Source organism: Elusimicrobiota bacterium (genome assembly GCA_016180815.1).
In the GTDB taxonomy this organism is placed as follows: Bacteria; Elusimicrobiota; Elusimicrobia; order JACQPE01; family JACQPE01; genus JACPAN01.
Genome location: JACPAN010000011.1, coordinates 57,672 through 114,475, shown reverse-complemented (window position 1 = coordinate 114,475; position 56,804 = coordinate 57,672). Strand labels below are relative to the sequence as shown.

General features: G+C 55.0%; 61 protein-coding genes (2 of these 61 cut by a window edge). 2 read left to right on the top strand and 59 right to left on the bottom strand.

All coding sequences use genetic code 11. The features are described from left to right. From hemW to HYT79_06240, 33 genes are all read right to left on the bottom strand, one after another. Window positions 1-1,010 carry the 5' portion of a radical SAM family heme chaperone HemW gene (gene hemW, locus HYT79_06400; protein MBI2070217.1) on the bottom strand. 175 nt of this gene lie to the left of the window's left edge, so 1,010 of the gene's 1,185 nt are visible here — the first part of the coding sequence; its start codon is at window positions 1,008-1,010; the stop codon falls past the left edge of the window. Beyond that, complete coding sequence (locus HYT79_06395; protein ID MBI2070216.1) at window positions 958-1,878, bottom strand: SPFH/Band 7/PHB domain protein; 921 nt, start codon at window positions 1,876-1,878, stop codon at window positions 958-960. Before HYT79_06395 ends, hemW begins: the two co-directional genes overlap by 53 nt. A 12-nt stretch (window positions 1,879-1,890) precedes the next feature. After that, complete coding sequence (locus tag HYT79_06390) at window positions 1,891-2,334, bottom strand: NfeD family protein (protein ID MBI2070215.1); 444 nt, start codon at window positions 2,332-2,334, stop codon at window positions 1,891-1,893. A gap of 12 nt (window positions 2,335-2,346) precedes the next feature. Next, window positions 2,347-3,021 (bottom strand): signal peptidase I, encoded by a 675-nt coding sequence (gene lepB / locus HYT79_06385; GenBank protein MBI2070214.1) that lies wholly within the window; start codon window positions 3,019-3,021, stop codon window positions 2,347-2,349. Window positions 3,022-3,327: 306 nt separating this feature from the next. Beyond that, a complete protein-coding gene (gene lepA, locus HYT79_06380) occupies window positions 3,328-5,130 on the bottom strand; it encodes an elongation factor 4 (protein MBI2070213.1) in 1,803 nt (600 codons plus the stop codon). A gap of 9 nt (window positions 5,131-5,139) precedes the next feature. Continuing rightward, a complete protein-coding gene (gene ptsP / locus HYT79_06375) occupies window positions 5,140-6,936 on the bottom strand; it encodes a phosphoenolpyruvate--protein phosphotransferase (protein ID MBI2070212.1) in 1,797 nt (598 codons plus the stop codon). Continuing rightward, a complete protein-coding gene (locus HYT79_06370; protein ID MBI2070211.1) occupies window positions 6,933-7,199 on the bottom strand; it encodes an HPr family phosphocarrier protein in 267 nt (88 codons plus the stop codon). The genes ptsP and HYT79_06370 overlap by 4 nt, the downstream gene beginning before the upstream one ends. Window positions 7,200-7,206: 7 nt before the next feature. Beyond that, window positions 7,207-7,692, bottom strand: a complete 486-nt coding sequence (locus HYT79_06365; protein ID MBI2070210.1) for a PTS sugar transporter subunit IIB — start codon at window positions 7,690-7,692, stop codon at window positions 7,207-7,209. A gap of 47 nt (window positions 7,693-7,739) precedes the next feature. Beyond that, complete coding sequence (locus tag HYT79_06360; GenBank protein MBI2070209.1) at window positions 7,740-8,177, bottom strand: hypothetical protein; 438 nt, start codon at window positions 8,175-8,177, stop codon at window positions 7,740-7,742. A 14-nt stretch (window positions 8,178-8,191) separates the two neighbouring features. After that, on the bottom strand, window positions 8,192-9,088 hold the full coding sequence (gene rapZ / locus HYT79_06355; GenBank protein ID MBI2070208.1) for an RNase adapter RapZ: 897 nt from the start codon (window positions 9,086-9,088) through the stop codon (window positions 8,192-8,194). A gap of 7 nt (window positions 9,089-9,095) precedes the next feature. Beyond that, window positions 9,096-10,040 (bottom strand): HPr(Ser) kinase/phosphatase, encoded by a 945-nt coding sequence (gene hprK / locus HYT79_06350; protein ID MBI2070207.1) that lies wholly within the window; start codon window positions 10,038-10,040, stop codon window positions 9,096-9,098. 5 nt (window positions 10,041-10,045) lie between these two features. After that, a complete protein-coding gene (locus tag HYT79_06345) occupies window positions 10,046-10,522 on the bottom strand; it encodes a PTS sugar transporter subunit IIA (GenBank protein ID MBI2070206.1) in 477 nt (158 codons plus the stop codon). A 15-nt stretch (window positions 10,523-10,537) separates the two neighbouring features. Further along, window positions 10,538-11,128: a ribosome-associated translation inhibitor RaiA gene (raiA, locus tag HYT79_06340; GenBank protein ID MBI2070205.1), complete on the bottom strand. Its 591-nt coding sequence runs from the start codon at window positions 11,126-11,128 to the stop codon at window positions 10,538-10,540. 67 nt (window positions 11,129-11,195) lie between these two features. Then, window positions 11,196-11,915, bottom strand: a complete 720-nt coding sequence (gene lptB, locus HYT79_06335; GenBank protein MBI2070204.1) for an LPS export ABC transporter ATP-binding protein — start codon at window positions 11,913-11,915, stop codon at window positions 11,196-11,198. Beyond that, window positions 11,912-12,496: a hypothetical protein gene (locus tag HYT79_06330; protein MBI2070203.1), complete on the bottom strand. Its 585-nt coding sequence runs from the start codon at window positions 12,494-12,496 to the stop codon at window positions 11,912-11,914. Before HYT79_06330 ends, lptB begins: the two co-directional genes overlap by 4 nt. Further along, window positions 12,493-12,882 (bottom strand): LPS export ABC transporter periplasmic protein LptC, encoded by a 390-nt coding sequence (gene lptC / locus HYT79_06325; GenBank protein MBI2070202.1) that lies wholly within the window; start codon window positions 12,880-12,882, stop codon window positions 12,493-12,495. Before lptC ends, HYT79_06330 begins: the two co-directional genes overlap by 4 nt. 100 nt (window positions 12,883-12,982) lie before the next feature. Next, a complete protein-coding gene (locus HYT79_06320; GenBank protein ID MBI2070201.1) occupies window positions 12,983-14,539 on the bottom strand; it encodes an acyl-CoA carboxylase subunit beta in 1,557 nt (518 codons plus the stop codon). Between the two features lie 20 nt (window positions 14,540-14,559). After that, on the bottom strand, window positions 14,560-15,705 hold the full coding sequence (locus HYT79_06315) for a peptidylprolyl isomerase (GenBank protein MBI2070200.1): 1,146 nt from the start codon (window positions 15,703-15,705) through the stop codon (window positions 14,560-14,562). Next, window positions 15,674-16,552 carry a peptidylprolyl isomerase gene (locus HYT79_06310; GenBank protein ID MBI2070199.1) on the bottom strand — a complete coding sequence of 293 codons (879 nt, stop codon included), beginning with the start codon at window positions 16,550-16,552 and terminating at the stop codon, window positions 15,674-15,676. The genes HYT79_06315 and HYT79_06310 overlap by 32 nt, the downstream gene beginning before the upstream one ends. A 108-nt stretch (window positions 16,553-16,660) precedes the next feature. After that, window positions 16,661-18,199 (bottom strand): tail fiber domain-containing protein, encoded by a 1,539-nt coding sequence (locus tag HYT79_06305; protein MBI2070198.1) that lies wholly within the window; start codon window positions 18,197-18,199, stop codon window positions 16,661-16,663. Between the two features lie 107 nt (window positions 18,200-18,306). Next, the gene (locus tag HYT79_06300; GenBank protein ID MBI2070197.1) at window positions 18,307-20,019 is read right to left on the bottom strand and encodes a hypothetical protein; all 1,713 of its coding nucleotides are present in this window, start codon (window positions 20,017-20,019) and stop codon (window positions 18,307-18,309) included. 36 nt (window positions 20,020-20,055) lie between these two features. Continuing rightward, entirely contained in the window at window positions 20,056-21,624 is a 1,569-nt protein-coding gene (locus tag HYT79_06295) for a tail fiber domain-containing protein (protein ID MBI2070196.1), read from the bottom strand. A 65-nt stretch (window positions 21,625-21,689) separates the two neighbouring features. Next, entirely contained in the window at window positions 21,690-23,345 is a 1,656-nt protein-coding gene (locus HYT79_06290; protein MBI2070195.1) for a hypothetical protein, read from the bottom strand. Between the two features lie 85 nt (window positions 23,346-23,430). Continuing rightward, on the bottom strand, window positions 23,431-26,571 hold the full coding sequence (locus tag HYT79_06285; GenBank protein ID MBI2070194.1) for a DEAD/DEAH box helicase: 3,141 nt from the start codon (window positions 26,569-26,571) through the stop codon (window positions 23,431-23,433). Further along, window positions 26,552-27,508: a KpsF/GutQ family sugar-phosphate isomerase gene (locus HYT79_06280; GenBank protein ID MBI2070193.1), complete on the bottom strand. Its 957-nt coding sequence runs from the start codon at window positions 27,506-27,508 to the stop codon at window positions 26,552-26,554. The genes HYT79_06285 and HYT79_06280 overlap by 20 nt, the downstream gene beginning before the upstream one ends. Beyond that, the gene (locus tag HYT79_06275) at window positions 27,505-27,807 is read right to left on the bottom strand and encodes a zinc ribbon domain-containing protein (GenBank protein MBI2070192.1); all 303 of its coding nucleotides are present in this window, start codon (window positions 27,805-27,807) and stop codon (window positions 27,505-27,507) included. The genes HYT79_06280 and HYT79_06275 overlap by 4 nt, the downstream gene beginning before the upstream one ends. Beyond that, the gene (kdsA, locus tag HYT79_06270) at window positions 27,800-28,633 is read right to left on the bottom strand and encodes a 3-deoxy-8-phosphooctulonate synthase (protein ID MBI2070191.1); all 834 of its coding nucleotides are present in this window, start codon (window positions 28,631-28,633) and stop codon (window positions 27,800-27,802) included. The genes HYT79_06275 and kdsA overlap by 8 nt, the downstream gene beginning before the upstream one ends. Beyond that, a complete protein-coding gene (locus HYT79_06265; GenBank protein ID MBI2070190.1) occupies window positions 28,633-30,219 on the bottom strand; it encodes a CTP synthase in 1,587 nt (528 codons plus the stop codon). Before HYT79_06265 ends, kdsA begins: the two co-directional genes overlap by 1 nt. Then, on the bottom strand, window positions 30,216-31,133 hold the full coding sequence (locus tag HYT79_06260) for a D-glycero-beta-D-manno-heptose-7-phosphate kinase (protein ID MBI2070189.1): 918 nt from the start codon (window positions 31,131-31,133) through the stop codon (window positions 30,216-30,218). The genes HYT79_06265 and HYT79_06260 overlap by 4 nt, the downstream gene beginning before the upstream one ends. Window positions 31,134-31,204: 71 nt before the next feature. Continuing rightward, on the bottom strand, window positions 31,205-32,155 hold the full coding sequence (locus HYT79_06255) for a deoxyhypusine synthase family protein (protein ID MBI2070188.1): 951 nt from the start codon (window positions 32,153-32,155) through the stop codon (window positions 31,205-31,207). Next, the gene (locus tag HYT79_06250; GenBank protein MBI2070187.1) at window positions 32,152-32,586 is read right to left on the bottom strand and encodes a MaoC family dehydratase N-terminal domain-containing protein; all 435 of its coding nucleotides are present in this window, start codon (window positions 32,584-32,586) and stop codon (window positions 32,152-32,154) included. Before HYT79_06250 ends, HYT79_06255 begins: the two co-directional genes overlap by 4 nt. Before the next feature lie 9 nt (window positions 32,587-32,595). Beyond that, a complete protein-coding gene (locus tag HYT79_06245) occupies window positions 32,596-33,237 on the bottom strand; it encodes a biotin--[acetyl-CoA-carboxylase] ligase (GenBank protein ID MBI2070186.1) in 642 nt (213 codons plus the stop codon). Then, window positions 33,234-33,881, bottom strand: coding sequence for a hypothetical protein (locus HYT79_06240; GenBank protein MBI2070185.1), 648 nt, complete (start codon window positions 33,879-33,881; stop codon window positions 33,234-33,236). The genes HYT79_06245 and HYT79_06240 overlap by 4 nt, the downstream gene beginning before the upstream one ends. A gap of 77 nt (window positions 33,882-33,958) precedes the next feature. Between HYT79_06240 and HYT79_06235 the strand changes: the two genes are divergently transcribed. Next, complete coding sequence (locus HYT79_06235; protein MBI2070184.1) at window positions 33,959-35,320, top strand: hypothetical protein; 1,362 nt, start codon at window positions 33,959-33,961, stop codon at window positions 35,318-35,320. Between the two features lie 15 nt (window positions 35,321-35,335). Here HYT79_06235 and HYT79_06230 read toward each other — a convergent pair whose 3' ends face one another. From HYT79_06230 to HYT79_06160, 15 genes are all read right to left on the bottom strand, one after another. Next, the gene (locus HYT79_06230) at window positions 35,336-36,133 is read right to left on the bottom strand and encodes a hypothetical protein (protein MBI2070183.1); all 798 of its coding nucleotides are present in this window, start codon (window positions 36,131-36,133) and stop codon (window positions 35,336-35,338) included. Window positions 36,134-36,144: 11 nt separating this feature from the next. Next, the gene (locus HYT79_06225) at window positions 36,145-36,753 is read right to left on the bottom strand and encodes a flavin reductase family protein (protein MBI2070182.1); all 609 of its coding nucleotides are present in this window, start codon (window positions 36,751-36,753) and stop codon (window positions 36,145-36,147) included. Further along, on the bottom strand, window positions 36,743-37,990 hold the full coding sequence (locus HYT79_06220; GenBank protein MBI2070181.1) for a homogentisate 1,2-dioxygenase: 1,248 nt from the start codon (window positions 37,988-37,990) through the stop codon (window positions 36,743-36,745). Before HYT79_06220 ends, HYT79_06225 begins: the two co-directional genes overlap by 11 nt. Continuing rightward, window positions 37,974-38,993, bottom strand: coding sequence for a fumarylacetoacetate hydrolase family protein (locus HYT79_06215; protein MBI2070180.1), 1,020 nt, complete (start codon window positions 38,991-38,993; stop codon window positions 37,974-37,976). The genes HYT79_06220 and HYT79_06215 overlap by 17 nt, the downstream gene beginning before the upstream one ends. 18 nt (window positions 38,994-39,011) lie before the next feature. Further along, a complete protein-coding gene (gene xth, locus HYT79_06210) occupies window positions 39,012-39,791 on the bottom strand; it encodes an exodeoxyribonuclease III (protein MBI2070179.1) in 780 nt (259 codons plus the stop codon). A gap of 791 nt (window positions 39,792-40,582) precedes the next feature. Next, on the bottom strand, window positions 40,583-41,707 hold the full coding sequence (gene thiO / locus HYT79_06205) for a glycine oxidase ThiO (GenBank protein ID MBI2070178.1): 1,125 nt from the start codon (window positions 41,705-41,707) through the stop codon (window positions 40,583-40,585). Further along, window positions 41,697-42,449 carry a hypothetical protein gene (locus tag HYT79_06200; protein MBI2070177.1) on the bottom strand — a complete coding sequence of 251 codons (753 nt, stop codon included), beginning with the start codon at window positions 42,447-42,449 and terminating at the stop codon, window positions 41,697-41,699. Before HYT79_06200 ends, thiO begins: the two co-directional genes overlap by 11 nt. 37 nt (window positions 42,450-42,486) lie before the next feature. Continuing rightward, window positions 42,487-43,941, bottom strand: a complete 1,455-nt coding sequence (locus tag HYT79_06195) for an FAD-binding oxidoreductase (protein ID MBI2070176.1) — start codon at window positions 43,939-43,941, stop codon at window positions 42,487-42,489. Continuing rightward, a complete protein-coding gene (locus HYT79_06190; GenBank protein MBI2070175.1) occupies window positions 43,931-45,268 on the bottom strand; it encodes an FAD-dependent oxidoreductase in 1,338 nt (445 codons plus the stop codon). The genes HYT79_06195 and HYT79_06190 overlap by 11 nt, the downstream gene beginning before the upstream one ends. After that, entirely contained in the window at window positions 45,261-45,773 is a 513-nt protein-coding gene (locus HYT79_06185) for a class IV adenylate cyclase (protein MBI2070174.1), read from the bottom strand. Before HYT79_06185 ends, HYT79_06190 begins: the two co-directional genes overlap by 8 nt. 3 nt (window positions 45,774-45,776) lie before the next feature. Then, a complete protein-coding gene (locus HYT79_06180) occupies window positions 45,777-46,679 on the bottom strand; it encodes a hypothetical protein (protein ID MBI2070173.1) in 903 nt (300 codons plus the stop codon). After that, window positions 46,672-47,067: a hypothetical protein gene (locus tag HYT79_06175; protein MBI2070172.1), complete on the bottom strand. Its 396-nt coding sequence runs from the start codon at window positions 47,065-47,067 to the stop codon at window positions 46,672-46,674. The genes HYT79_06180 and HYT79_06175 overlap by 8 nt, the downstream gene beginning before the upstream one ends. Then, entirely contained in the window at window positions 47,058-48,059 is a 1,002-nt protein-coding gene (locus tag HYT79_06170) for an NAD(P)-dependent oxidoreductase (protein ID MBI2070171.1), read from the bottom strand. The genes HYT79_06175 and HYT79_06170 overlap by 10 nt, the downstream gene beginning before the upstream one ends. Then, window positions 48,056-48,793, bottom strand: coding sequence for a twin-arginine translocase subunit TatC (gene tatC / locus HYT79_06165; GenBank protein ID MBI2070170.1), 738 nt, complete (start codon window positions 48,791-48,793; stop codon window positions 48,056-48,058). Before tatC ends, HYT79_06170 begins: the two co-directional genes overlap by 4 nt. Then, the gene (locus HYT79_06160) at window positions 48,790-49,146 is read right to left on the bottom strand and encodes a hypothetical protein (protein ID MBI2070169.1); all 357 of its coding nucleotides are present in this window, start codon (window positions 49,144-49,146) and stop codon (window positions 48,790-48,792) included. The genes tatC and HYT79_06160 overlap by 4 nt, the downstream gene beginning before the upstream one ends. 86 nt (window positions 49,147-49,232) lie before the next feature. Between HYT79_06160 and HYT79_06155 the strand changes: the two genes are divergently transcribed. Next, window positions 49,233-50,015, top strand: coding sequence for a hypothetical protein (locus HYT79_06155; GenBank protein ID MBI2070168.1), 783 nt, complete (start codon window positions 49,233-49,235; stop codon window positions 50,013-50,015). Here HYT79_06155 and HYT79_06150 read toward each other — a convergent pair. The 11 genes in view from HYT79_06150 to HYT79_06100 are tightly spaced (at most 31 nt apart) and all read right to left on the bottom strand, a layout consistent with a single transcriptional unit that may run on beyond the window. Beyond that, window positions 50,002-50,445, bottom strand: coding sequence for a DUF420 domain-containing protein (locus HYT79_06150; GenBank protein ID MBI2070167.1), 444 nt, complete (start codon window positions 50,443-50,445; stop codon window positions 50,002-50,004). The two genes, HYT79_06155 and HYT79_06150, sit on opposite strands and share 14 nt — an antisense overlap. Continuing rightward, the gene (locus HYT79_06145) at window positions 50,442-51,212 is read right to left on the bottom strand and encodes an ABC transporter permease (protein MBI2070166.1); all 771 of its coding nucleotides are present in this window, start codon (window positions 51,210-51,212) and stop codon (window positions 50,442-50,444) included. Before HYT79_06145 ends, HYT79_06150 begins: the two co-directional genes overlap by 4 nt. Further along, on the bottom strand, window positions 51,209-52,159 hold the full coding sequence (locus tag HYT79_06140) for an ABC transporter ATP-binding protein (GenBank protein MBI2070165.1): 951 nt from the start codon (window positions 52,157-52,159) through the stop codon (window positions 51,209-51,211). The genes HYT79_06145 and HYT79_06140 overlap by 4 nt, the downstream gene beginning before the upstream one ends. Window positions 52,160-52,190: 31 nt before the next feature. Then, window positions 52,191-53,120 (bottom strand): protoheme IX farnesyltransferase, encoded by a 930-nt coding sequence (gene cyoE / locus HYT79_06135; GenBank protein ID MBI2070164.1) that lies wholly within the window; start codon window positions 53,118-53,120, stop codon window positions 52,191-52,193. After that, window positions 53,120-54,061 (bottom strand): heme A synthase, encoded by a 942-nt coding sequence (locus HYT79_06130; GenBank protein MBI2070163.1) that lies wholly within the window; start codon window positions 54,059-54,061, stop codon window positions 53,120-53,122. The genes cyoE and HYT79_06130 overlap by 1 nt, the downstream gene beginning before the upstream one ends. Next, a complete protein-coding gene (locus tag HYT79_06125; protein MBI2070162.1) occupies window positions 54,055-54,741 on the bottom strand; it encodes a cytochrome c in 687 nt (228 codons plus the stop codon). Before HYT79_06125 ends, HYT79_06130 begins: the two co-directional genes overlap by 7 nt. Before the next feature lies 1 nt (window position 54,742). Continuing rightward, the gene (locus HYT79_06120) at window positions 54,743-54,967 is read right to left on the bottom strand and encodes a hypothetical protein (protein MBI2070161.1); all 225 of its coding nucleotides are present in this window, start codon (window positions 54,965-54,967) and stop codon (window positions 54,743-54,745) included. After that, on the bottom strand, window positions 54,964-55,161 hold the full coding sequence (locus HYT79_06115) for a hypothetical protein (GenBank protein ID MBI2070160.1): 198 nt from the start codon (window positions 55,159-55,161) through the stop codon (window positions 54,964-54,966). The genes HYT79_06120 and HYT79_06115 overlap by 4 nt, the downstream gene beginning before the upstream one ends. Further along, complete coding sequence (locus tag HYT79_06110) at window positions 55,151-55,495, bottom strand: cytochrome C oxidase subunit IV family protein (GenBank protein MBI2070159.1); 345 nt, start codon at window positions 55,493-55,495, stop codon at window positions 55,151-55,153. The genes HYT79_06115 and HYT79_06110 overlap by 11 nt, the downstream gene beginning before the upstream one ends. Further along, on the bottom strand, window positions 55,492-56,082 hold the full coding sequence (locus tag HYT79_06105; protein MBI2070158.1) for a heme-copper oxidase subunit III: 591 nt from the start codon (window positions 56,080-56,082) through the stop codon (window positions 55,492-55,494). Before HYT79_06105 ends, HYT79_06110 begins: the two co-directional genes overlap by 4 nt. Next, window positions 56,083-56,804 carry the 3' end of a cbb3-type cytochrome c oxidase subunit I gene (locus HYT79_06100; protein ID MBI2070157.1) on the bottom strand. Its footprint extends 1,006 nt past the window's final position, so only the last 722 of its 1,728 coding nucleotides appear in the window; the start codon falls outside the window, past its right edge; it ends in the stop codon at window positions 56,083-56,085. It lies immediately after the preceding gene.

Sequence of the window (56,804 nt, the reverse complement as noted above, 5' to 3'; positions counted from 1 at the left end):
CCTAAAATCGTCCGCCGCCGGTTGATCTCTTCGTCATCGAGCGATTCTTCATCGACAGCCGGCGAAAGCCCTTCTTGCATGCGCTCCAAATAAGCGTCAAGCCCGCGCGCATTCACGAAACTTTTTCCGTTGATTTTGCTTGAGGCCGCCGCGCCCAGGCCCAGATAATCCTGATAATGCCAATACTTCAAATTATGCCGGGCCTCAAAACCTAAACGGGCGAAATTCGCCACTTCGTAATGCCTGAATCCCGCGGCCGCGAGCGTCTCATGAGTCATCTGATAATAATCCGCTTGCAGGTCGCAATTGAGCGAAATTTTTTCCTTGGCGAAGGGCGTCCCCTCTTCGATTTTCAGGGAATAAACGCTCATATGTTGAGGTTGAAGCGAAAGCGCCTGATCCAGCGAACGGCGGTGCGCGGACATATCCTCCCAGGGCCAACCGGAAATCAGGTCAAGATTAATATTGACGAATCCGGCGGCGCGGGCCGCGCTGATAACTCGCGCAGCATCCTCCAGGCTGTACTCGCGGCCCAATCTAGACAACGTGCCAGCCTCGAAACTTTCAATGCCCAGGCTTAACCGGTTGAACCCGGATTCAACCAAACGGACTAATTTTCCCTCCCCCTCGCTCCCGATTAAAGTCGAAGGATGACCCTCGATCGTCCATTCAGCCTCTTTGTTGATGTCGAACGATTCCCCTAGGCATCCGGCCAAACGGACCAGCAAATCCGCAGGCCAAAGAGTAGGCGTCCCGCCGCCTAAAAATACCGTGTCCACGGCAACACCCGTCCAAGCTTTCATTTCAACGCGCAATGCGTTGAGATAGCGCTCCCATAACGCGCGATCCTCATTGGCAACAGTGGCAAAAGCGCAATAACCGCAACGGCGGCGGCAAAAAGGAATGTGAATATAAAGTCCGATGGCTGATTTCAAAACGTCGAAGGTCGCCGATTCGTTATTTCGCAGGCGATGCGGCTTTGCCGTCTTTCTTGAATAATTCCGAAACACCGGCCAAGGAACCCAAAAGCCCCGAGCTCTCCAGCGGCAAGAAAATTTTCGTGGCTTCGCCGTCCGCGATTTTAGCCAAGGTTTCCATATATTTGATCGCGATGAGATCGTTGGTGGGACGGCCCGTGTGAATGGCGCTATAGACAGTCTCAATCTGGAATTTATCCGCCTCCGCGATTTTGGCGATGGCCAGGGCCCGGCCCTCGGCCTCCAGAATAGCCGCGGCTTTGGAACCCTCGGCCTTTAAAACGTTCGACTGCTTGTCGCCCTCGGCCCGCAAAATAGCGGATTGTTTGACGCCCTCGGCCTCTAAAATGGCCGCGCGCTTTTCGCGTTCCGCTTTCATCTGTTTGCTCATGGAGTCCGTGATGTCGCGAGGCGGCTCGATCTTTTGAATTTCAACCCGGGCCACGCGCACGCCCCATTTATCCGTGGCTTCATCGAGCACCTGGCGCAAATGGGTGTTGATGCGTTCGCGCGAGGTCAGCGTCTCATCAAGCTGCATGTCGCCGACGATGTTTCTCAAATTTGTCTGAGCCAGTTTCGTGGCGGCCAGGGCGAAATTGCTGATGTTGTAAACAACTTTGAAGGGATCCGTCACTTGGAAATAAATCACGGCATCGACCGTGACGGTCGCATTGTCCTTGGTGATGACTTCCTGAGGAGGGACGTCGATGACCTGTTCGCGCACGTCAACGCGGCGCAAGTCCTGGATATACGGAATGATGAGGGTCAATCCCGGTTCCACGATGTTTGAAAATTTACCCAAGGTTTCCACAAGGCCGCGCTCATGCTGGCGCACGACTTGAATCGAATTCGCCAACAAAACAACGGTGAATAAGACCGCAATCGCGTAAACAATAAGCATCATGATCCCCCCTTAAATTTTCTCAACGATCAAATGAACTCCGTCGACGCCCTTGACGCGGACCTTGTCCCCGGCCGCCAAGGGCTGGGCCTTGGCGTCGCCCAAGCGCGCGCTCCAGTCATCCCCGGCTAACATCACCAAATAACTGTCCGGCTGCCGGGCGTCGCCTGGGCGCTCCTGGACGATGCCTTCCTTGCCGATCAATTCCTCGACATTTGAACGGCGGCCTCCCTGGCGGCGATTTCGGCGGGCGTAATAAGTTAAAGGAGCCAGCGTGGCGACCGAAAAACCGCAGAACGTCCAAACCGCGGGACCCATGGCGGTGATGAAACCCAAAAAAATCAAACAGCCGACGATCAACGAGGCCACGCCCAGCGACAAAAGAAAAAAATAGGTGGGAACAAGCACCTCAATGACGATGAGCGCGATGCCCGCGGCGATCCAATACCATTCCATAATATCCGGTCTTTATTTTATGACTTTTATCCGGCGGGGCGGCCAATAAATGAACCACGCTTTGCCTTTCAAGTATTTTTTGGGCATCGGCCCCCAAAAACGCGAATCATAGGATGCGTCCCGGTTGTCCCCCAGGGCGAAATAATGACCGTCCGGGACGCGCACCGGCCCGAAATTGTCGCGGATTTCATCGTGGCGCAGAACCATCTCCAGCTGTCCTTTCTCCCAATAGCGCTGGTACTCCTCGGGAGGCAGGTTCTGGGATTGCGATTCAAACCGAGGAAATATGCGCGGGTCCAAAAATTGCGTGTAAACCTCCTGGCCGAGCGCTTTGCCGTTGATAAAAACCTGCTTGTTTCTGATGACGACCGTGTCTCCGCCGACCGCAATGGCGCGCTTGATGAAGTCTTTGCCGAAATGCTGATGGTTATCGTTGGCCGTCGGGAATTGAAAAACAATGACGTCTTTGGCCGTAACGTCCGATACGGAAAAAACCCGTTTCTCGGTCATCGGCACGCGCACCCCGTAATAAAACTTATTGACGAAGAGGTGATCGCCCTCATAAAGAGTGGGCTGCATGGAGCCGGAGGGGATTTTAAAAGCCTGCACCAACGTATACATGATGACCGACGCTAAAATAACGGCCGAGGAAGCCGTTTGGGCCCATTCCAAATCCACGGCCAGCATGTCGCGCTTGGCCTGGACGTTTTTGACCTTAAACAAGCTGGAGATGAAGCCGAACAGGAAACCGGTCGCTCCGCCCAAAGCCCCGACTTTGACGAAGCCGCGCACATTGCCCATATAGGCGTAGATCGTGACGGCCAGCAGCACGCCGACCATGCCGTAAAACAAACCGTGGAGAAGGCCGGCCTCAACCGGGGAGGGCTGGTCTTGGTCTTTCTCCGAGCGCTTCCAATAAGAATAAAGCAGCCACTTGTACAGCCAGATGCCCACGCCGATAAAAAAAAGCCTTCCTTCGGTCATTGGGTTATTTTAGGTTTTACGCAGCACGGTCAAAAACGCCTCCGGCGGCATCTCGACTTTGCCCAGCATACGCATTTTTTTCTTTCCCTCTTTTTGTTTCTTTAAAAGCTTCATCTTGCGGCTGATGTCGCCGCCGTAGCATTTGGCCAACACATCCTTGCGGATGGCAGCGATGCGTTCTTTGGCGATGATTTTACCGTCGGCCACGGCTTGCAGCGCGACCTCGAACATTTGCCGGGGCACGATATCCCGCAAACGCTCCAACAATTCGCGTGATTCGTCATAAGCGCGGTCCTTGGGCGCGATGAAACTCATCGCGTCGCAGGTCTCCCCCTGAATCATGATTTCAATTTTGGCCAACGCGTCCTTCTTTCGATAACCGGCTAATTCATAGTCGAGCGACGCGTAACCCTGCGAAATGGACTTTAATTTATCGTAGAAATCCACCACCAGCTCGGCCAACGGGATTTCCCAAATCACCTGAATGCGCTCGGGCGTCAAATGAAGCATTTCAATATGAACACCCCGGCGCGATTTCAAGAGTTCCAGGATAGCCCCCAGATAATCAACCGGCGTCAATATTTTGACGCGGGCGAAAGGTTCCTCCACGCCGGTAACCTCGCCATGAGGCGGAAAGTGAGCCGGGCTGATCACTTCCCGCACTTCCCCCTTTTTTGCATGCACGCGATAGCGGACATTGGGGTTGGTGATGATCACCTCCTGATTAAACTCTCTGATCAGGCGCTGCTGGATGATCTCCAAATGCAACAAGCCTAAAAAGCCCACGCGAAAACCCGGACCCAGGGCCACGGATGATTCCAACACGTATTCGAAGCTTGGGTCCGTCAAATGAAGCTTTTCCAAAGCCCGCTGTAGATCCTCCACGTCGCCCAATTGAATAGGGTACATCCCCACGTAAACAAAAGGCTTCAGCGGCGCTCCCAAAGGCTTCAACGGCATTGTTCGAGCGGGCGGCCCGCCGGGACGCCAGGCGGCCAATGTTTCTCCGTGGCGCACGCGAGAGGGATCCTTGAGTCCGCAAACCACATAGCCCACTTCTCCGCCGGAAAGCCGCTCGGCCCCCTGGCGCTGCGGCGTCAGGTAACCAACCTCTTCAATCAGGTATTCCTGGCCGCTTGAATCGTGCAGTAAACGGGCTTTATTTTTGGCCGCAATCATGCCCTCGAAAACCCGGACAACCAAAATCACTCCTTTAAACGGATCCATGTAAGAATCAAAAATCAACGCGGCGGCCGGCGCTTGAGGGTCGCCTGTCTGCGGCGCAGCAATACGCTCGACGATCGCGTCCAAGAGCTCGTCAACGCCGGCGCCGGTTTTCGCCGAAACGCGCAAGGGCGGCTCATCTAAAACAAGAATATCCTCGATTTGGCGGACGGTTTCCTCGACTTGGGCGTTGGATAAATCGATTTTATTGATGACCGGAATGATGGTGAGCCCGGTTTTGCGCGCGATCTCGCAATTGGCCACGGTTTGCGCTTGAACGCCCTGGCTGGCGTCGACTAAAAGCAGCACGCCTTCGCAAGCCCAAAGCGCCCGATGCACCTCGAACGTGAAATCCACATGACCGGGAGTATCCAATAGGTTCAAGATATAGCCTTTCCATGAAAGCCGGACCGCCTTGGCCTTGATGGTGATGCCCCGCTCCTGCTCGAGCTCCATGGAGTCTAAAAATTGCGCGCGGCTTAAGGTATGAACCGCGCCCGTCCTCTCGAGCAGACGATCGGCCAGGGTGGATTTTCCGTGATCGATATGCGCGATGATGGAAAAATTTCTAAGTTTTGAAGAGTCCACCTCCGGCCTCTATGTTGAAGGCGCAGGCATCGGTATCTGGCGCTTCAATAACTCGACCACCTCTTCATAACTGGAAAGTTTCAACGCCTCATCGACGACCTGCCGGCAGTCGGACAATTTGAGCGTTTTGAGCTGCTTTTTGATTTTAGGCACCAAATGAGGGTTGACCGAGATCCCATCAAAACCCATGCCCAACAACAAAGGCAAGGCCAAGGGATTGCCGGCCAGCTCACCGCAAATTCCGACCCAACGTTTCGTAGCGTGAGCCGCCTTGGTTACATTCGACAACAATTGCAGGATGGAAGGATGAAATTCCTGATAGAGATAGGCGAGTTCCGCGCTGGCCCGGTCACAGGCCAGCACATACTGCACAAGATCATTGGTGCCCACGGAAATAAAATCAACCTCGGCTAAAAACGCCTCGACCTTGATCGCGACCGAAGGGACCTCCACCATGATGCCCAATGGGATATCCTCACGAAAAGCGATCCCCTCCTTTTTCAATTCTTCCTTGATCTCCTCCAACAGCCAGCGGACTTCCCTAACTTCTTCGATGGCGCTGACCATGGGCAACAAGATGCGCGGGTACCCCGAGGTGCTGGCCGTCAAAATAGCCCTAAGCTGACTTTTAAGGATTTTAGGGTAACGCAAAGCCAGGCGGATCCCCCTTAAGCCCATCGGCAGAATCTCGCTTTTTGACTCAGCATCGCCGGAAACGATACGCACGGGCAAGCCGGCCTCAGAGCCCAATTCAAGAAGCTTGTCGGCGCCGATGTCTAAAAGGCGGATCACCGCTGTTTCCGGGGCCACTTCCTCGATGGCTCTGCGGTAAACCTCGGTCTGTCGGGCGACATCGAAGAGAATGGGCTTCTCCCACTGCATCAGCACGAGCTCGGTGCGAAAAAGACCGATGCCCCGGGCCCCCCATTTTTTAACCAAGGACAATTCCTCCAAAGCGTCGAGATTCGCCGAAATGGCCAAGGTAAAACCGTCCGCAGTCACGGCCGGGCCCTGGGTCACGGCTAAAAGATCCTCCTGCTCTTTTTTGAGGCGCGACTCTTTCTGCCTGTAATGCTTGGTCGTGGCCACCGACGGCCGGACATGCACCGTGCCCTCATTGCCGTCAACGATGATCTCATCGCCGGAGGCCACGTGCTTGAGCATATCCGGGACCCCCACCACCGCCGGAATTTCCAGGGACTGGGCCAAAATAGCGACATGGGAGAGGCGTGAGCCCAATTCCGTGGCAAAACCCAAAATCTTGCGTTCCTTCAAATGAATCGTATCCGTCGGCAGCAGGTTCCTGGCGATGACAATGGTGGAATCGCCGATCTGCTCCTGCCGGGCGCTCTTGCGGCGGTTGCCGTGAAGATGGCGAAGGACCCGGCGCCCGACGTCAAAAAGATCATGGCGGCGCTCCCTGAAAAACTCGTCCGTGAGCGCCTCGAACGCCACATTGACGCGCGACAGGGTCTCCGATAGCGCAAATTCCGCGTTGATTCCCTCGGTCTCGATCAATTTGGGAACGTCTTTGGTCAGGATCGGATCCTGAAGAATCAGACGATGCGCCTCGATCAAACGGGCGTGCTGACGCCCCAACATTTTTAAGACATCCGCCTCGGCCGCGTTCAAATCGCGATTCGTCCGCTCTACGGCCTTGAGGTAACGCTTGACCTCGGCAGCGACTCGGCCCTCGGCAATACGGCGTTTGGTGACCACCATGGCCTCGCTCTCAAAAACAAAAGCCCGCCCGAACGATATCCCCGGGCTGGCCGCAATACCGATGAGCGTCAAATCTTGGCTCATGCTTCCAAAAATTTCTGATCGAAAATTTTTTGGATCGCTTCCATGGCTTTGGATTCATCCGCACCCCAGATACGCACCATGAGCGCGCTGCCGAATTCAGCGGCCAGCATCATCAGCCCCATAACGCTTTTTCCGTTGACCTCGATGCCGTCTTTTAACACGCGCACTTCGGAATTGAAACGGCTGGCCGTCTGAACGAATAAAGCGGCCGGACGCGCATGCAGCCCCATTTTATTGGGCACGGTGAATTGCTTTTCAAGCATCACGCACCTAACTCTTAATGACGGACATTAAATCAACGGGTTCATCGGTCGGCGTGGCCCGGGCATCCAAGCGAACACCGAGCTCCAGAAGCCGCGCCAGCGCCTCGCGATCCTGATCGCTGAAGGTCCGGTAGCGGCCCAGGCTCAAACGGCTGATCGCATAATGCATGCCGCCGATATTGACTTCCGCCGGAGGCCGGGCGCCCAGGCGAATAAACTCAAGAACATCGTTCGGCGACGCAAAGACTAAAACCGCCCTCAAGGATTCATCCTGATCGAGGCGCGCCGCTTCCATCGGAGATTGATCCAATGTCCAGAAGGCGACGCGCATATGATCGGCCACCGCGCGCTCGGCGATGCGCATGCGGATTTCATCTTTCACGAAATCGTCGTTGACGACGGCCAGCATATTGGCCTTGACCGCCGGCAGCCACCCCTCCAAGACCTGGGCGTGCACCAATCGATTGTCGATACGGTAAAGAACAACGGCCATGCCTGCTAGCGCCCCCCTGAGGGTCCGTTAAGGAATAAATGACACATTTATTCCTTAACGGACCCCGATTTGCTCAAAAAAATCTCACGGGCATTGGCCACGGAGCGCCGCGAATCCTCGAGAACTTTACTCAACAGCGACTCAAGGCCGAGCCGCCGGGAATTCATCAGCGCAGAAATAATCATGTAAAGATTAACGCCGGCCAATACCTCGATCTTGGGGTATTTGCGGGCCAACAACAGCGTCTCATTGCAAGGAGTACCCCCCAGCATGTCGCACAGCGCCAAGACGCCTTCGGAGCCGGAGGATTTGACCGCCTCGGTGATTGCGGCCTCGATCTTTTGCCTGACCTCAGGCAAAGACAACCGTCGCGAGATTGCGGCGACAACGACGCATTGCTCGGCGGGGCGTCCGACGATCTCCTCTGCGGCTTCCAGCAAATACGCGCCGAATTCTCCATGTGTGACGATGACGATGCTGACCATGACTTTATGGCCCCTTACTTTTCCGAATCCCTGTGGAATTCCCGCACCGTATAACCCGCGGAGCGCAGTTCCTGGGCCAAGGTACGGGCGATGGCCACGCTTCGATGGCGGCCTCCGGTGCAGCCGATCCCCATGGTCATGTAGGATTTGCCTTCACGGATGTATTGTGGGATCAAATCCCTGAGCATGCGCAAAAACTGCCCGATAAAAGCCTTAGCCTTGGGACTGCCCAAAACATAGCGCTCCACCGCGGCATCAAGCCCGGTCAAGGGCTTCAAGTTGGCGATATAGTTGGGATTGGGCAAAAAACGCACGTCCCAGATCAAGTCCGCGTCGATGGGTAAACCGTATTTGTAACCGAAGGAAACTACGGCCAAATTCATTTCCCGCTCGTGAGTGACGCCTAAAAACGCCGAGATGGCTTCCTTGAGCTCGCCCAGGGTCAACGATGACGTATCAATCACCTTGTCGGCGATTTCCTTGATCTTCGTCATCTGGACGCGTTCAGTCCGTATTGCGTCTAAGAGAGCGCGCGCCGACAGCGGATGGCGGTGCCTGGTCTCGGAAAAGCGCCGCAGCAGAACTTCTTCACCGGCGTCTAAAAATAAAATTCGATACCGATAGCCGCGCAGCCGGAATTCTTCCAAGACCTTGGGCAGATCATCAAGGAACGCCTGCGCCCGGATATCGATGCCCATGGCGACTTTAGCCGGAACCGAATTCGTGGGCTTGTTCAGCATCTCGAGAAAATTTTTGACCAGCCCGGTAGGCAAATTATCTACGCAGAAGTAACCGAAATCTTCGAGGATTTTGAGCGCCTGACTTTTGCCCGCGCCCGAAACGCCGGTGACGATCAGAATGGGACCGCCCCTTGAGCCCGGCACCGCGGCGCCCGCGCCCGAAACGCCCATCTTATGTTTAACGGACGGCTGTTTTCTCAAGTATCTTCTCCTCGAATTCGCGCGCCGAATAAACGCCTTTATTTTTTAACCGCTGATTGAGGCTGGCCACTTCAAGTAAGATAGCAAGGTTTCTTCCGGGAAACACGGGGAAGACAACATGCGACACCCCAATACCAAGAATGGTCATGGTGCGCTCGGAAAGCCCCACGCGTTCGTAATTGCCGGACAAGCGCCCCCCGTCCCACATCTCCAGCGTGGTGACAAGCTCAACCCGCGTTCGATCCATCACAGCGCCGATGCCGAAGAGGCTTTTGACGTCGATAATGCCCAACCCGCGCACTTCCATATACGAACCGAATTCCTGGCGGGCCGCCTCGCCGATTAAAACCCCTCCGGGCAAATGCTTGATGCGGATCAAATCGTCGCCGATGAAAAAATGTCCTCTTTTTAAAAGCTCCAAGGCGCATTCCGATTTTCCGGCGCCCGATTTGCCGCAGATCAATACCCCCAAGCCGTATACCTCCACCAGCACCCCGTGCAGGTATTTGGAAGGCGCCAAATGATCCTCAAGATGAGAGTGCAGTTCGCCGATAAAATGGGCCGTGTCCAACGAAGACTGCAAAACCGGCACGCCGGCCTTGTCGCACATGCGCAGCATCATTTCAGGCGGCACTCGTCCGGCGGTGATTACGAAGCAGGGAAGGTTTTTATAACGAAGGACTCTGGCGAACACGGGCTCGATCTGTTTGGCTTTGAGTTTTCTCAGGACGCTTTCTTCGCCTCTTCCGATCACCTGGATGCGCTCGGACCGGAAACGCTCCATGTGCCCAAGCAAAGCCAAGCCGGGGCGGTTGACTTCCGTTGCGCGGATCGCGCGGTTTAACCCCGCGCGCCCGGCCAAAACTTTAATGCGTAAGAGCTCGCCCCGCGCGGTTAAAAGCTCCCCGACGGTCAGCGACACGGGCCCTAGACGTCTTCCGCGCCGATGAGCTTCACCACCTCTTCCTTCGTCTTCGCTTCCCGAAGCGCCTGCCGGAAAACGCGGTCTTTAAGAAGGCGAACAATCCTGGCCAAAATGTTCAGGTGTTCGCTCTGGGAATTGGGAGGGGCCACCAAAAGAAAAACGATATAAACAGGCGCCTGATCGAGCGCTTGAAAATCGATGCCCTTCTTCGACATGCTCAGCGCGCAGATGATCTGTCCGACTCGAGGAGACTTGGCATGCGGTACGGCGACGCCGGAACCGATCCCGGTTGAACCCAGTCTCTCCCGGTCCAAAAGAGCCTGCACGATTTCGTCTTTGACCGACGGCTCTTCCTTATTGAGCGCCTGAGCGGTCATTTCCTTGAGCGCATCCAGCTTGATCTGAGCCTTGAGATCGATCAGAATGTTTTCCTGTTTTAGGATATCGAGAATTTTAATCGGGATGGAAGGCTTGGCCATTTTAGGGGTTGCCCCTCATTTAGGCGCCGGCTCCAGGATACCGTAGGTTTGATCGGAACGCTTAAAAATAACGTTGAACTTCCGGGAACTTTTGTTTAAAAACATCCAGAAAGTGTAACCCAGGCTATCCATCATTCTGATGGCCTCTTCAACGCCCATGGGTTTGACCGGAACCTGTTTGATGACTGAAATCGATTGCGGCCACTTGGGAGCGGGACGGCCGTCCTGACGCTGGCCCTCTTCATGGAATATCCCGGCTCCGGCCGCGGCCGCGCTTAAAAGAACCCGGTCGTGCAATCCAACACGATTGGCTTTCGAACGCTGGCTTTTCTGTTTTTCCTTAAGCTTTTTGAGCTGGCGTTCGATTTTATCCACAACCAAATCAATGGCCGCATACAGATCGCCCGCCTCAGCCAGGGCGCGCAGGGTGTGCAGAGGGGAATGGATGACAATCTCGGCAAAATGACGGTGTTTCTCCACGCCTAAAATGGCATTGGCCCAAACCAAATGATCGTAATAGCGTTCCAACCGGTTGATTTTTTTGGTCAGCAGCCCGGTAATGGATTCCGTTAAATTGAGATGCCGGGCGGTGATCTGAATTTGCATAAATTTCCTTAGAACCCTAGCATATCAAATCACTAGTGGACGCGACGCGAAATTCGTGTCGCGTCCACTAGAGGCTCATTTCCCAGCCTAAATAAAGCCGCCGGGCGCGCTCGTCGTTTAAAAGAGTTCGGGCGTCGCCTTCGAGCAACACCTTACCGCTATGAATAAGATAGGAACGGTCGATCACCTTGAGCGTCTCGCGGGCGTTGTGATCCGTCAACACGATACCGATACCCCGGCGTTTCAATTCACCCAACAGGCTGCGCAAATCATCCACAGTCACGGGATCAATGCCGGTAAACGGCTCATCCAGCATCAAAATCTTGGGGGCGGCCGTCACGGCCCGCGCGATTTCAAGGCGGCGCCGCTCACCGCCTGAAAGCGTATGACTTTTTTGGCGGGCGACATGGCCCAAACGAAATTCTTCCAAAATTTCCAAAGCCCGTTTCTCGGTCGCCGCGGACCGGACGCCCTTCATGGCCAAGACCAGCATGATGTTTTCCAGAACCGTCAACGCCCGAAAAATGGAACTTTCCTGAGGCAAATAACCAAGCCCAAGGCGGGAGCGCCGGTAAACGGCCAACCGGGTCACGGATTTTCCGTCCAGATAAACCTCGCCGGAAGTGGGCCGCATGAGTCCGGCCAAAATTCGAAAGCATGTGGTCTTGCCCGCGCCGTTGGGCCCCAAAAGGCCGACGATTTCTCCGGCGGCGGCCTTCAAGTGGACTTCTTCCAGCACCTTGCGTTTGCCGTAAAAATGCACCAGGCCCTTCGCTTCAAGAATCACGGCGGACCTCCGCTGTTTTGTCCGCCGGCCTCTCGCGGCTGCCAGACGCCTTTCGCTTTCATGGCCGTGAGGTAAGAATTGTTATTAAGATCCATGCGGTTATCCAGCGTTTCAAAATCCATCTCCAGAACACCGTTCATGAAATCCAAATGGCTCACATGGCCCGGACGCAAAGGCGCATATCCCAATCTTTTTCCTTGAAGCGCCGGGGGGTCGGCGTAAAATTTAGCCCGCCGGCGGACCAAATCCCAACGCGCTTCCTCGGCCGTGATGGTCAAGCCCTGCCAGACGGAGCGCACCGTGCCCGAGGCCGTGCCCACGCCTTCGGCGCGATCATCCTCGGCTTTATCGCAATAAATATGCGCCGTTGTTCCATCCGCAAGAAATAAATTGATATCGACATTCTTTTGCGCTCTTGTGATGGATGTTTTGGCGTCCCAGAATGTTTTATGCGCCTTGATGTGATAGTTTTTTACTTGAAAATTCAGCCGGCCCTGCTTGCCTGAGGGCTGTTCTTCGGCCCGGCCGAAGGCCAACGCAAAAATCATCAATGCCGCCGCCCACGCCGGTATTCTCATCATTGCGTCAAATCTTCTTTGGCCACCAAACCCGAGCCATCAACGGTTCCTTGAGGCGTGCGAAGGGTATAACCGGTTCCTTCCGGAACTTCCATCTCATGCTCGGCCGTCCGATAAATTAATTTCGACGTGTTTAGGCGCTGCTCCCTGGGGATCACATGATAAACGACGGAACCTTCCAACACGATATTCTTGGTCGCCAAATCCAACGTCCCTGAAGCGCCGCGCGCTTCGGCCAGAAGTTTGCCCTGTGTTTCTTGCTGATAAATCTTCAGCAACGGGGCGTCGATGAGCGCGGTTTCCTGCCGCTCCAACAAATCGGCCCGGCGGCCCTCCAGGCTGTACGCCAAGCGGGCGCCCTCGTAATTGGCCATTTTAAACTCCATCATTCTGGGATGCTCCAAAGGTTTCTCATCGCCTGCCTTAGACGCAGGCCCAGGCGCGGCACAAGAGAGCATGAGAACAGGCGACAGGTACGCTAGCAGCCTGTCATAACGGAACATTCGTGTGTTTCCTGGGCAACATGGAACGCCGGGGATTGCCGGTCAACAGAAATTCCAAGGCTCCGATGATTTTTTCGCGGGTATGCGCAGGCTCGATCACTTCATCGAGGTAGCCTTTTTGAGCCGCAATCCACGGGTTGGCGAAATGGCTGCGATAAGCGGCGATCTTTTCGGACAAATAACTCTCCGGATCGGGCGCGTTTGCGATTTCCCGGGAATAAAGAATCTGAGCCGCGCCTTCGGGACCCATGACCGCGATTTCGGCATTAGGCCAGGCGAAGTTGACGTCCGCGCCCAAATGCTTGGATCCCATCACATCATAGGCCCCGCCATAGGCTTTCCTCAAAATAACCGTAACCTTAGGCACCGTTGATTCGCAATAAGCGAACAACAACTTGGAGCCATGCACGATAATTCCGCCATGCTCCTCGGTCAAACCGGGCCAATAGCCGGGAACATCGACCAAGGTCACGACGGGGATATTGAACGCGTCGCAAAAACGCACGAAACGGGCTCCTTTGTGGCTGGCTGAAATATCGAGACTCCCGGCCAGATGAGAAGAATTATTCGCCACGAAACCCACCGCATGCCCGTTTAAACGGCCGAAACCAACGACCAAATTTGCGGCGAATGAACGGGCGACTTCCAGAAAACTCCCCTCATCGGCAATCTCCCGGATGGCCGTCCGGACATCGAAGGGTTTCCTGGGATCTTGCCCCGCCAATTCCTCGAGCTTGGCGCTGGGCCTGCGCGGATCATCCTTACTTGCGGCCTCAGGCGGCGGCTCGCCGGAATGAGCGGGCAAATAGCCGATCAATTCCCTGATGGTGCGGAAGCAATCCTCCTCGCTCGAGGCGATGAAATGGCAAACCCCGCTTCTCTCGCCGTGCACATGCGCGCCGCCCAATGAATCGAAATCCGTAATTTCTCCAGTTGCTTGACGAACGACTTCGGGACCGGTGATAAACATATGCGAAATGCCTTCCACCATGAAAATGAAATCGGTCAACCCTGGGGAGTAAACGGCCCCGCCGGCGCAAGGCCCCAAAATAGCGGAAATCTGAGGCACAAGCCCGGAGGCCTGGACATTGCGGTAAAAAACCTCGCCGTAACCGCCCAGGGAATTGACTCCTTCCTGAATGCGGGCGCCCCCGGAATCCGCGAGCCCGATAATGGGCATGCGGCTTTCAAGCGCTACGTCCATCAGACGGGCGATTTTATGGGCCTGGGCCAAACCAAGCGTACCGCCTAAAACAGTGAAATCCTGGGCATAGACGGCCACAGGCCGCCCATGGATGCGCCCCAGGCCCGTGACCACGCCGTCTCCCGGAAGCTCCTTGTCCTTGAGCCCGAATTCAGCGGCATCCGTCTTGACCAACAAACCTAATTCCTGGAACGAGCCCGGATCGAGCAAATAATCGATGCGCTCCCTGGCTAACAGCTTGCCCCGCTCCTTCTGCATCTTGACCTTCTCGGGACCGCCGCCCGCCAACGCGCGCTCGACTTTTTCCTTGAATTCCTGCGCCCTGGTTTTTGACGTCATGGCCGTGATCTCTTTCTCGTTTAAGGAGCGCTCGTGGTTTTCGCGGGATCGTTCAAGACTTTGATCGTAGCCTTGACACGAAGCCCGTCGACAAGGTCCTTAAGCTTCTTCTGGAAATTGCGCTGCTGGAGATAAGACGCCAGGTCTTCCTGCACCTCGTCGAAACGCAGAGGCGTCTTGGCCCGTTTCTCTTCGACCAAGATCAAATGATAACCGAACTCTGTTTCCACGGGATTGGAGACATCGCCGACCGGCAGGCTGAAAGCCGCTTGTTCGAATTCAGGAACCATCCAACCCTTGATAAAGTACCCCAGGTCGCCGCCTTTTTTGGCCGACTCCGTATCTTGGGAATGTTTTCTCGCCAGCTCAGCGAAATCAGCGCCGGCATCGGCCTCTTTCTTGATTGATTTTAAAGCGCTCAGCGCCTTGCTTTTCTCGGCCATGGGAGCCTTGGGTCCCACTTTAATCAGAATATGCCTGGCCCGAACGCGCTCCGTGGTGCGATCGCGGAACAGCTGGGCAAGCTTTAAAATTTCCTGGCGCTCTTCCTCGCCGACGCGCAGATTCCCGGCCGCGGCCGATGAAGCGACGACGCCCTTAACCTGATCGAAAAAACTGCGAACTTCGTTCTCCGAAGGCATCTCCACCTTGGATTTGACTTGAGTGTCCACCAGCTTGATGACATGGAGCTGTTTTTTGATGCGTTCCTCAAAATCGGTCAATGAAAGCCGCTGGCGCCGGAGTTCCGCTTGAAACGCCTTATCCGCATCCGCCTCGGCCACGGGACGCCCTTCTTCGTCTTTCTTGAAACGATTTTTGACTTCAGCGACGCCGGTTTCGATATCCTTGGCGTAGACTTTAACCCCCCGGCGCTTCGATTCCTGGAGGAGCAGCAAATCATCGATCATTTGAGCCAGCACTTTGGAACGGATTTCTTCCACCTGGGCGTCCATCAATTCACCGGGCGCGGCTCGCCTTAAATCGTCCAGCACATTGCCGACATTCGCCTCGAAATCGCTTTGATAAAGCGCTTCGCCGTTGACCGTGGCTACGGTTTTTTCCAGAACTTCAGCGCCGGACAACATAACGGCTGATGCCGTCAAAACAGCCGAAACAATCGAATAATTTTTGAGCTTAAAGCCCCAAATACGGTTTAAGACTTTCATCACGCACCTCCACCACATATTTGTCTTTCCATAGTTCCATCAAGACATCCATTTTCTTGCGCTCCAAAATCCTGCGAGCCCGCTCTTTATATTCGTCGTTGAACGAAACGGGCGCGGTGTTCTCAAGATGAATCAAATGATACCCGACTTTAGTTTCGACCGGCGGCGAAACCTGCCCTGGTTTTAAAGCCGCGGTCGCGCGCGCGAAGCTCTCATCGAGCTCGCCTTCCAAAAACGGAGGGATTTTGCCGCCCGCCTTTGCGCTGCGCGAATCAAGGGAATGCAAAGCGGCCAAACGCCCGAATTCCACTTGCGCTTGGGCTGGATTTTTGCCGCGCAGCCCTTCGAACAGATCCTCAGCTTTTTTCTTGTCCGCGACCAAAATTTGGCGCACCGCATAAAGATGCCGGTGATCGTTATAATAAGCGGCGATTTCATCGTCTGATATCTGAATTTCCCGCTCCCTCAAATCTTCGATCAAGCGATCGGCCAACAAGCTCTCCCTGTAAAGCCTCAGGGCCCTCTCCTGCTCTTTTTTGAGCCTGACGATCTCGTCTTTAATATCCTGCCGGTCGCCCAAACCCCGGTCTAAAGCCGCGCGAACCAAAATTTTCTGCTTCAGAACGGCTTCGAGCAGGGTTTTTCTGCCTTGCCCGGTTCGCAGATAAGGCACGTACTCCGGGCCCATTTCCAAGATGCGCGCTTCCATCTCCGCCTTGGTCAAATAAACGGGCCCGAGTTTAAGCAAAACAGCATCCTGATCGCCGGCGCCCGGCTTAACGCTATTACGGGCGCAAGAAACGGACAATAGAGAACAGAAGGCAAGAATCCCAAAAATCCGGCGCACGGCTTAAATCTAGCAAAAAGCAAGCGGGCGCATGGGTTCAAATGATCGCGAGGTGACTGTTAAGCATGCGCGAGACGGGCGCTTGTTTATCTTTGAGAGGACGCTCAATTACTTAGAATTAATCTGTCGTTCGATTCTGCCTATTCGATCCCTGAGATTTCGATTCTCGGCTTGCAGCGCCCTATTTTGTTCCTTCAGCAAATCGATTTCCTGACCCTGAACTTTCACCTCAGCCCGTTCGGCCTTAAGAGCTCCGGCTATAAAAGAAATGTAATCCATTGTCGGAATCGTCAAATTATCTTTATTGACTACAAATGACGGCGCCTCTTCGGCGATTAAGCCGAAATATTTTCTGTTCTGATCATCGCCCACCCGATAGCGGTATCGATAAAGAGGCATCGTTTCCAGTTCAAGCAACATCTCTTTGTAATCTCGATCCTCCACTCGTTCAATATCCTTCTTAAGCTTTCGCGAGGAGTGCGCTGAGGACGAGCCTACATAATGAATACTTCCGTTGACGTCCAACAGCACATCGGGATCATTAAATCCGATGCCGACGCGGCCGTTTTGATGGAATGTGGTGTAAGTTGGACAATTACCAAGGTCATCACAGCCTGCGATCTGGATGACATTTTCTCCCGAGGCATTCTCGCCGCCGGATATAAACCCTGCCTCCCTGTTATTGTCGCCGTCACCGAGCCCGATCCGGGTGTTGCCCCCTGTATTGATTCGCACAAAAGAGTTATCGTTACCAACAACCATGGCATAAGTTCCCGCTTGGTGTTTCAGCTCGTAGGTATTCGTAATCCCCCGTACGGAATGGTCTGTGCTCACAGTGCCGATACCGATATTGCCGCTGCTGGTTATTCTCATGCGTTCCGAAGCGGCTCCGGTGAAAAATGTTATGGGACCGGCATTGTAATTGTGAATTTTGAAATGGTTGGGGTAAGTGGCATTTGAAGGTCCGAAAAGAGTAACCGCTCCCCTGATGCTGGCCGGAGCGCTTAAATTGTAAAAACCTAAAGTGCCGTAAAGGGCGTCATTGGTGTTAAAAATGGCGATCGCAGGCGCAGCCGCACCGTGATGCACTTCAAGACGATGAAGCGCGTTGGGGCCCGTCGTGCCGACCCCGACAATACCGGTTACGACGGCATCGCCCTGCACATGCAATTTCTTTAACGGCCCGGTCGTTCCCATGCCCACATTGCCGCTGCTGGTAATGCGCATTCGTTCAGAAGGAGCGCCGCCGGTATTAAACGTCATGGGGCCGCCGGCGTCGAAATTAACGATCCTGAATTCTTTCGTCGCGTTGAATCCCCAAATGCCCGCCCACACGCCTACCCCGCTGGCCGGGTTCGTCTCCGAAAGAAAAAATCCGGTGCTGGCGCTGGCCCCGCCGTTGGAATTGCCGACATAAACCGGAACCGTGGCATTGACATTTTGGAAAACATGCAGTTTGGAGCGCGCGGGATAGGCGCCGATGCCCACATTGCCGCTGGTCGCCGCTAAAAATGTGTCGCCTACCGTACGTAAATTCTTGTAAACGCCTAAAGGCGAAGGGTACTGGGTTATCACGCGAACCTCTTCGGCCAAAAGAGGTACTCCAACTAAAATAAATAAACCGAAAACGCCTAATTTTCTGTTCATGGGACACCCCCCGCCAACACCTAATTTAAGGGTAAAGCCACGGCTCTTGATACGCAAGAATGGTCGTCACCTATTTTTGGGGAGCCGGGTTCAAAAAATGGGTCTTTTTACCGCCCGGCCGTGCGTTTTTCCAGCTTGTCCATCCTCAGCTTCAGAGCTTCGTTTTCCTGGCGAAGCACTGCAATCTGGTCATCTATCTTTTTTTCGCCTTCCCACCAATGGGGGTTGATGAAAACCAAAATCTTCCCCTCTTTGTCTTTTGACCCGTCGAACGCGCGCAGCGCCGTGCCGATGACACGCCCGGCCTTGGTCGCCCTCATGGCGTAGCCGGGTTTTATCGCCGAGGGGGCTAAGTAATCCCCTTTCTTAATGGGGCCGTTCTCTATTGTCACCTTAACCGGCACCCTGCCCGCCAAAGCCACGGCAGGCTTCCTCGGGTCGATTTTGTAGGAAGACCCTACGCCGATAAGCTGAGAATCCTCCTCAAAAAGTATGGCCGGGGCCATCGAAACAACACCCAGCGCCGTTTTTCCGGGGCGTGACTTCTCAATGAATGACGAATCGGCGTCATTGACGGCAACAACGTCCCCCGCCTCCATCTCTTCGGACGCTGCATACAATTCAGCGATATCAGCGCAATTGCCGTCCTGCTCAATGCAATTACCGGCAACGTCAAGCTTGGCGTCGGGAGAGGTGTCGCCGATGCCGACATTCGCGTTATTGGCGATGGTCAAAGCCTCGGTCCATACGCCGCCTCCCGTGATTACATTGAAAGCGTAAGCGCCGCCAACGCCGTCGTTGTCATAATCTCTTACCGTAAAGCGTAAATCATCCTCGTTGGAATTGCCGGTGTTGCCGAAAGATGTTACGGTCGCATAAAGATTAGTTCCATGATAAAAATAAACGCCTGCTGCATCTGAATCGTTTTTTCGAATGCGCAACGCGGCATCCGTTCCTCCAGCTGAACGATATATCTCTGCATGCCCACTGCCGACATCAACCTGCAATTTTTCACTAGGGGTTTCCGTGCCGATGCCGACATTGCCATTACCGAGTATGGTTAAACGGTGGGTATTGTAAGTCGCCAAAACCAATGGGGCATTCTCATACTGGACAATCCGCATATAGCTCGGAAAACTCGGATGGAGCGCGGGTTCCTTGGCGATCCAACCTCTATTGCCCCAGCCGTCCCATCCCGCACCGCCGGCGCGAACCATAAGAGCAGCATAAGCAGCGCTACCATTGTAGGCATTCTCCACCCGATGCCACAGGCCGCTATTACTATTTTTATAAACATGCAAAATTTCCGTTGGATTGCTGGTCCCAACGCCCAAATTACCGTTGACATAGGCGTCGCCCTGCACGTGAAATTTTTGCAATGGACTATTTGTGCCAATGGCTACATTGCCGCCAGTCCCGATATAGAGAGAATCCTGAGCGGAATCGTTACGAATGGTTAGAGGGGTAAACGTGGCGCCCGTTACCTTAACAAACTTAAGGGTATTGTCGCTCCAAGAAACCATCCTCCATTCTTGGGAGCCATTGTGAACCCCGATGGAAGGGCCATACGTCCCCGATGTGCCTCTTATCTGGATACCTGGATTTGTACCGCCGGCATAGACGTAGAGTTTGGCCGATGTGCTGCCCGTACCAATGCCCACATTGCCCGAAGTAACCCCCAAAAAGGTGTCCCCCACAGTGCGTATATTCTTATAAACACCTAAGGGCGACGGGTACTGGGTGATCACGCGCACCTCTTCGGCCAAAAGAGGCACTCCAACTAAAATAAATAAACCGACAACGCCTATTGTTTTACTCATGGGACACCCCCAACTTATTCAATAGATCGCGCGTTTTTATCGCCCGGCCGTGCGTTTTTCCATTTTGTCCAAGCGGAGTTTCAGGGCTTCGTTCTCCTCTGAAAGCTTTTTAACTTTGTCATTGAGTTCCCTAACCGCTTCTGTGGTCAAAGCTTCAAAACCCATAAAGGTTAGCGTTCGATACCCTTGGGAATCGACGCCTACCCATTGCGGGAAAACCTTTTCCACGTCTTGGGCGATCATGCCCATGCGGGCGCCCGTTAAATTGCCGTGCTTTCCCGGCTCTTTCCATTCATAGTTGACTCCCTTAAGCTGTAGTATTTTATCGAGGGAGCCCTCTAAGGGTTTAATGTTCTTCTTTAATCTGGCGTCGGATGAGTCCGACCAGGAGCCGCCGCCGGGTTTTCCCGCGCTGCCGTTGACCTCTAGCTTGTAATCAGGGCTGGTGTCGCCGATGCCCACATTGCCACCGCTAAGAATCGACAGCCGCTCGCTGCCATTGATGCTGATGCCGAAATCGCGGGCGCCCGAAGCCAAAACAACCATTTTTCCGTCGGCCGGGCCGCTGGGATCGGTCGCTTGGAGCGTCCATGTCGCTGAACCGCTGTTGTCATGGCGAAAGTAAAGCCCGGCCAAACCGTTATTTGTGTTATGGATCGTCAAAATCGCCGAACCTGTGCCCGCCCCGTCGCTGGCGACCTCCAATCTACCCCAAGGATTTGTCGTCCCGACGCCAACATTGCCGTTCGATTTAATAAGCATGGGAAAAGATGAGGTATTGTTGTTCCAGATGGAAAATGCATTTGGCGATGCCGCGTTGGCGCTGCCCGTCACTCCCAAATGATATGCATAATTATTGTTGTTGCTCATCATAATGTTGATCCCCGTAGCAGCGGTTCCGCCCGCCAGCCGAATCCCATCCCAGCCCGCGCTGGAATAAACATGAAGCTTGTTGGATGGCGCCGCCGTGCCCACGCCCAGGTTACCCCCCGTGTCCTGAACAATAACCCTTCCAGAAGCTGAACCGCTGCGTATATAAACATCCTTGTTTGTACCCCAGTGAAAATGGCTGCAGTTTGTATCGCCTGCGACCGTATTGCATATTCTTAAACCGTTATCGTTTGCTGTATTCAAACCTGAATAGATAGCCAGCGGCGCTGACGGACTCGTCGTACCGATGCCCACGTTGCCGCTGCTGGTTATCCTGATTCTTTCTATACCTGCGGTAGCAAAAACAAGCGGGCCGGTGGCCGTATAATTGATAATGCTAAGACTGTTAGGCAGACCCGTGGCGGATCCATAGGCAATAATATCTCCTTGCAGCGTCGATGCCTGATAAAATCGAAGATAAGCCCAGTCCGTTGTTGCATTATGACGGATAGAGACCATGGGACTCGCCCCATAGACATCCAATTTGGTCAAAGGGCTAGCTGTCCCAACGCCCACATTGCCGCCAGTGACCGCCAAAAACGTATCGCCTACGGTGCGGATATTTTTATAAACGCCCAACGGCGAGGGGTACTGAGTTACGACGCGCACCTCTTCGGCTGAAAGAGGCCACGTCAATAAAAGGAATAGTCCGAAAACGCCTGTTTTATTGCTCATATACACCCCCGTCTCTGTTTATAAGGGTAAACCGATCAACCGATGAACGCAATATGGGTTATCGTTCAATCTTGGGGAGTGGCGTTAGCGGTGCGCTTCTCCAGCTTATCCAGACGCAGCTTCAAGGACTCATTGTCCCGGCGTAAGCGCGCCATGTCGTCGGCCAGATCGCCTGACCATGCGGTAGGCTGAAGAAAAACCATAATTTTTCCTTCACGAGCGGATTGACCGTCGAACGGTTCCAAGGCAATCCCGATGACATGCCCCGGTTTGACGGCTTTCATCGCATAACCCGAACGGCTGGAAGCGGCCAAACGATCGCCGACCGCAATCGGACCGTTTTCCGAGGTTACTTTGACCGGCACACGGCCCTGCAAGGCAACCGGTTTAGCCTTTCTTAAGCCGCTGGACGTCATCAACCCCGGCTGACTGGAAATGACGCCCACGGTTTGAGCGTAAGCCGAAGACGCCTTTCGCAAACCGGCCATCTTAGCCGGATCAAACCGGCGGGCAGGCTCCTCCTCGTAACTCACATCAATCATCTCAGAGGATAAAGCCACCACATCGCCTTCCTCTAAATTCTGCTCGGCCACGGGCATCAACTCGGCCAAGTCGGCGCCGCCGCCGTTCCAGCTTGAATCCGCATAAGCATTGCCGTCGTTTCTGAAATGAAACTTTCTGTCGTTGGGATTGGGATAATCCGAATACAATTGCAGAATGGAATAGGTTTGAGTTCCGTCCTGGCTATCGATTGAAATCGTATTTCCTACGGAAGACGCGATGATTTTCAAGGCATAGTTGGAATAAGACGGCGCGGCGCCGGAAGCCCCCCCTAGGATGGAAAACCAACACATCGTGCCGGAGCCGCCCAAACACGTGCTGCCCCCCGCTTTCATATTGAAACCGGCGGATGAATTGTCCTGGCTGACGACGCGGATGGAACCGGAATCCATAATACGCACCTTCTCCCCGCTGTCCGTGCCCAACGTGATCGGGGCGCCGGCGACATAAGTGTATATATTCAAGGCATTGGGCGGTCCCCCGGCAATGCCCGAACCCCTGGCAATTAAAGCGGCTTGCTGAGTCGAGCCTTCGTAGAAGGAAAGAATGGCGTTGGCTCCGGTCCCGCCATGACGGACGCTGGCCTCGCTATTGGCCGAAGGTTCATAAACATCGAGCTTATTGATCGCGCTTGCGGTTCCGATGCCCAGCTTGCCGGACACATAAGCATCGCCCTGCACGTGCAGGCGCCGCGACGGGCTTGCGGTTCCAATGCCGACATTGCCGCCGCTGGTGATGCGCATTCGTTCCGACGGCGCGCTGCCGGTGTTAAACGTCATCGGGCCGCTGGGATCAAAATTGACGATCCTGAATTCCTTCGTCGCATTGAATCCCCAAATGCCCGCCCACACGCCCACCCCGCTGGCCGGCGCTATGTCGGAAAGAAAAAATCCGGTGCTAGCGCTGGCCCCGGTATTGGAATTGCCGACATAAACCGGAACCGTGCCGTTGACATTCTGAAAAACATGCAATTTCGAACGCGCCGGATTGGCGCCGATGCCCACGTTGCCGTTGCTCATGGCTAAAAATGTGTCCCCGGCGGTGCGCAACAGCTTATAGACACCCAAAGGCGAAGGGTACTGGGTCACAACATTAACTTGCTCGGCTAAAATCGGTGTTGACGCAACCGCAACAACGGCCATCCATCCCATCAATCGCATCAAATTACCTCCTCAACGCATAACTGCTTCTCTATATAAGGATAGGAGCCGGCGTGATGAAATGCCAGTGGGGTAGGCGGGGGGGCTAAAAAAGCTGGGTCAATTGCCGGGTGAGATCTTCAACGGTTTCGGGCGTAGGCGCTTGAGACAAGGCCAGCTTAAAAGCATGTTTCTCCGATTCAAAACGGACCCGCTCCTGGTATTGGCCTAGGAGCCACGCCACCATGCGCCCCTTGGGCTTGGCCGTGTCCTGAAACTCGAAGCGCAGGCGATCGCCGTCGATTTGTTCGAGAACGGCCAACCCTAATTGCCGGCCCAGCAGGCGCACGAGGAAAAATGTCCTCAGGTTCTTAGCCTCGGCGGGCGGCGCTCCGGCCCGATCGTGCAGTTCTTCGAAGACAAGATTGATTTGGGCCTCGGTTCGAGCGCCGGAAAGGCGCCGGTAATAGGAAACGCGCTCCATTTCGCTGGAAACATAATCCTCCGGCAAATAGGAGGAAAAATCCAAATGAATCTTAGGCCACCCGTCCTGCTGGTTAGCCGGCCGCTCTTGGTCGTCGGAGCGCCCCTCTTTGAGCTTATCCATTTCCTCTTGAATCAATTTTGAGTAAAGCTCCAGCCCCACGCGCGAAACAAACCCGTGCTGTTTCGTGCCCAAAATTTCTCCCGCCCCGCGAATTTCCAAATCCCGCAGCGCCAAACGCATGCCCGATCCCAATTGCGCAAAGTCGCGGACCGCGCGCAAGCGCTCCTGCGCCGTGGCGCTTAAATCATCCCAACGCCGGCCGCGCGGATAAAAAAGATAAGCGTAAGCTTTCAAATCCTTACGGCCGATGCGCCCGCGAATCTGATAAAGCTGAGCCAGGCCGAAATTTTCCGCGCCTTCGATGATAAGGGTGTTGACCGTGGGGATGTCCAATCCCGACTCAATGATGGATGAGGCGACCAGCACATCGCTTTCCCTCGAAAGGAAACGCTGCATGGCGCCTTCGATGGAGGAAGCGCTCATTTGCCCATGGCAGACCGAAGCGCGTAGGCCGTCCACCAATTGCTCAAGCTCGCGGACGATTTCCGGCAAACGGGCGATGTCGTTAAACACATAAAAAACCTGCCCGCCGCGCCCCAACTCATAACGGAGCGCGCGCTCGATAACGGCCTTGTCCCATGGGCCGACCACCGTCTCGATGGGCAAACGCCCAACGGGCGGCGTTTCGATGATGGAGATGCCTTTCATCCCGGATAAAGCCGAGGACAATGTCCGGGGGATGGGTGTGGCCGAACAATACAGCGTATGCACTTGGGAGCTCAAAAACTTCAGCCGTTCTTTATCCCGAACGCCGAAACGATGCTCTTCATCAACGATTAAAAGCCCCAGGTCTTTAAAGCGCACGTCTTTTTGCAGAAGCCGGTGGGTGCCGACCGCGATATCGAGCTTGCCCTGGGCCAAGGCCGCCAATTGACGGCGCACTTGGGCCGGCTTGACGAAACGCGAAAACAACCCCAAGGTCATCGGGTAAGGGGCGAAACGCTGAGCGAAGTTTCGGTAATGCTGCTCGGCTAAAACCGTGGTCGGCGCCAATACAACGACTTGTTTGCCGTTGGCGGCCGTGCGAAACGCGGCCCTTAGCGCTACTTCGGTTTTGCCGAAACCCACGTCGCCCAACAAAAGCCGTTCCATGGGTTTTTTCTCTTCCAGATCGCCGATGATTTCCTCAATGGCTTTTTTCTGATCCTCCGTCTCTTCGTAAGGAAAACTCTCCGCAAACTCCTTCTCCCAATGGGAAGACGCGCTTAAAGAAGGCGCGGGCAAAGCCGAACGCTTGGCCCACAACTTCAACAAACGCTCGCAAAATTTTTTCGCTTCTTCGCGCACGCGGGATTTGACTAAAGCGAAGCTGCGGGCATCCAGGGAGGACAAGCGGGGCGATTGGCGCGCGCCGAGCGTCACGTAGCGATGGATAAAATGCATCTCCTCAGGATTTAAAAACAGCTTGTCGCTTTTGGCGAAATCCAGTCGCACAAACTCGCCCCTGGGATTTCCCTCCATATCCAAAACTTTTTCCAGGCCGCGATAACGGGCGATCCCGAATACCTCGTGAACCACGTATTCGCCGAGTTTAAGCTCAAGCAAGCTCCTCTGAAACGTCGTTTGACCCGCCTTGCGGCCTTTTTTGGGCTTCATCGGCGCCGGCGGGCTGATTTTGACCGGCATGCGGCTAAAAATCTCGCTGGTATTGACGAGCCAAAGGCCGTTGGGTTCGTCTTTGACGCCCGAGCCCATGGCTGCGACGGACCAATGAAAATGAAGCTCGGAGCGCAAACCATCACGGCGCATCGCCTCTTCTAAAATTTCCCGAGAACGCTCTTCATCTCCGGCCGTGGGAGCGACCAGATGAATTTTATAGCCCTGCCCGGCCGCGGCAACGGCTTGTTTCAAAAACAATCCCACATTGCCCGCATAAGGATGATTAACGGTGACGTCCTGGCTTTGGGCTTGGGCTTCAAGGGATGCAAACACCCATTGCCGGGCAACCTTAAAATCAAGGGTGTTGTTTTGAAGATCCGGTCTCTCCCAGACAAGATTCCATTGCTCCCGGGCGTAATCCTTCAAGGAGCCGCCGGAACCCTCGGCTGCGGCAATAATCAAGGCCGAAGGGCGAAACGAACTGGTCAGCTGAGTTTCGATATCGAACACCCGGATGGATTCGATGGAATCTCCGTTAAAAACAAGCCTCATCGGCGACTCGTCGGCGGCCGTAAAACAATCAAGAATCTGCCCGCGAACGGCAAATTCGCCCGGCCCTTCCACCGCGTCCGCGCGGTGAAAACCGAACGCCATCAGCCGCCGGATCAATTCCTCTCGGCTCATGATTGATCCGGTTTTCAAATAAACGGCGCGCTGGGACCAGGAATCCAAACTCGCGCATTTTTTCTCAACGGCAAACGGCGTCGCCGCGATCCCCCTGATCTCGCCTTCGGCTAAAGCGCGAAGCGCGATTTGACGCGGGGCCGCTTCAGTGTCGGGCAAAAACGACAACGCCGGCTGCGGGCAACCGAGGATGGATGCTAAGGCCTCGGTTTCTCTTAAAAAATCCCTGGCTTCAAGCTCATGGTGGAAAAGAACCAGCCATTTGCCTTCGGGGGCCTGAGGATAAATAAACCGGAGGAAAAGATAAGGATGAAAAGAATTGCGAATAGGGATGGACTTAGAGGAGGTCGCGTTCATCAACCAGGCCGACCGGAATGCCCCGGCCGTCGACCACGGGCACGTTGTCGAAAGGCCGGTTTTTAAACAGCCGCCGCAAATCCTCCAGCGTCGCTTCCGGAGAAACCGAGAGCGGCTTGGGCGTCATCGCCTCTTTGACGGGCCTGGCCAAAAAACCGACGCCGTTTTTATTCAAACGCCGGCGCAAATCACCGTCCGTAAAAAAGCCGACCAAGCGGCCCGCCTTGTCCACCACATTAACGGCGCCCGAACGCGTTTTGGTCATAACCAACAGCGCCTCCCGCGTCAGGCGGTTATCGCGGATGACGGGGTTCATGGCGCCCCGGCGCATAATATCCTTGGCTTTTAAGTTCAAACGCCGGCCCAACGATCCCCCCGGATGAAGCCGGGCAAAATCCTCTCTCTTGAAGCCTTTGGCTTCCATTAAGGCCATGGCCAGCGCATCCCCCAACGCCAGCATGGCGGTAGTCGAGGCCGTTGGCGTAATATTAAAAGGACACGCCTCACGCCGCACCGGCGCGACAAGGGCGATGCTCGATTCACGGGCCAGTTTGGAATGCCGCGATCCCGTCAAACTGACGACCGGAACCTCCAAGTCCCTGGCGTAAGGAAGAATTTTTCTGATCTCATCCGTCTCACCGGAAAAGGAAAGAGCCAACACCGCGTCCCCGGCGGCCAGCATCCCCAAATCGCCGTGAAGCGCCTCGGCCGGATGCATGAATACTGCCGTGGTGCCGGTTGAGGTCAGGGTCGCGGCCAGCTTGCGCCCGATTAAGCCTGATTTGCCGATGCCGATGACGATGACGCGGCCGCGCAAGGATTTGAGAACATCGACGGCCCGAAGAAAATCGCGGCCCAGAGCCTTGCGCGTCGCGCGAAGCCCCTGCTCCTCGATCTCAAGAACGCGGGCGGCCAGCCCTAAAATTTTCCGGCTTATTTGTTGAGCCACGGCGTCACATCAGCCGGGATATCCCTGATATCCAAGGGCGGCGGGAGCTGCCTTAATAAGGCGTTGATGGCGAAATAAGCGATGATCAAACTTGCGTAAATGATGCCCAAGACTTTTAAGTGCCATTTCCATGTCGGCAGCCATAAGGGAGGGGCGGTCAAATCATAACCGCATTTTTTGCAAACCCTGGCCTTGGCTTTATTTTCCGTCGCGCACGCCGGGCATTTCAATAAAGCCGGCTCCGGCTTAAGGGACGGGGCCTGCATTTTGCTTTGGGATTCAGGCATTTTTCTTTTTAACTATAGCATCAATCGCAAGCAATGTTCGCCACATTTTTTCGACATCCTTGAGCGCGATGGAATTTGGTCCGTCGGATTTGGCCCGGGCCGGATTAGGATGCGTCTCAAAAAACAAACCGGCCAACCCGACGGCGGCCGCCGCCTGAGCCACGGGGACGACGAACTCAGGCCAGCCCCCGGTGGCCGCGCCCAAGCCTCCCGGCAGCTGCTGGGAATGCGTGGCGTCGTGAATCACCGGCACGCCGAAGCCTTTCATAATTACGAACGAGCGCATGTCCACGACAAGGTTATTGTAGCCGAACATGTACCCTCGATCCGTCAGCATCAGCTGATGGTTGCCCGCAGAACGAACTTTATCGACGATGTTGCGGCATTCCCAAGGGGAAAGAAACTGCCCTTTTTTGACGTTGACCGGCTTGCCGGTCTTGGCCGCGGCCGTGATCAAATCCGTCTGCCGGCACAGAAACGCCGGGATTTGGATGATGTCCACCACGCGCGCGGCCCATTCGGCTTGCGCCGGTTCATGGATATCCGTCAGCACGGGCACATTTAAACGTTCCCGGATCCGGCCGAGAATCTCCAATCCCTTGGTGACGCCTAAGCCGCGCCAGGATTTCATCGAGCTGCGATTGGCTTTATCGAAGGACGCCTTGAAAACAAAAGGAACCTTCAGGCGGGCGAACAGCCTCTTTAAATGTTCGGCCACCCGAAACGTCAATTCTTCCGTTTCAATGGCGCAGGTGCCGCCGATGGCGACGATGGGATTCCTGTTGCCGAAAGCGATCGGCCCGACGCGCACGACGATATCGGACACTAGTTTCTATTTGCCAACGCCGCTTTCACGAAATCACGGAACAAAGGATGAGGCTCCAGCGGGCGGGAGCGGAGCTCCGGATGAAATTGCACCGCCACAAACCAAGGATGATTTTTAAATTCAACGATTTCAGCCAAATTCTGCTTGGGGTAAACGCCCGTGACTTTCAGCCCGGCGCCCTCAAGGTTGCTGCGGTATTTGTTGTTGAGCTCATAGCGATGGCGATGGCGTTCCTCAATTTGAGTGCTACCGTAAGCCTGGGCGGCCAGGGAATGCTGTTTGATGCGGCAGGGGTAATTGCCCAGGCGCATGCTGCCTCCCACTTGGCGGACGTGGCGCTGCTGGGGCAGCAAATGAATGACCGGGTGGCGGGTCTTCGAATCGAACTCCGTGGAGTTGGCGCCTTTGCAGCGCAACAAATTTCTGGCCACCTCGATGGTCGCGGTTTGCATGCCCAAACAAATGCCGAAGAAAGGAATTTTTTTCTCCCGCGCGATGCGGCAGGTTTCGATCTTCCCCTCAATGCCCCGGTCGCCGAATCCGCCGGGCACCAGAATGCCCCTCGCCGAGGATAGTTCCTCCTCGAGATTCGGACGCTCCACGTCGATATACTGCACGCGCACCTTAGCCCGATTGGCCAAACCTCCGTGCGCCAATGCCTCCCAAATGGATTTATAAGCGTCTTTGAGCTCGGTATATTTGCCTGCCACATGGATCGTCAACTCATGATCCGGGGTTTTGGCCACATCCACCATGCGCTGCCATTGATCCAAATTGCGGTGGCCCGAACGCATCCTCAAGAGCATCAGCAATTGCTCATCAACGCCTTGGCGCGCAAAGAGCATGGGCACTTCATAAATCGTATCCACGTCCACGGCCTCGATCACCGCTTCCTTGGGCACGGAGGTAAACAACGCGATCTTGGCCTTCAATTCCTCGGTAATGCGGTGCTCGGAGCGGGCCACGATCAGGTCCGGATCAATGCCGATTTCGCGCAGCTTATTGACCGAATGCTGTGTTGGCTTCGTTTTCAATTCCTCGCTCGCCCGGACATAAGGCAGCAGCGTCACATGAACGTAAGCCACGTTGTCCCTGCCGATCTCAAGGCGCAATTGGCGCGCGGCTTCAAGAAAAGGAAGGCCCTCGATATCGCCCACGGTGCCGCCGATCTCAATGACCACCACGTCGGCGCGTCCGGACCAGAGCATCATCCGGCGCTTAATCTCAGCAGTGACATGGGGGATGACTTGGACCGTCTGACCCAGGTATTTGCCCTCGCGCTCGCAACGGATGATCGTTTCATAAATCTGCCCGGCCGTGACGTTATTTTCCTTGGACATATCCGCGTGCAAAAACCGCTCATAATGCCCCAAGTCAAGGTCCGTCTCAGCGCCGTCTCCGGTCACGAAAACCTCGCCGTGCTGATACGGATTCATGGTGCCGGCGTCGACGTTCAAATAAGGATCAAGTTTTAACAACGTCACCTTGAGGCCCCGGGAGCGCAGCAAACAACCGATGGAAGACGCGGCGATGCCCTTGCCTAAAGACGATGCAACCCCGCCCGTTACGAAAATATATTTAGTCACCTCGACGCCTCCTGCAATTCGGCCCGCGATACCGTGGCCGTTCCGACTTTGCCGACGACGATGCCCGCCGCCATATTGGCCAGATGCACCGCCTCCACCGGCGACGCCCCGGCGACGCGGCTCAACGCATAAGAGGCGACCACCGTATCACCGGCTCCGGTCACGTCAAAAACCTCGCGCGCCACGGTCGGGATATGCCGGAACTCAGGACGGCCCCGCCCGTTCAGGTTGAACAGGGTCATGCCCTGGGGGCCGCGCGTGATAATGGCCTGGCGCAGGCGCAGAGCGGACATGATTTTCTTTCCGATCGCTTCCACTGAATCATTATCCGTCTTGGGCAATTGGCCCATGCCTAAAAAAGCTTCCGTTGTATTGGGCGTCACGCAAGTGACGTTTTTATAAAGGCGCATGTTCTCCGGCTTAGGATCGACGAAAATATCGGCCCCTGTTTTTTTGACGGCGGCGACCAGCCAGGAAACCAGCCGCGGCGTGATCAGGCCTTTGCCGTAATCGGAAATAACGACTGCGTCGACGCGATTGATAATCGACTCCAAAACGCCCAGCAGGCGCGACTCAAAATCCTGGCTGATCGGCACTTTGGACTCCTTGTCGAAACGCACGACATGCTGATGCCCGGCAACCACCCTGGTCTTTAAGCTTGTCGGCCGCGTCGGGTCGAGCAAAATGCCCTCCGGGCTGACGCCCCGGTGCTCAAAATCACGCACCAGGCGCTCCCCGGCCGTGTCCATGCCCACGATGCCGCCGGCATAAACCTTGGCCTCGAGGCTGACCAGATTGAAAATCACATTGCCCGCTCCGCCCGGACGGTCCTCCTCGTTGGTGACCTCCACGACCGGCACCGGGGCCTCCGGCGAAATCCGGCTGACCGCCCCCCAAATAAAACGGTCCATCATCAAATCGCCGATCACCAGAATATTGGCTTTTGGGTAGCCGGCGATAACTTTTTGGGCGCGCGCGGGAGAAATCACCTATGCTCCACCAAGGCCTGCGACACCAAGGGCAGCAGGATTTCATGATGCCCGATAAAATTGAAGGCTCTGGAGCCGGACCAAAGGGTCGGCCGCTCCAGGACGTTGACGCGCGGTCGATATTGAGGGATCATGTCGAAATTCGCCGCGGTTATTTTATCCATTCGCCGCCCCTTATTGCGATTGATGGCGATGGCCTTGAGCAGCACCTCGGGCATCAGCACGGCCGAGCCCCAATTCATAATCACGCCGCCGCCGGCTAAATCGCCGACGATTTCGGTCAAGCGTTTAAAATCCGTATAACTGGCCTGCCCCCAGGCGCCTCCGTCGCAATTAGGGTGCTGATAAACGATGTCCGTGCCGATGGCGGCATGCACCGTGGCCGGCACGCCGAGTCCATAGGCTCTGGCGAACAGGCTCATGCGCCGGTTGGGAAACCGGCTGGCCGCGATTTTTTGGCCGATGGTTTCGCCCAAACCCGAACCCAAGCCCGCGGCTTCCCGCGCCCAGCCGTTTAAATACTGCCCCGTTTCCCTGGCAAATCCGAAAATGCCGGCTTTCAATTGCGCGGGCACGTCTTCGCTGGTTTGCCCGGCGAACGCTAATTCAAAATCATGGATCACGCCGGCTCCGTTGGTGGCAAGCGCCGTCACCCAGCCCTTTTCCATCAAGGTGATGATGTAGCGCGATAACCCGGTTTTAATGACATGCGCCCCGAACATCATAAGCACCGGGCGCTTTTTTTTCTTGGCGTTGACCACGGCTTCCACGAATTCCCTCAAGTTTTGCGCCGCCAAAATCGCCGGCAAGCCGTTGAAAAAACTTTTAAACGAGCCGCCCTTCTTAGGCTCGCTGCCTAAAAATTCCAAGCGGACTTTGCTTGCTCTGGTTTTCAGCGAAACAAAACGGAGGGGGCGATCCGAACGGCGCGGCGCGGATTTCGTCATTTCTTTTTAATCATCAAGCTCCACTCGCCTTCACCCACGGTTTCATCCCGCTGGTTGAGGAGTTTGACGTCAAAAACAACGATGCCCTGCGCGCCCAAGCCTCTGGTCTGGCGGACCGTAAATCGACTTTTGATCGTGTCGCCGAATAAAACGGGCTTTTTAAATTTCCAGGAAAGGCCCGTGAACGCCACCACGCTGTCGCGGATAAACCCCATTTCATGCGCCAAACCGGAAACAATGGACAAACCCAACAGCCCATGGGCGATGGGCGCTCCGAACGGACTTTTCTTAGCGTGCTCCACGTTCACGTGGATAGGGTTAAAATCCCCCGACAGGCAGGCAAAATTCACCACATCGGTTTGGGTTACCGTGCGGCCTCCGGTGGTGATGGTTTGGCCGATCTGATATTCGTCAAAATACAGGGAAGGCATCGAAAAAGATTATAGACTTTTCGTTTCCTGGAAGGTGCCGTAGCGGCGCGCCATCTCGATCAACACTTCTCTCAACAAAGGCATCCGCTCCACGGGGCGGACGTTGATCTCTTCGAGAGTGACGGCGATGGGTTTCAACCCATCCGGCAGAACATTATTGACATTGACGCCGACGCCCAAAACCAACCATTCGTAAACGCCGTCCTGAACGCTCCCCTCTAGAATTAAACCGCAAACTTTTTTCCAAGAACCATCGGTGGCTTGAACTAAAACATCATTGGGTTTTTTGATCGCAAACGCGGCCTCCGGCAACCGCCGGTGAAACGCGTCGCGGCAAGCCTCGGCGCAGGCTGCGGAAAACGCTTCGGCCCGCTCGGGCCCGAAACGGGGCCGGCAAATTACGGAAAACCATAAGCCGCCTTGTTCGGAATTCCAGGCGTCGCCTTTTCGGCCATAGCCCGCGCTTTGACGCCGGGCGACGAATAACGCCCCTTCCGGCTCTCCTGAAGCGGCCGAATGCTTGGCCTGGGTCTGGGTGGATTCGATGCGGTCGTAATGATAGACGCGCCCGCCGAAGGGCGCGCAAGGCCAGTCTCCGGAATTGTTCATCGCCATGCGAAGGTAGCGCTCGATGGACTTGGCTTCCGTCACTTGAGGCCGGCCAGCCTCTGTTGAGGCCGGTAGGCTGCGGCAAACGCCTGGGTACGCACCGGGTCCAGGTACCAATTATCGTCATGGTAAACCCAAAGCGCTTTGAGATCCACGCTGGTCGGCTGGCCGTAATAAAAAACAAAATTATCCAACTTGCCTTCATGGCGCATGAGCTCGACCAATTCATCGAGCACGGCATCGCTGGGGACTCCTCGCCCGGTGAATGAAACTTCAGCCTCGATAAAACCGATGCGCAAATTTTTAAAAAGACTGGGCGACACATGAACGGTGTACGAATCCCGGCTGACCCAATAGGTGGGGCCCACCTGAAAAAGCTGGCGGCGGCGCTGATAAGATTGCTCCCTGACCGATTCAAAGGTCCCGGAGGAATAGACCCGCTCCCAAAACTCCTCATGGCTTAAACCCGCGACCTGCACTGAAGGGTGGGTAAACGCGCCGAGCGCGGACAAAGCCTCTTCTCCCGACAGGGAGGATCCCGAAGAAAGAGCGCGGGTGAGCGTCGCTCCGAGCTCAAGGGTTCTTTTTTCCAACAGCGCGATGTCTTCAACCGCTTTTTTTTCGGAGCGGGTCCGCACCCAATGATACCCCCCGAAAAGAAAGGCCAGGACCAACAATAAACGCATCACAGCATTCTAACCTTTTCCCCTTGATTTACCGGCGATTCAGGAGCAAGCTATTAACGGCGCGAAGAGCGGCCTTTATGCGTTACCGCATTTACAATCAGGGCCAAGTCGTCGGGCCCATGGAGCTTGACATTATCCAGGCGCAGCCCTGGTTCAACGGCAATTTGTTGTTGTGCCCCGAATCATCCCCCGGCATCACGGCCTCGGACTGGAAGAGGGCCGATGAAATCCTTAAATCCGAGATGGAACGTCCCGGCGACGCGCCCGCCGCCCAAGCCAAAGGGTTGGGGGCCTCGCCCATGGCGCGGCGCATCGAAGCCATAGAAAAAAATCTTGACGGGCTGACTCAGGCCCAAAAACAATGGGAATTGAGGATCGAAGAAGAAATAGGGAGCATCAAAGCCGCGACCGAAGGGGCGCTTGAGGAAATCCGGCAAAAAATTTCCGAACAAGCGGTGGAAACCGGCCGCTTAACCACGGCCGTCAATCAAAGCGCCGGCAATGTCGAGTCGCTCGGTCAACGCCTGGCGTCGCTGGATCAATGGGCGAATCATTTAAAAGAACTTCAACAGTCGTTGTTGGGGTTGGAGGCAAATGTCGCCTCCCTGAAGGAACGGTTATCCGAGATCGGGCAAAAGCAACAGGACATGGAGACCGCGGCCGAAGAATCTGAAAAAAAATTAGAGGGAGCGTTGCTGCGCCCGGCGTCTGTGGCCCGCGCAATGCCTGCGCAGCAACCGGTCATCGCGTCAACAGCCGGCGAAGCATCGCCCGCGGCCGCGCCCGCCCAAGAAACGCCCAAGCCGCCGCCTCCCCCTGCGCTGCATCCGGTTGCGCCGGCGCGGCGCATTGAACCAGAGGTGAACAAGCCGCCGGCGATCGCCAGGGCGTCTCCTTCGCTATCTCCGCAATCGTTGCGTCTTTCCATCATCGCCGCCGTTTCTCTCATCGTCATCGGTTTGGCTCTATGGATTTATTTCGGCAAAATCAGGCCGGTGAAGTCCTCGGCCCTATCTCCGGCGGATTTGCAAGGAACGTCAAGCGTCGCGCCCGGCCTCGCGACGCAACCGGGATCACCGATGGCCGATCACTCCGGTTTTCCCGTGAATGTGTTTGAGGAGCCCCCGAAACCCGATATGGAACCCGCTCAACCGGCCGTCGGGACATCCTCAAAAAAACGTCCGGCCGCAAGAAAAAAAACCGCCGCCAAATCGAAAAAATCCCAACCCACGGTGACCGTTGAAATGCCGGGTGCGCCGGTGAAGCCCGCCAAAGCCAAATCAACGCCGCCCAAAACAAAAGGCGCGAGCAAATTGCCGCCGGGGCTTGCGCTGCCTGGATTTCAAAACGCGCCGCCTGCGACTACGTCCGCTTCCAATGAATCGGGAACAAAAACCGGGACCAACCAAGACGAAGAATATTTTCCCGACGCACCGTAGCGGAACCTGGGGACTCTACCGCCGGGTTTGTTTTTGAGAGGCGTAGGCGATCATGATTTGCTCGGATTCCCGGATATCCTCATCGTTGATGGACCAAAGGTTTTTCGGCGCCAACAGCGCCTTTAAACGGCCGAACAATTCATGATCGATGAACGGGATCACCCGGCCGCTGCGATACTCGGTCTCCTTTTCTCCGTAAAGGCCCAAGAATGTCTTGTCTCGGAACCAGGATTCCCTGTTGCGTTCTTCAAGCTTCTTCAACAGAGCGGGAGTGGGATCACGCTGAACGAATTCAAAAAACAGACCGCTGGGCTTGCCTCCCGGCAAATACCATTCGCCGCTAAAGACCTGGATCAAATCCTCAGCGGCGTCTTTTAATATCGGGGTGATAAAATTGACGCCGCGCTCTTGCGCGTATTGGTGGAAACTCAACAAGTCGGGAGTGCGCAACGCGATATGCTGCCAATGGGCCGCGGCCGCGTGTTGATTGAGCATATCGCGAACATGAGACGGCTGCTCTTTGGGTTCGGAGGGCTGAACCACGGCGATAATCGTGTTTTGCATCTGGGGTCCGTCCACCGGGCCGCGGCCGATCCTTGCCGCGAAGGTCATCGACGCTTCTCCCCGCCCTTTCACCCATTCTTTTCTTTTTTCATAAAGGATGTCTTCTTTGGCCGCCCCAAAAATAATACGCAACATCGCGTAGGCGACGTTGTACATTTCAGAATCCACCAAAAGCGTCATATGGTCGACCTGAAAATTCAAAAACGAACCGGGCTGGGATGAATGCGCTTGCGGCTTTCGTGTCGGCATTTTCATGCGGTTCATAACTTGGGCCTCGGCATCATGAATGTATCGCTGACGCGGGTGTAGGAAGCGTCTTCCAAACGGCCGATCGCCTTGAGGTCCCGATGATCGATTTTACCCTCTTTCCAAAGGTGATCGGCGACATGAGCATAGATGACGGTGCCGATGACCACCGAGCCGCTCAATGGCTCCTCGCTGACCGGGACCACCTTAAATAAACGACACTCCAAATTGACGGGCGATTCTTTCACGCGCGGGGGTTTGACCTTGACCGAAGGCGCGGGCGTCAACCCAGCTTTCTCGAATTCGCTCACCCCGTAAGGGTAATCCGCTGATGTTTGGTTCATCTTTTGCGCCAAATCTTCGGTGGCCACGTTAACCACGAATTCCCCCGTGGCCTCCACATTGACCAAAGTGTCTTTTTTCTTTCCCTCCCGGTTTCTGACCGGCACAAAACAGACAGTCATGGGATTGGCCCCGGCGCCCGTAAAAAAACTAAACGGCGCCAAATTGACGCTGCCGTCTTTTCCCTTAGTCGACACCCAGGCGATAGGGCGCGGCTGAATCACGGCAATCAACAGCCCGTAGCGATCGGGCAGACTCCAGGACGAGGGGTCAAGTTCCATGAAGCGCCTCCGCGGCTTTGCCGTTTTGCGCCGACGCGGTTTTATGCCAGCTCAACGGGTATCCCTTGTCTCGGTACCGATACCCGTATTGCGTGATCGCGAAACTCTCAAAAAACGTGTCGACCATCACGGCCAAGCGATTGGACATTTTTCCGCGCGCAGCCATGGAAACAAGAGCGGCTTTCCCCTGAGGGCTGTGGGGAAGGGCGCCGGGATGAACGGTGAAGGACCCAGGTTCGATCACCCCTTTTCTGGCTCCGTAACTGGCATTGGCGAAAAACATCACCTCATCGGAATCAACATTGTAATGAGCATAAGGCGCCGGGATCTCCTTAGGGTGCCAGCCTTCCATTTGCGGCACGAATGAGCAGAGCGAAAACCCGCTATGCGGCGGATTGCCGGATTGAAACGTTTGATGCATGGGCGGCGCCGTATGAATTTCCCGGGCGATGCCGTGGTGATTTTTGATGTCGAAGCCGAACGGATAAAGGGCCCCTTCCCAACCGGCGACATCAAACGGATGATGGCCCAGGGTCAGGCGGGTGATGCGCCCGCCGGCATGTTTGACATCGATGGCGAAAACGCCTCGTTCATCACGCGCAGGCTCGAACTGGGGCGTTTCGATTTCCGTTTCAACCACGGGCGCCATCATTTTGGCTTGTCCCTCGGCATTCAAATAATGAGGAGGAAAAGCGATGGGGTACGTTGATTCGATCACCAAAAAATAGGCCTGCTTCGTGTCCATCTCGATCCGGTAAGTCGTTCCCTTGGGGATAAGCAAATACAGCCCTCTGCGGATCGGCAGGCGGCCGTACTCCGTGCGCAATGTTCCTTCCCCCTCCTGCACGAAATAGCATTCATGTTTATCCCCGTTGCGGAAAAAAACGCCTTCCGCCATGCGCTTGTTCGGCTTGGCGATGGAAACGACGGTATTGGGGCCTGCGACAATCGCCTGTCTGCCGCGGACCGGATCTTGGCCGTAAGGCATGCGGCCGGTCAAAATGTGATAAGGCTCGAGCGTCGGCGCCTTGGCCAACTTGGGCGTCAGATCAAAATCGCCTTTTTTGGGAGCCTTGATCTGCTCGGTGGGATAGGACCGGACATGCATTTTCCGCGAAAAAGGGCCGGAAAATCCCAATGTGCCGTGAATTTCCTCAAGCGATAAAACATGATCCTTCGCGTAGAACTCGGTATGCGGGGTCGGCGGCAGGCGGCCGCGCTTAACGATGAGCGCCATCGGAGTTGCTCAACGCCGGCTTTCTCAACGCCCCATAGTTTAATTCGCGCGCCGCGGCCGGACGGCCGATTTTATTTTTCAGCGTTCCCAATTTTTCAACCTTCAGCTCGATCACGTCGCCGGGCTTGAGCCAACGGTTTAAATCCAGGCCGCAGCCTTTGTAATAAGTGCCCGAACCCAAAACATCGCCGGGACGAATTTCTTCCTCCTGGGAAACATAGGAAACCATCAAGGGGAAGCCCCAATGATTGTCCCTGAAATGCCCTTGGGACCAACATTCGCCGTTGACTGAGCTGCGCATGGAAAAATCCTTGGCCGGGTCAACCTCGTCCGCGGTCAGCAAATAAGGGCCGAAGGCATTGGCGAAATCTTTGCCTTTGTTCAATCCCAGCCGGATGGTCATTTCTTTTTTCTGGATGTCCCGCGCGGAAAAATCATTAAAGATCATATAACCGAAAATATAATCCTGCGCCTTCTCCGGAGGGATATTTTTTCCTTTTTTGCCGATCACGCAGGCGATCTCGCATTCAAAATCGAATTTTTCAGTGTAATACGGCCAGGGAATCTCGTCGTCAGGGCCGTAGGTGGCCCGGGGGTTGCCTTTATAGTAAGCGGGCAACTCGTACCAATGCGCGGAGAGCGTTTCACCCCGGCGAGCGGCCCCGGCCTTGGCATGCTCTTCATAAGCCGTGAAATCCTTAAGGGAAGCGGGTTCCGGAACAGGGGATTTGAGCCGGACATCGCCCAACGCGATCACAGCGTCGCCGGGTGCTTTGGCCGCGATGCTTCGCGCTTGCCGCCACAATTGTTCCCCGCCTTCCAGGAATGCCGTCATGGCGGAGGGGATAATCCCGTCCGAGGCTGACGCCAAATCAATCACCGAATTTCCGGCCAGGACGCCCAAACGAGCATCGGGCGACTGCTGGGGACCCGCCTCAGGCGGGCCAGCGTACTCGTAGCTCTGCGGATGAGCATCCCCACGCGTGAACGTCACCAGCTTCATGAAAACATTATGACCAGATTAGAAAGCAAGCTCAATGCCTACCGGGCAGTGATCCGAACCCTCGACCCGGGACAAAATCGAAGCGCCTGCTAAATGCGGACGGAGCTCTTGAGAAATGAAAAAATAATCGATGCGCCAGCCCACGTTCCTCTCCCTGGCGCGCGTCTGCATATCCCACCAGGTGTAGTGACCGGGGCCTTTTTCAAACTCGCGGAAGGTGTCCAGAAAACCGGCGCCGATCAACTCGTCGATCCAAACCCGTTCCTGAGGCAGAAATCCCGATATCTTGGCGTTTTCCTTGGGCCGGGCCAAATCGATTTCCGTGTGCGCGGTGTTGACGTCCCCGCAAACGACCAAATTTTTTTGACCGTTCGCCCGGTAATTCTTGAGCATCTGCAAAAAATCGCGATAAAACGACATTTTAAAATCCAAACGCTCCTCGCTCTGTTTGCCGTTGGGAAAATAAACATTGAACAGCGTGAAGTCCGGGTATTGGTGGATCAGCACGCGGCCTTCCCGGTCATAGCGGTCAAAACCCATGCCGCCCGTGACCTGGGCGGGCTCAACCCTGGTATACGTAGCGACGCCGCTGTAACCCTTTTTTTGAGCCCATTGAAACTCGGCCCGGTAACCGTCGATACTCTTAATGTCCGGCCCAAGCTGATCGGGATGAGCTTTGGTTTCCTGAAAACAGCAAATATCCGGCTCTTCCTTCATCATAAAATCCTGAAAATTTCCTTTTCTGGCCACGGCCCTCAAGCCGTTGACGTTCCAAGAAAAAATGCGCCAAACTTTCATCGCGGATTATGATAGCCCAAAAAGATCGCTCGCGTTCTGCGTGGTCCGCCGCGCGACCTCCTCGACGGAAACGCCGAACAACGCGGCCACGGACCGGGCAAATGGATTGCGGCGGCAAGAAGGGGCTGTCCGTCTCCAGAACGATGCGATCAAGACCCGCGCTTAAAATCGCTTGGCGCAAATCATTATTCTTAGGGTAAGTGATGGGCCCGTCCACGCCTAGCGCTAAGCCGAAATCGTTCGCACGCCGGGCATCATTCTCGCTTCCTGAAAAACAATGCAAAACGCCACGAAAACGGCGCCGGCCTTTGCCGGGACCCACAACAGCTTCCACAACCCCGAACAGATCGCGATACGCGTCGCCGTTCTGGCTTCTTAACCCCAGCCGCCCTTCGCGGCAATGAAGGACGATGGGTTTGCCTGCTTCAACCGCCAACGCCAGCAGTTCGCCCAGCGCCTTTTTTTGAATCTCCGGAGCAGCCTCGCTTTTGGCGTAATCAATGCCGATTTCACCCAAAGCAACGATTTCAGAACGGCTTAAATTTTTCTTCAGGGTTTCAAGATGTTCACCGGTCAACGCAGCGGCATGATGCGGATGGAACCCCCAAGCGCAAGCCATGCGCCCGGGATACCGGCGGACAAGACTGAGCGCCGCTTCCCATTCTTCGGGCTCATCCGCGATTTCAACGATATGCGTTACTCCGCAGCCGAAGGCCCGGCTGATCACCCCATCGCGATCCTGATCGAATGAGGAAAAATTCAAATGCGCGTGCGTGTCGATCATGGCGATGTTACCGGATGGCGAATCTAGCCGGCGAAAATTCTTCAATAGGCAAGGCGCTCGCGCGTCCGGCGATCAAATCCGCGATCACGCGGCCCGTAAACGGCGCCAACAACACGCCTTTGCGAAAGTGCCCTGTGGCTAGCCACAAATTTTCCCATCCCGGAGCCCGGCCGATCATGGGCAGCTTGTCCTTGGTCGCGGGACGCAAACCCGCCCAAGAGCCTTTGACCGGCAGTTCATTAACGCGCGGAACAAGTTTCGCCACCTCTTGACCGATTCTCTCCAGAGCCTCGTCCGTACACGTCTCTTCAAAGCCCGCCTCCTCAAGCGTGGTACCGGCGTAGATCACGCCTTCGGGCTTTGGTCCTAAATAATACAACTCATGCGCGCCGCCCGCGATAACGGGGCAGGGCAGAAACCGCTCCTTCATCTCAAAAATCAACAACTGCCCGCGCACCGGATAAACCGGCACATGCAGGCCGAGCAAGCGCCCCAATTCTTCGGACCAAGGGCCCGCGGCTAGAATAAATCGGCCGGCTTCGAAGCGGCGTTCCCCTGCTCTTACGGCGGCGATGCGTCCCCCGGCCGTTTCCCAGCGCTCCACGGGCGTCTGCTGCATAAACACCGCGCCCAATTGTTCGGCCGCCGCGCGAAAGGCCGCGGTCACGCGCGAGCTCGTCACCTGAATATCTTCCGGATAAAAAAAGCCGCCCGCGATATCCGCGCCGATGGCCGGGAAACGCTTTTTGACTTGGCCGGCGGATAAAAATTCGACCGAGGCCACATGGCGGCGATGCCATTCGATTTCTTTTTGAAGCGCGGCCAGATCAGCCTCGTTCATGGCCACCCTCAAGGTCCCGCATTCTTCAAGCTCGATATCAACGCCGCAGGTTTCCTTAAATTTGCCGGCCAGGGAATGATAATCTCTGCGGCTTTGGATGGCTGCTTTGCGCAGCATATCGTGCGTAAAGGGAACGGTGTCGATGGTTAAAAACCCGACCGCGCCTTGAGATGCGTGCTGGCCCACCTGATCGCGCTCAAGAACCAGGACGCGCATTTTTTCCAACGATAGGTAATAGGCGGCCGCTGCGCCCACAACGCCGCCGCCCACGATGCAAATGTCAGCGTTCACGTCCCAACACCTTATTAGCCAACAACACGTCGTCGGTCCAGATGCCATCGACGCCAAAATCCAAAAACCAGCGCATTTCCCCGGGCGTATCAGCAATGCCGCCGGCCACGAACAGCCCGGCCTTCCTGGCTGTCTCCACTTCGCTTTTCAAGTCAACCAAGCCGGACAGGGCGCGGATCAAGGGTCTCCCCCACCAACTCTGGTCCCAGCCGAAGGCCATGGCCTCGGCCCCGACGCGTTGGGCCTTTTCCAAAAACTTCCAGGGGGTTTCAGGCATCAGCGCGATCCGGACGCGCGGCGCGACGGACCGCGCCCACAACAAAAAGTCCGCTGATTCTGAGTAAAAACCCAATAGGTAGCACCGATCGACCAACGAAGTTTTAGCCAGCGCCCTGGCCGCGACTTCGGCCAATTTCGCGGTCGGGCTTTGAAAATCAAAATAGCAGATGAGACCGGGATGTTTCTGCAAAAAAACGAACACATCCTCCATGTGCGGAATTTTGTGACGGCCCAAGACTTTATGATTTGAAATTTCTTTCCAAGTTAATCGATCCACCCTAAGGTTTACCCCCGTCAGACGTTTTAAATTAAGATCATGAAAGATAACGGGCTCGTCATCCGCCGTGAGGCGAATATCGCATTCAATGCCGTCGGCGCCGGCTTGAGCCGCGGACTCGAAGGCCTCCAACGTATTCTCAGCCCAATTTAGAGCGCCGCCCCGATGAGCGAAAAGTTTAATCACAAACAGACGATGGCTAAGCCTGATTCAATAATTGTCGTCACAAAATTTTTCCCGGGTTCATGATTCCCTTGGGATCGAACGTCTTCTTCCTATTCTTTAAACCCTCGAAGAATCCGGGCGCATAAGCGTGGCGCAGCCAGGGCAATTTGGCGTAGCCGACGCCATGATGGTGATTGACGAGACCGCCGGAGGCGATGACGGCTTCCATGGCCGACGACCAGACTTTTTGATGCAGGCGCACGCTTTCTTCGCGCGAGCGACCCCGTCCGGCAAAAATAAAATACAGGCAGCCGCCTTGCTCCGTAAAATGGGAGGCATGGCCCATGGCAATGGCATAAGGCGAAGCGGTCCGGATTACCTCCGCGTAAATTTGAGGCAGTTTATCCCAAGGGCCCCAAGTGTCCAAGGTATCCACAAAGCAGCCGGCATTAAACAAAAGGGTCATTTTTTCCGTATTCCACTGGGAACGCTTGGCGATCCAAACCTGGGCCGATTTCTCGCTCGTGCTCATTTGCTTGGCTTTAATCTGCCGGGCCGTTTCCCGGTAAACATTTTCCTGGCTATCCTCGAAAATCATGACCAGCAGCCACCGTTTGCCGGACAAACTTTTCCGGAACCAGCGGACCAGGGTCGGGTGCTTGAGCAGAAAAACGCGCAACTTAAAACGGGCTTCTTCGTTGAACAACGGCTTTTTCTCGTAAGCCAAGCCCGCGGACTTGGCCTCCAATGGATCGTAAAAACGCACGACAGCGGGTTTCAACCCTTGACGGATCAGGCTTCGGACGAAATCCAAGCCTTCGGACGCGGAATTCATTTCGCAGGATAAGAAAAAATGTTTTTTCGGCAACCGCCGCAATTTGAGCGTCGCCTCGGTGACGACGCCCAAGGAGCCTTCGCTGAGCATCAAGGCGTCGGGAGGGGTTTCTTTGAGCGAGCCGCCGGGCAGGGCCACGCGTAATTTTTTCGTTTGAGCGTCGATACCGCCGTAAAGGGTGGACAACTGCCCATAGGAGCCGCAGGCAATCCAGCCGCCCACCGTGGATATCTCCAGCGAAGCGGGAAAGTGCATCAGCGACCAGCCCTTTTGATTGAGCGCCGCCTCAAGCTCTCCGCCTAAAATGCCCGCGCCGACCGTGACCTCGCCCTGGGAACCCGATCCTTCAAGGCCGGTCATCTTATTCAAACGCAGAGTCTCCAGCATCACCGCGTCCCTGTTGGAGGGGATGGCCGAGCCGCTGACGCCGGAGCCTCCGCCCCTGGGCACCACGATGACGCCGCGCTCATTGGCCCAAGCCAGCACGCGCGCCAGCTCGTCTTCGTTATTGGGCCGCAGAACAAGACTTGGGGCATGTTCGCTGATTTTGCCCGCATCCCACCACAGAGTCTGGCTCCACCAGTCCCGAGTTAATTGCCGGCGGACGGAATCGTCTTCAATAATGGAATCGGGAGATAAAATAGCGCTCAGGTCTTTGGCGGCGAGCTCACTTGGCATAAGTTTCCCGAAAAACAGCCAGCCCGGCTCTTTTTGCTCCGGCCATGCGCCGGATCCAATGCCTCAGCCAAAAATAAACAAGACGGGCCAATGAGGACACAATCATAGAAAAACGGCCTGATTCCGTCTTTTGAAAGTCTGGGATTGCAACGCCGATCGGCCCGGCGCCTTCTTCCAGCGCTTCCTTGTAACTGCGGCAGGGTTTGCGGGCGCCGAGTTTCTCCTCCACCAAATCAACGGCATCCTCAGCCATGAGCCGGTAAACGGTCAGCTTGCCTCCGGTCACCGTGATCAAACCGCCCAAATGATCAAGAGTTTCGTGGTCGAAAATTTCATAATCGCGGCTCAACCATTTTGAAAATCCCGGTTGATGAAGAATCGGCCTCAAACCCACGGCAAAACGCGCTTCGCCGATTTCATGCCGCGGAAAATAATTTTTGAACGACCGGATCAACCGGTCTTTTTCCTCATCCGTCACCCCTTCCTCTCCCGGAAGTCCCTCAAAAGGATCATCCGTGGGGCCGATCCAGCAGTCTTCCCCTCGGGGATAAACGCCGATATAACGCCCGGTGATGTCCGGAAACAGGGCCCCATAAGAAAGATTCCGCCGTTTCAAAATCAAATGCACTCCTTTCCTTGGGGTCAGCTTGACCGAAGACGCCCCAGCTAGGGTCGCCAATTCTTGGGCCCAAGGGCCCGTGGCGTTGATCACGAGGCGCCCGCGAATCTCTTCCTCGGCTCCCCCCTCTTTTGACTTCACGCGAACCCCGGTGATTCGGCCGCCTTCTTTAATGAAGGCGCCGACTTTGGCTCCGGTCACCAGACGAGCCCCCGAACGGCGGGCGGACTCAATATTCAAATCAACCAGGCCGTATGGGTCAATGGCCCATTCATCGAAGGTCACCGCCCCGATAAGCCCCTCTGTCTTGAACCCGGGCTCAAGCGCCAACGCCTCATCCCTGCTCAAGCGCACTCGCGGTTTCGCGTATTTCAACGGGCCCAAATCATCGTAGCCCTCCAGCAAAGACTCGACCAATTCCATGCCCGTGGTCTGGCCGCGGTAAACGGGCCATAAAAAAATCTGACGCCTGAGCAATTGAGGCGCCAAACGCTTGATAATTCCGGCCTCGACGCAGCAGTGATGCGTGGTTTGATAATCATAGGGAAGATAACGCAGGCCGCCGTGAATCAGCCCGCTTGAGATCGCGGTTGTTTTGCCGCCCGGACGGCCCATCTCGATGAGGACGGCGGAGAATCCCCGCTGAACCAAATCCCTAAGAATCCCGGCTCCGGTGATGCCGCCGCCGACGACGACAACGTCAACCATTGTTCAACACAAGCTCGCCGTAAGACTGGGCGACCGGGACGGCCGTTCCTTGCGGGATCGCTTGATAAACCTCGTTAAAATTTTCGTCGGCCTCGTTTTTTGAAATACCCTCGCCCGTAACGGATTCGATCTCGATAAATCGCCCAAGCCCATCGACCTCGTCGACATGCAGACGCACATTTTTCCAAAAATAAACCAGCCGCCTTTTTTTAACAACCGCCCGAATGCCCAAATGTTCGGCCAGGATATTTTTCATGGCTTCCCCATCGTCCACGTTGACGATTTCATAACGGCTTTCACGGCCTTTGGATTCGTCGCTGCGCTCATAACGAATCAAACAGGCCGTCCGGCCCGTCCGGCGCAATTTCAACCGCCCGCGGGTAACGTAAAAATAAATATCTTCCTGTTGGATTTCCTGACCTGAAGTTTTCAAATCAAGGCGGGCCAACCAAACGTGCGGCTGAAAATCAGGCAGGCATCGAAGCTTAATCTCGATATTGGTCACTACTCACGCACTCAAGCCGTTGATATCCGGATGGGTAAAATCTTCAAGAATGCCGTACCACCGGCTTGCGCCGGGGCCCGAAGCTTCGATGAAGCTTCTTGAAAATCCAAATTCGCCCATCGGAAAAGGATTGATGAAAAGCTCGCGAATATATTCGGTGTCGAGATCCTCGGGCCGGCGATGGCTCACGCTGAAGCGCCGGCCGTCATGGCGGTATAAAACTTCTTTTTTGATCCGCTTTTTGACTTGATTGACCAATCGCTCCTCAAGCGTCCGGGCCTTGAAGGGATGAATGGCCCAATTAAAATAAAACGACACGGTTGTTGAATCATCTTTGAGCAAACCTAAATAGCGATAGGGAATCACCCAGGCGCGCCGGGTCAGCAGGCTCGATTGACCGTTTTCCAGATGGCCCGAGCAAAAATTGGCAGAAACACCCTGGCGAATCCCGCCGATGGTGATGGAGCCGGGCCCCGCTCCCCTGATGATTTTGTTGTTAAAAATAGCGCCCGGGATAAAACGGCTGCGGATCGGCAGAAGTCTTTTTAAGAAAAAAAGGTCGGTTCTGGTCGGCTGGGCCTGAAATTGAAGATCGACGGCAACGGGCACGCTGGGTCCGGCTCGGCCGCCATCGTAGCACGTCAAATCGCCGCGATACGCCACGCGGAAACGGTTCCCCTCAAGACTCGTCTCAAGCCCGAGCATCACGGGGACGGTTAAGCCGTACCCGACGCCTTTTGTCCGGTTGTACAGCATGACATTATCGTAAGAGGCTCCGTAAAGGGGGAAATGCTCGGAGTGCTTGCCGAATGTGGCGAAGAATTCGTCGCCGTCGTCTGTTTTAAAAGCGCAAACGACGTTCTTGTTCCAACAGTTATAAAAAACCGGAGCCTTAACGTCAGGCAAGAGAGGAGCGGCCTTTTTTAAAACCGAACCAAAGAATGGCCGGGTAAACGAATGCAAATGCGATCATGGCCAAGAGATTCGGCGCGGACCAGAAATGCGCATAAGAAGGTTCCGGAAAAACAATCAAGGGGTTGGCGCCTAAAACCTCGATGCCCGAATTCCACATGAAATGATTGCCTTGCCCGGCGCCCCCCGGTAAAAACTCTATGGAAATGAAATTAAAATACAGACCGCCGGCGATCAGCCAAAAACCCAACAGCGTGATCCCGTAAAGCAAATAACCCGTCTTTTTGGTCTTGCCCAAACGCCCAGCCACATAGCCAAACGCCGGCAAAAGAATGGGGATGTCCAAAGCAAAACTGGCTAATTGCGCGTCCATTAAAGCCATCCCTGCTGTTTATACCAGCCGATCACCTCGGGCAATCCCTTTGTTAAAGACGGATATTTGAGCTGATAGCCCAAGCCTTTTAATTTTGTGTTGTCCATCCAGGAATCCCGGTCCAAGTACCCGATCAAATCCCGCTCCAAGGTCGGCCTGCGGCCCAGCCAACGGCTGACGGTTTGATCAATGAAGGCGGTAATTTTAATGGGCGTAATCGGAAAATGAATGGGCAGCATGTACGCTCCCATAATTTTAGCGGTGAGCATAATGGAATCGCCAACGGACATGTTGGAATCGTCGGAAATGTTGAACACCTGGCCCACGGCTTCGGGCCGCCCGCTCAGAAACTCGGCTCCGCCCACGATATCATCAACATGCGCGTACCCGCCGATAAAGTCCCCCTTGCCCGGAATGAATCGCAACAGCCATTTCTTGATCATAAAAATAGGAACCGCAAGGCCGTAGCGGCTTCTGGGCCCGTAAATGGCCGCCGGCCGGATCACAACAACCGGGAGGCCTTGCTCCTGATGGAATTTCAGCGCTTCCTGTTCGCCCAAAAGCTTCGAGCGCTCATAATCGTTGATGGGCTGAGGGGGCTCGTTTTCGTTGATGGGTTCTCTTCTGAAACTTTTGCCGTACACGCTGCCCGAGCTCCAGACCACGACGCTTTTTAAAGCGCTTTTATTATTGGCCAGCGCCTGCAAAAGATTCCTGGTTCCCAGACAATTAACCTCATAAAGGCGCTGCCAGGGAGCCGTATAGTCAAAAAGGCCGGCGATATGAAAAACCCTCTGAAACGAATACTGATTCAACGGCTCCAATGTCTCGGGTTTGGTCAAATCAATAGGCACAAAAGGCGCGCGGCCCTTCAACCCGTTTAAAGAGGCGCGCGGATGATCGCTGGCCACCACCGCATAACCTTTCCCAAGCAAATGCTCCACCATGTGCGAGCCCACGAATCCGCAGGCTCCGGTCACTAAAACGGTTTCTTTTGTCATGTCGCCTCCTCGGAAAAAACTTCTTTAGCAACGCTCCGGCCAACGCCTTCCCAGCGCAAGAAAAACAACGACAGCTCAAAAAGAACAATCGTCGGCACGGCCAATAGAATCTGGGAGATGATATCCGGCCCCGGCGTCAGTACGGCCGCGGCGATGAGGATGCCCAAATAAATCCCTTTTCGAAGGCCGGCCAAGCGCGCATGGCTGATCAACCCCATTTTCCCCAGCGCAACAACGGCCAGCGGCATTTCAAAAACAAGGCCGAAGGAGAAGGCCAGGAACAGGGCGAAGGCAAGATAGGCCTCAACCGTAATCATGGGCTTTAAACCCTCGGAGCCGAAGCTCAATAAAAAACGATAAGCCGTCGGAGCTACGATGAAAACAGCCAACGCCGCGCCGGCCGCGAAAAGGCCCACAGCCGCGGGCAAAAACCACGCCATCAGCCTTCGCTCTCCGGAGGTCAACCCCAAGGAAACAAAACGCCAAAGCTCAAACAACATCACGGGCAAAGAAAGAAAAAAACCGCCCGCAGCCGCGATTTTGAGCCGGGCCAAGAGCGCTCCGGCGGGGGTTAAAAAAATAAAAGGGCCCATGGTCGCGGAAAAATAATCAAGAATAGCCGGGGACCATGCATAGACGGCTGCGGCGCCCGCCGCAAAAGCCGCAATAATCACCCATAGCCGCGATCTCAGCTCCGTCAAGTGTTGGGTCAGGGTCATTACGCGATCGCTCATGGCTTACGCGCCGCCTTTTTGACCTGAGGCGTTAAAAAACCGATTTGACTGAACCCGGAGTCCTCGGGCGGCTCGATCGGGCTGTCCGGAAACGTCGCCACGGAAACAATGGCGACCGCCGGTATAAACACATGAGCATGGCAGCGCACGACGCCTCTCGCGTCGTAAATTCTTTTAATATTGATGGGGCAGAGCGGAAATTGAGCGCTATCAAGCCATAGGCCGTTTTGCTCCATTTTATGGACTTTGCCGAACAGCGGCGACCCGGTGATGCCGACGCCCTTAAGAATTTCCAAAAGCTCGGGGTTTAGAACCAAAAGGACTTGTTTGTCGGCAAGATCGTACTCAAACATAGCTTTGTCTTTTGATTATAACAAGCGTCCCCGGAAACCGGGGCTGTCCTGGCGGCGGCCCTTTTTTAGCGTTAACGTATTGATTGATGAGGAAAAACGCGCTCTTGCTGTCCGCAAGCTTGATGGCGGCGGCCGCCGACGGACCGTTGCTGCGCGCCCAGGAAGGGGCCGTCGCGGAACTGGACAATGATTCCGAAGAGCATGAGGAGAACTGCATCGACGATGTGGCCATCGAACCCTATATTCAAGACGGCCGAGTCATCAGCAGTTGCGCCAATGAAAATCGCGATGAGGCCAAACGCCGGGCGCGGCGGCCGGCCGGTCTTTGCATCGACCGGCGCTTTGACGACGAAGCGCGCGTTAATATCGAAGAGGCCATCCGCCTCATCCAAACCGAATTGCGCGGTTTAAACGAGGAGATCGCGGACAATACGGAAAACGCGCTTCCTCGCCTGACGATTGTGCGGGCCATGGACCCCATGGGCACCCGCCGGGGCTCAACCGAACACCGGGGCCGCCAAGTGATCATTTGCCTGGCCACCAAAAACAGCAGCGGCCAAGAGATCACGCCGAGCGTCCGCAGCATCGTTCACGAGCTGATCCATGCCGGCGATCCCCGCGGCCGCCTGATCGATCATGACGAACATAATGAAGAGGGCTCCCAACGCAGCGTGGACGCGGTTTGCGCCTGCCAAATCGCCGTCACCCGCACCGTGACCTTCACCAATTATTGGAGGCGGCTTCCTCAATTAGACCGAAGTTGCGAAGTTCCGGCATTGCAGACATTGGAAACCTGCCGAGCCTTCAGGGGCGCGTCTTGGTTGTGCCGGGAGGGTCTCAATTGGCGCCGGGCGCTTAGGGACCGTTAAAGCGCGCGCTTGATGCGTTGAGCCGGTAAAGCATCAAATAGACGGTCACGCCCGTCACGGAAACATAAAGCCACAAGGGGAGAGCCCAGCGAGCAATCCGCCGGTGCTCGGCAAAACGCTTCTTAACGGCCAGATACAGCGTGCGCAAAATCATCGGCACAATGACGACCGCCAAAATCGTATGCGAAATTAAAATCGCGAAATAGAGAATGCGGATCGGCCCCTGCCCCTGAAACCGGACCGAACCGACCTGCGCATGATAAATCAGGTAAGAGATCAAAAAAATCGTCGAGGTGATGAACGCCGCGCCCATGGCCGCGCGATGGGCGTTGATATGATGACGGCGAACAAAGAGATACCCCAAAACTAATAATACGGCGCTCGTTGCGTTTAAACCGGCATTAAATGCCGGCAGCATTGATAAGCTCATTTTTGGGCAATGCGCACAGCCGCAATAAAAACGGCCAAATTAAACAATGAGATCGACGCCAGGCATGTTCCCAACGAGGGCAAGGAACCTAAGGTTGATGGATCAAGCAAAGTCTGTTGAAGAGCCGCAACGCCGTAAGTCACCGGGTTTAATTTCATCACCAAAGCGACCCAAGGTGAAGCTCCTGAGGCTGGGAACAAGGCTCCCGAAAGAAGCCACAGGGGAATCAAAAAGAGATTCATGATCGCGTGAAAACCCTGGGTGGATTCCATCATCCAAGCCAGGCAGAAACCCAGGCTTGAGAGGCCCAAGGCCACCAAAATCAAAGCCGTCAATCCCCACCAAAACGCCTCGGCGCTTAAGTTAAAACCCATAACAGGCGCCAACAGCAAAAAAGGCAACGCCTGCAGGAGGGCCAAGGTGGTGGAGCCCAAAATCTTGCCCAAGGCGATCGCGGAGCGAGGCACGGGCGCGATGAGTACGGACTGAAGAAAACCCTCACGCCGGTCCTCAATAATGGAAATCGTGGAAAAAATCGCGGTGAACAGCAGGATCAAAACCACGGTTCCCGGAAAAAAATACTCGAGGTAATCGACGGAATCAGCGGCTCCGGGCAAGCGGAAGGATTTATTCAAACCCGAACCGATTAAAAACCAAAATAGAAACGGCGGGACTAAAGCGCCGATCACCCGACTTTTGTCGCGATAAAAACGCAAAAGCTCGCGCCGCCATAAGGCCCCCGCCGCCAGAAAAAACGCCGCTTTCATCCCTGGTCCGCCGTCAACCGGCGCCCGGTGTAATGCATGAACACATCCTCGAGAGTAGGCCTGGAAAAAGCCACGGATCGAATCATCGATCCCAAGGCCCCCATCAACGCAGGGATGAACTCATGCGCCCGTTCACGCTCCAAATAAACGTCGCCGTCGATAACGCGAGGTTCGCCCGCAAAACGCTTTTTGATTTCCCCGCAAAGCTCCTGGGCTAAATCAGACTCAATTTTTAAAACATCGCCGCCGACGGCGCTTTTTAACTCCCCGGGCGCGCCTAAAACCACCAGGCGGCCGCCGTCGATCAAGCCCACGCGGTCGCAGCGCTCAGCCTCATCAATCAAATGCGTGGTCAACAGAATCGTGGTTTTGCGCTCCCGGGAGAGTTCCTTCAAGCAGCGCCAAAGCTCAAGGCGCGCGCCGGGGTCAAGCCCCGTTGAAGGCTCATCCATGATTAAAATTTCAGGCTCATGCAGCAAACTTTTGGCAAGTTCCACCCTCCTCGCCAACCCCCCGGAAAGAATGCCGACCCTGTCGTTCCCCCGGCCCTCCAACCCGAAGCGCGCCAAGGCCTCTTTAACCCGGTGTTGAAGCAGAGGGCCGGAAAGCCCGTAAAGATTACCCTGGATCAAAAGATTTTCAATGACCGTCAATTTTTGATCGAGCGCTGGGCGCTGAAACACCACGCCCAATTTCAAACGAAGTTCCCGGCACTTGTTGCGTAAATCAAATCCCGACATGCGGGCATCCCCTCTCTGCGGCGCCAATGAAGTGGACAATAACCGAAACAAAGTCGTTTTGCCGCTGCCGTTGGGTCCCAAGACCCCTACGATTTCCCCCCGATTAACCTTAAGACTGAATCCATCCAAAGCAAAACCCTTGGCCAAGGGATAAACGAAACCGAGATTGTGAATATCCACGGTTGTGTCCGATACAACATTATTCATTTGACGCCGAATTCCAACAGCTGCCGCCGGTTTAAACGTTTTTATCAAAAGCCAATAGAGCCAAAAGAACCGGCAAATAAACGATGGAAAAAAGAAAAAGATACCTGGCATAAAGCGTTGTTTTCTCTCGCGCGCAGGCGATGGCCAGCGCGCCGAAGACAACGCCCAAAATCAACGCAGCCGACAAGTAGCTTGCGCCGGCTAAACCGCAGAAAGCAACCGCTGCGCTGACGCCGAAAAGCGCCAGTGTCGCAAAAACAATATGACGCCCGGTGCGCTTTAAATTGGGATCGATCAACGGAAATAACGGCAGCCCAGCGCGCCCGTAATCTTCGCGGTGCATCAGAGCGATGGCCAAAAAATGAGGAATTTGCCAGAAAAATAAAATCGTGAACAAAAAAACGGCGCCCAAGCCCAAATGCCCCTGAGCCGCGGTCCAACCCATCACCGGCGGCAGCGCGCCCGGCACGGCCCCGATGTACAAAGCCCAGGGGGTTCGTTTTTTAAGCGGCGTGTAAGCCAGCAAATAGCTGGACCAGGTCAAGGCCCCTAAAGCCGCGGTCAGCCAATTGCTGGCTAAAACAAGGCAGGCAAAACCGGTGACGGACAAGGTCATGCCGAACACAAACGCCTGCTCCGAATTTAATCGCCCGGCCGGAATAGGGCGGCCTTGAGTCCTGCGCATCCGGGCGTCGGTGTCTTGTTCGATCAACTGATTTAAAGCGCTGGAGCCTCCGGCTAGAAGCGCGGTCGCCAACAAAAGATGGATGAGCCCCAAGAAAGGCATTTCACCTTCTAGGCCGAATTGAAAGCCGATCAAGGTGGTCAGCACAACCAAAAAATTAAGCCTGGGCCTGATCAACTCGCCATAATCGGCCAGCCTCGAAACAACGGTGGAAAGGCCGGGACGAATCAACTCTTGAGCGGGCGCTAGTTGCTGTTCTTGAGCGGCGGCGGCCATTATGAAACCGCCTGCAACGTCAATGGAAAAGCTTGGGATTGGGAGCGCGCATCCCGAAAAGCCGATAATGTCAGAACAATGCTCTGAGCCAAAATAAGCGCGCCCACGGCCACATGCGCGGTGGCCATGACCGTGGCCTTGGCCGACCAAATCGTGCAGGCTCCCAATATGACTTGAACGCATAGCAAAACAGCCAAACGAAGGACCGCGCCCCGAATCGATGAATCGCCGCGAAAACGGCGCAGTCCATAGAGAATCGTGGCGCCCAAAACACAGGAAACAATCATCGCCCCGATACGATGGCTGAAATGCAAACGGACCAACGAGTCATGAAGCGGCGGGATGACTTGCCCGAAGGCCAAAGGAAAGTCGGGAATGGCCAAACCGGCTCCTGCGTGGCGCATCAAAGCGCCGAGAAAAAGCTGAACAACAACAACGCCCACGGATGTCAAAGACAAAAAACGCAACCACTGATCATAAAAAAGGGGACAATGGTGTCTGTCACTATTTTTTGTTAAAGCGGCGATGACGGTCAATAAAGAAAAAAATACCTGGCCCATCAGCGCATGGCCAACGGACACGGGGACCGGCAGCTTATAAAGAACCGTCAAACCGCCCAAAACAGCCTGGGAAATGACCATCCCCAAGGCGACAACACCCAAAACTTTCATGAATCTCTTTTCCTGCCCAAACCAAAGCCAAAACGCAAGAATCGCGGTTAGGAAACCCACGCTCGCAGCCACCAAGCGGTGCCCGTGCTCATAAAAAACTCCGCCTTCCATGGGTGGAAAGAACCGGCCGTAGGAAAGAGGCCAATCAGGGACGGCCAAACCGGAACCCGTGCTGGTCACAAGGCCGCCGGCGATGACAAGGATAAAGCAAGCAACGGCTACAAAAATACTGTAACGATGAAGCCAACGGGCTCGATCTCGTTCTACCACTCTTCTCCGGCTGCCTTGGCCGGGCGAATCGAATACAAATACTCGACCAAGGCATCCATTTCATGTTCCTCTAAAACTTCCCCCCACTTCGGCATTTCGATCATCGGAGCGGACAATTTGGGATTTTCCTTGTCCGAAACTTTGCCTTCCCTGATGCGCTCCTTCAGTTCATCCTTGGAATAACCATCGGCAACGAAAATCAAAGCCGGAATTTGCCCGCCGACGACATTGTTGTTGGGATAACCGCCCACCCCGCCCACGCCATGGCAACCCACGCAGCCGGCGCGCGCGAAAATCACTTTGCCGCGCTCGATAGGATTTTCCGCCAGATGCTCGGCATCCCAAGGACGATGGCCGTCGAAATCCTGGCCGCGAAGCGCCGCCAAATACTCGACTAAATCATTCCTCGTGCCCTCCGCCAAATTGAAATTGGGCATCAGCGTATTGTTTTTCCAGCCGTGGGGATTCTTAAGCCACAAGCCGAGCCACTCCTTGCTTTTCCTGAAACCGATAAACGTCAAGTCAGGACCCAGCACGCCGCCTTGATTGCCGATGCGGTGGCAACTGGAGCAGCCGAACCCGTTGAAAACCGCGCGGCCGCGCTCAACCGGAGTCCGCGCCCGTTGGCAAGAAGCCAGAACGAATAAAACCGGAAGCATCAACAATAAATGCCTGTTCATCTCAAGCTTTCGAGACCTCCGCGTCAACGAGACGGCGGCGTTTTTCGATATTGTATATGGCCAAGGCGAAACCGCCCAAAATAACGAAAGTGAACCCCAGCATGATCGCAATCCCCCAGGTAAAGGCCCGTCCGATATGCTCATTGCCGGTTGCGCCGAAACAAACGGCGCAGGCCTCGCTCAGCATGGGGCAACAAAGCAAAACGAAAAAAAATAATTTCTTCATAACGCCTTCGTCTTTTTAATGAACCAGGTCAGGTAGGGAATCCCGGCCACCAACCCTAAAGAAGAAACCAGCGCAAAGGCAAAATTCCAGCCGTCCTCGCCGGCCATCAACTGCCGCCCCGACCAGTACGTCAGAAAAAAACACAAAGCCAGCGCGGTCAAAATGAAAAAAATATGAACGTTTCTAAGGGACATGTTCCTCGTGATGGATGGACGCTGAGATCGATTCCGGAATGCGCACGTCAGCTATGAGTTCGAAATCCACAATGGGCAAAATATAAAGAACCGCAACAAAAAATACGGTTACAGCCAACACTCCGTAAATCAATGCTCTTTCCCCTTTTAAATGCATGAAAAAAGCGGCGACCAGCGAAGCCTTAAACAATGCGATGGCTAAGCCCAAGGCGATGCCCAACGCCTTGGGTAGATGCAAATAGGAAACCAAAACCGTCACCACGGTCAACACCATCAGCGCGGCAAAGACGCCGAGGTAAAGTTTGATATTGGGAGGATGATGCCCTTTGCTCATAACAGGTACAAAGCCGGAAACAGGAAAATCCAAACAACGTCCACGAAATGCCAATAGAGGCCCGCGTATTCGATACGGCCCACGAACAAGGGGTGATCCCAATCCTTGCTGCTCCAATAAAGCAGCAGGGCGTTTAAGACGATCCCGCCGATCACATGGAGCCCGTGCAAGCCGGTCATAGTGAAATAAACCGCGTAAAAAATACTCGTGGAGGGCGCGATATGATGGCTGAATTTGGCGCCGTATTCAAAACCCTTGACGATCAAAAACACGAAGCCCAAAGCAATGGTCAAACCCAAGTATTTATTAAACGCCTTTTTATCGCGCGTCGCCGCCTTGGCAAAAGCCAAAACCATAGTGACCGAAGAAGTGATGAGAACAAAAGTGTTCAACATGGCCAAGGGCACATTCAAGACCTCCCAACCTCTGGGCCACTCGACCGAAGCCATACGCAAGACCAAATACGTGGTAAACAGCGTTGAAAACAGCATCACTTCCGAAGCTAAAAATAGCCATAAGCCTAGTTTGCCGTTGGGGATGCCGGTCACCGTGTCCAAGGGATCGCTGGCGTGGGCGGTAGCGCTCATTTAAGCCTCCACATGCTGCGGGGTCCAATCATTCTTATGCCCGGGCACGGAATATTCATAAGGCCCACGGTACACATGCGGAGTTTTTTCAAAATTTCCGTGCGGCGGCGGCGACGGGCAGGCCCACTCCAGCGTGGTCGCCTTCCATGGATTTTCTTCGGTTTTCTTGCCCTTGAACATGCTGTAGAAGAAATTCCAAATAAAAGGAATCTGGGCCACAAATAAAAGCCAGGCAAACACCGAAGAAACGATATTCAACGGCTGAGTCGGCAAATTGTGCAGTTGAGCGGTGGGATCATAAAGCCTGCGCTGCACGCCGGAGAGACCCTGAATGAACATGGGGAAAAACACGCCGTTCATGCAAATGACGCTGCCCCAGAAATGCACCTTGCCCCAAAAATCATCCATGCGCCGGCCGAACCACTTGGGAAACCAGTGATAGACGCCGCCCATCAATGCGATGATCGAACCAGTGACCACCACATAGTGAAAATGGCCGATCACGTAATAGGTGTCATGGAGATAAATATCCGTGGTCGACAAGCCCAGCGGCAATCCGGTCAACCCCCCGATGCCGAACAAAGGCAAAAATGCCAAAGCGAACAGCATGGGGGTGGTGAAACGGATCGATCCCCCGCGCAAGCTAAAAATCAAACAGGTCAACAGCGCCACAGAGGGCACCGAAATGATCATGGTCGTGATCAAAAAGAAATTGGACAGCT

Excerpts from the sequence above, each read along its gene's own strand:
- HYT79_06120 (MBI2070161.1), bottom strand. The coding sequence starts at position 54,967 with ATGAAGAAATTATTTTTTTTCGTTTTGCTTTGTTGCCCCATGCTGAGC.
- HYT79_06105 (MBI2070158.1), bottom strand. The coding sequence starts at position 56,082 with ATGAGCGCTACCGCCCACGCCAGCGATCCCTTGGACACGGTGACCGGC.
- HYT79_06170 (MBI2070171.1), bottom strand. The coding sequence starts at position 48,059 with ATGACAAAAGAAACCGTTTTAGTGACCGGAGCCTGCGGATTCGTGGGC.
- HYT79_06115 (MBI2070160.1), bottom strand. The coding sequence starts at position 55,161 with ATGTCCCTTAGAAACGTTCATATTTTTTTCATTTTGACCGCGCTGGCT.
- HYT79_06235 (MBI2070184.1), top strand. The coding sequence starts at position 33,959 with ATGCGTTACCGCATTTACAATCAGGGCCAAGTCGTCGGGCCCATGGAG.
- HYT79_06315 (MBI2070200.1), bottom strand. The coding sequence starts at position 15,705 with ATGAAAGTCTTAAACCGTATTTGGGGCTTTAAGCTCAAAAATTATTCG.
- lptC (MBI2070202.1), bottom strand. The coding sequence starts at position 12,882 with ATGATGGAGTTTAAAATGGCCAATTACGAGGGCGCCCGCTTGGCGTAC.
- HYT79_06155 (MBI2070168.1), top strand. The coding sequence starts at position 49,233 with ATGAGGAAAAACGCGCTCTTGCTGTCCGCAAGCTTGATGGCGGCGGCC.
- HYT79_06215 (MBI2070180.1), bottom strand. The coding sequence starts at position 38,993 with ATGAAGCTGGTGACGTTCACGCGTGGGGATGCTCATCCGCAGAGCTAC.
- HYT79_06260 (MBI2070189.1), bottom strand. The coding sequence starts at position 31,133 with ATGATGGACCGTTTTATTTGGGGGGCGGTCAGCCGGATTTCGCCGGAG.
- HYT79_06370 (MBI2070211.1), bottom strand. The coding sequence starts at position 7,199 with ATGCTTGAAAAGCAATTCACCGTGCCCAATAAAATGGGGCTGCATGCG.
- HYT79_06125 (MBI2070162.1), bottom strand. The coding sequence starts at position 54,741 with ATGAACAGGCATTTATTGTTGATGCTTCCGGTTTTATTCGTTCTGGCT.
- HYT79_06225 (MBI2070182.1), bottom strand. The coding sequence starts at position 36,753 with ATGGAACTTGACCCCTCGTCCTGGAGTCTGCCCGATCGCTACGGGCTG.
- HYT79_06150 (MBI2070167.1), bottom strand. The coding sequence starts at position 50,445 with ATGAGCTTATCAATGCTGCCGGCATTTAATGCCGGTTTAAACGCAACG.
- HYT79_06330 (MBI2070203.1), bottom strand. The coding sequence starts at position 12,496 with ATGATGAGAATACCGGCGTGGGCGGCGGCATTGATGATTTTTGCGTTG.
- HYT79_06140 (MBI2070165.1), bottom strand. The coding sequence starts at position 52,159 with ATGAATAATGTTGTATCGGACACAACCGTGGATATTCACAATCTCGGT.
- cyoE (MBI2070164.1), bottom strand. The coding sequence starts at position 53,120 with ATGGCCGCCGCCGCTCAAGAACAGCAACTAGCGCCCGCTCAAGAGTTG.
- HYT79_06190 (MBI2070175.1), bottom strand. The coding sequence starts at position 45,268 with ATGGTTGACGTTGTCGTCGTCGGCGGCGGCATCACCGGAGCCGGGATT.
- HYT79_06195 (MBI2070176.1), bottom strand. The coding sequence starts at position 43,941 with ATGCCAAGTGAGCTCGCCGCCAAAGACCTGAGCGCTATTTTATCTCCC.
- HYT79_06110 (MBI2070159.1), bottom strand. The coding sequence starts at position 55,495 with ATGAGCAAAGGGCATCATCCTCCCAATATCAAACTTTACCTCGGCGTC.
- HYT79_06160 (MBI2070169.1), bottom strand. The coding sequence starts at position 49,146 with ATGTTTGAGTACGATCTTGCCGACAAACAAGTCCTTTTGGTTCTAAAC.
- HYT79_06305 (MBI2070198.1), bottom strand. The coding sequence starts at position 18,199 with ATGAACAGAAAATTAGGCGTTTTCGGTTTATTTATTTTAGTTGGAGTA.
- HYT79_06220 (MBI2070181.1), bottom strand. The coding sequence starts at position 37,990 with ATGGCGCTCATCGTTAAGCGCGGCCGCCTGCCGCCGACCCCGCATACC.
- rapZ (MBI2070208.1), bottom strand. The coding sequence starts at position 9,088 with ATGGGCGTTTCGGGCGCGGGCGCCGCGGTGCCGGGCTCAAGGGGCGGT.
- HYT79_06285 (MBI2070194.1), bottom strand. The coding sequence starts at position 26,571 with ATGAACGCGACCTCCTCTAAGTCCATCCCTATTCGCAATTCTTTTCAT.
- HYT79_06145 (MBI2070166.1), bottom strand. The coding sequence starts at position 51,212 with ATGAAAGCGGCGTTTTTTCTGGCGGCGGGGGCCTTATGGCGGCGCGAG.
- tatC (MBI2070170.1), bottom strand. The coding sequence starts at position 48,793 with ATGAGCGATCGCGTAATGACCCTGACCCAACACTTGACGGAGCTGAGA.
- raiA (MBI2070205.1), bottom strand. The coding sequence starts at position 11,128 with ATGCAAATTCAGATCACCGCCCGGCATCTCAATTTAACGGAATCCATT.
- HYT79_06395 (MBI2070216.1), bottom strand. The coding sequence starts at position 1,878 with ATGCTTATTGTTTACGCGATTGCGGTCTTATTCACCGTTGTTTTGTTG.
- HYT79_06230 (MBI2070183.1), bottom strand. The coding sequence starts at position 36,133 with ATGCCGACACGAAAGCCGCAAGCGCATTCATCCCAGCCCGGTTCGTTT.
- HYT79_06250 (MBI2070187.1), bottom strand. The coding sequence starts at position 32,586 with ATGCCTTCCCTGTATTTTGACGAATATCAGATCGGCCAAACCATCACC.
- lepB (MBI2070214.1), bottom strand. The coding sequence starts at position 3,021 with ATGCTGGCCGTGGATTTGGAATGGGCCCAAACGGCTTCCTCGGCCGTT.
- HYT79_06175 (MBI2070172.1), bottom strand. The coding sequence starts at position 47,067 with ATGGCTTTAATGGACGCGCAATTAGCCAGTTTTGCTTTGGACATCCCC.
- HYT79_06365 (MBI2070210.1), bottom strand. The coding sequence starts at position 7,692 with ATGGCCGTTGTTCTTTACCGTATCGACAATCGATTGGTGCACGCCCAG.
- HYT79_06300 (MBI2070197.1), bottom strand. The coding sequence starts at position 20,019 with ATGAGTAAAACAATAGGCGTTGTCGGTTTATTTATTTTAGTTGGAGTG.
- xth (MBI2070179.1), bottom strand. The coding sequence starts at position 39,791 with ATGAAAGTTTGGCGCATTTTTTCTTGGAACGTCAACGGCTTGAGGGCC.
- HYT79_06360 (MBI2070209.1), bottom strand. The coding sequence starts at position 8,177 with ATGGTCAGCATCGTCATCGTCACACATGGAGAATTCGGCGCGTATTTG.
- HYT79_06290 (MBI2070195.1), bottom strand. The coding sequence starts at position 23,345 with ATGCGATTGATGGGATGGATGGCCGTTGTTGCGGTTGCGTCAACACCG.
- ptsP (MBI2070212.1), bottom strand. The coding sequence starts at position 6,936 with ATGAGCCAAGATTTGACGCTCATCGGTATTGCGGCCAGCCCGGGGATA.
- HYT79_06275 (MBI2070192.1), bottom strand. The coding sequence starts at position 27,807 with ATGCCTGAATCCCAAAGCAAAATGCAGGCCCCGTCCCTTAAGCCGGAG.
- HYT79_06320 (MBI2070201.1), bottom strand. The coding sequence starts at position 14,539 with ATGACGTCAAAAACCAGGGCGCAGGAATTCAAGGAAAAAGTCGAGCGC.
- HYT79_06255 (MBI2070188.1), bottom strand. The coding sequence starts at position 32,155 with ATGACGAAATCCGCGCCGCGCCGTTCGGATCGCCCCCTCCGTTTTGTT.
- HYT79_06295 (MBI2070196.1), bottom strand. The coding sequence starts at position 21,624 with ATGAGCAATAAAACAGGCGTTTTCGGACTATTCCTTTTATTGACGTGG.
- HYT79_06390 (MBI2070215.1), bottom strand. The coding sequence starts at position 2,334 with ATGGAATGGTATTGGATCGCCGCGGGCATCGCGCTCATCGTCATTGAG.
- HYT79_06345 (MBI2070206.1), bottom strand. The coding sequence starts at position 10,522 with ATGGCCAAGCCTTCCATCCCGATTAAAATTCTCGATATCCTAAAACAG.
- HYT79_06240 (MBI2070185.1), bottom strand. The coding sequence starts at position 33,881 with ATGCGTTTATTGTTGGTCCTGGCCTTTCTTTTCGGGGGGTATCATTGG.